This window comes from Tenacibaculum sp. TC6 (genome assembly GCF_050606265.1).
In the GTDB taxonomy this organism is placed as follows: domain Bacteria; phylum Bacteroidota; class Bacteroidia; order Flavobacteriales; family Flavobacteriaceae; genus Polaribacter.
Genome location: NZ_JBOCUK010000009.1, coordinates 65,663 through 123,333 on the forward strand (window position 1 = coordinate 65,663; position 57,671 = coordinate 123,333).

General features: G+C 31.5%; 56 protein-coding genes (1 of these 56 cut by a window edge). 17 read left to right on the forward strand and 39 right to left on the reverse strand.

Translation table 11 applies throughout. The annotated features are described in order from the left end of the window. Positions 1-60: 60 nt before the first annotated feature. From ACQY1Q_RS07180 to ACQY1Q_RS07285, 22 genes are all read right to left on the reverse strand, one after another. Positions 61-900 carry a helix-turn-helix domain-containing protein gene (locus ACQY1Q_RS07180; RefSeq protein WP_431004620.1) on the reverse strand — a complete coding sequence of 280 codons (840 nt, stop codon included), beginning with the start codon at positions 898-900 and terminating at the stop codon, positions 61-63. A 134-nt stretch (positions 901-1,034) separates the two neighbouring features. Further along, positions 1,035-1,358 carry a hypothetical protein gene (locus tag ACQY1Q_RS07185; RefSeq protein WP_431004621.1) on the reverse strand — a complete coding sequence of 108 codons (324 nt, stop codon included), beginning with the start codon at positions 1,356-1,358 and terminating at the stop codon, positions 1,035-1,037. 119 nt (positions 1,359-1,477) lie between these two features. After that, positions 1,478-1,903 carry a hypothetical protein gene (locus ACQY1Q_RS07190; protein ID WP_431004622.1) on the reverse strand — a complete coding sequence of 142 codons (426 nt, stop codon included), beginning with the start codon at positions 1,901-1,903 and terminating at the stop codon, positions 1,478-1,480. Beyond that, positions 1,900-2,061 carry a hypothetical protein gene (locus tag ACQY1Q_RS07195; RefSeq protein ID WP_431004623.1) on the reverse strand — a complete coding sequence of 54 codons (162 nt, stop codon included), beginning with the start codon at positions 2,059-2,061 and terminating at the stop codon, positions 1,900-1,902. Before ACQY1Q_RS07195 ends, ACQY1Q_RS07190 begins: the two co-directional genes overlap by 4 nt. 154 nt (positions 2,062-2,215) lie before the next feature. After that, the gene (locus tag ACQY1Q_RS07200; protein ID WP_431004624.1) at positions 2,216-2,689 is read right to left on the reverse strand and encodes an SMI1/KNR4 family protein; all 474 of its coding nucleotides are present in this window, start codon (positions 2,687-2,689) and stop codon (positions 2,216-2,218) included. A gap of 1 nt (position 2,690) precedes the next feature. Next, the gene (locus ACQY1Q_RS07205) at positions 2,691-2,909 is read right to left on the reverse strand and encodes a hypothetical protein (RefSeq protein WP_431004625.1); all 219 of its coding nucleotides are present in this window, start codon (positions 2,907-2,909) and stop codon (positions 2,691-2,693) included. 360 nt (positions 2,910-3,269) lie between these two features. Further along, a complete protein-coding gene (locus tag ACQY1Q_RS07210) occupies positions 3,270-3,581 on the reverse strand; it encodes a hypothetical protein (protein WP_431004626.1) in 312 nt (103 codons plus the stop codon). Continuing rightward, the gene (locus tag ACQY1Q_RS07215; RefSeq protein WP_431004627.1) at positions 3,578-6,172 is read right to left on the reverse strand and encodes a zincin-like metallopeptidase toxin domain-containing protein; all 2,595 of its coding nucleotides are present in this window, start codon (positions 6,170-6,172) and stop codon (positions 3,578-3,580) included. Before ACQY1Q_RS07215 ends, ACQY1Q_RS07210 begins: the two co-directional genes overlap by 4 nt. Positions 6,173-6,184: 12 nt before the next feature. Continuing rightward, on the reverse strand, positions 6,185-6,784 hold the full coding sequence (locus tag ACQY1Q_RS07220) for a hypothetical protein (RefSeq protein ID WP_431004628.1): 600 nt from the start codon (positions 6,782-6,784) through the stop codon (positions 6,185-6,187). A 179-nt stretch (positions 6,785-6,963) separates the two neighbouring features. Further along, positions 6,964-7,788, reverse strand: a complete 825-nt coding sequence (locus ACQY1Q_RS07225) for a hypothetical protein (RefSeq protein ID WP_431004629.1) — start codon at positions 7,786-7,788, stop codon at positions 6,964-6,966. A gap of 126 nt (positions 7,789-7,914) precedes the next feature. Beyond that, complete coding sequence (locus tag ACQY1Q_RS07230; RefSeq protein WP_431004630.1) at positions 7,915-8,496, reverse strand: hypothetical protein; 582 nt, start codon at positions 8,494-8,496, stop codon at positions 7,915-7,917. Between the two features lie 89 nt (positions 8,497-8,585). Continuing rightward, positions 8,586-9,419 (reverse strand): hypothetical protein, encoded by an 834-nt coding sequence (locus tag ACQY1Q_RS07235; RefSeq protein WP_431004631.1) that lies wholly within the window; start codon positions 9,417-9,419, stop codon positions 8,586-8,588. Positions 9,420-9,483: 64 nt separating this feature from the next. Continuing rightward, positions 9,484-9,912, reverse strand: a complete 429-nt coding sequence (locus tag ACQY1Q_RS07240) for a phage holin family protein (protein WP_431004632.1) — start codon at positions 9,910-9,912, stop codon at positions 9,484-9,486. Beyond that, positions 9,905-10,336, reverse strand: coding sequence for a TIGR02594 family protein (locus tag ACQY1Q_RS07245; RefSeq protein ID WP_431004633.1), 432 nt, complete (start codon positions 10,334-10,336; stop codon positions 9,905-9,907). Before ACQY1Q_RS07245 ends, ACQY1Q_RS07240 begins: the two co-directional genes overlap by 8 nt. Before the next feature lie 782 nt (positions 10,337-11,118). Beyond that, positions 11,119-11,568, reverse strand: a complete 450-nt coding sequence (locus tag ACQY1Q_RS07250) for a hypothetical protein (RefSeq protein ID WP_431004634.1) — start codon at positions 11,566-11,568, stop codon at positions 11,119-11,121. Positions 11,569-11,585: 17 nt separating this feature from the next. Further along, a complete protein-coding gene (locus ACQY1Q_RS07255; protein WP_431004635.1) occupies positions 11,586-12,437 on the reverse strand; it encodes a hypothetical protein in 852 nt (283 codons plus the stop codon). 82 nt (positions 12,438-12,519) lie between these two features. Next, positions 12,520-12,888: a hypothetical protein gene (locus ACQY1Q_RS07260; protein WP_431004636.1), complete on the reverse strand. Its 369-nt coding sequence runs from the start codon at positions 12,886-12,888 to the stop codon at positions 12,520-12,522. 152 nt (positions 12,889-13,040) lie between these two features. Then, positions 13,041-13,445, reverse strand: coding sequence for a hypothetical protein (locus tag ACQY1Q_RS07265; protein WP_431004637.1), 405 nt, complete (start codon positions 13,443-13,445; stop codon positions 13,041-13,043). 53 nt (positions 13,446-13,498) lie between these two features. After that, the gene (locus ACQY1Q_RS07270) at positions 13,499-13,648 is read right to left on the reverse strand and encodes a hypothetical protein (protein WP_431004638.1); all 150 of its coding nucleotides are present in this window, start codon (positions 13,646-13,648) and stop codon (positions 13,499-13,501) included. A 393-nt stretch (positions 13,649-14,041) separates the two neighbouring features. After that, complete coding sequence (locus ACQY1Q_RS07275) at positions 14,042-14,353, reverse strand: hypothetical protein (RefSeq protein ID WP_431004639.1); 312 nt, start codon at positions 14,351-14,353, stop codon at positions 14,042-14,044. Positions 14,354-14,357: 4 nt separating this feature from the next. Then, positions 14,358-17,027 (reverse strand): zincin-like metallopeptidase toxin domain-containing protein, encoded by a 2,670-nt coding sequence (locus ACQY1Q_RS07280; RefSeq protein WP_431004640.1) that lies wholly within the window; start codon positions 17,025-17,027, stop codon positions 14,358-14,360. 410 nt (positions 17,028-17,437) lie between these two features. Continuing rightward, positions 17,438-20,998, reverse strand: a complete 3,561-nt coding sequence (locus ACQY1Q_RS07285; RefSeq protein WP_431004641.1) for a hypothetical protein — start codon at positions 20,996-20,998, stop codon at positions 17,438-17,440. A 309-nt stretch (positions 20,999-21,307) separates the two neighbouring features. Here ACQY1Q_RS07285 and ACQY1Q_RS07290 point away from each other — a divergent pair, with 309 nt between their 5' ends. The 7 genes from ACQY1Q_RS07290 (at position 21,308) to ACQY1Q_RS07320 (ending at position 28,165) form a co-directional block, all read left to right on the forward strand. Beyond that, the gene (locus ACQY1Q_RS07290) at positions 21,308-22,108 is read left to right on the forward strand and encodes a S24 family peptidase (protein ID WP_431004642.1); all 801 of its coding nucleotides are present in this window, start codon (positions 21,308-21,310) and stop codon (positions 22,106-22,108) included. Between the two features lie 12 nt (positions 22,109-22,120). After that, positions 22,121-22,741 carry a DUF6973 domain-containing protein gene (locus tag ACQY1Q_RS07295; protein ID WP_431004643.1) on the forward strand — a complete coding sequence of 207 codons (621 nt, stop codon included), beginning with the start codon at positions 22,121-22,123 and terminating at the stop codon, positions 22,739-22,741. 2 nt (positions 22,742-22,743) lie between these two features. After that, positions 22,744-23,436 (forward strand): alpha/beta fold hydrolase, encoded by a 693-nt coding sequence (locus ACQY1Q_RS07300; RefSeq protein ID WP_431004644.1) that lies wholly within the window; start codon positions 22,744-22,746, stop codon positions 23,434-23,436. A 102-nt stretch (positions 23,437-23,538) separates the two neighbouring features. Continuing rightward, positions 23,539-24,507, forward strand: coding sequence for a sterol desaturase family protein (locus ACQY1Q_RS07305; RefSeq protein ID WP_431004645.1), 969 nt, complete (start codon positions 23,539-23,541; stop codon positions 24,505-24,507). 186 nt (positions 24,508-24,693) lie between these two features. After that, positions 24,694-25,371 carry a succinate dehydrogenase cytochrome b subunit gene (locus ACQY1Q_RS07310; RefSeq protein ID WP_431004646.1) on the forward strand — a complete coding sequence of 226 codons (678 nt, stop codon included), beginning with the start codon at positions 24,694-24,696 and terminating at the stop codon, positions 25,369-25,371. A gap of 16 nt (positions 25,372-25,387) precedes the next feature. Next, the gene (locus tag ACQY1Q_RS07315; protein ID WP_431004647.1) at positions 25,388-27,403 is read left to right on the forward strand and encodes a fumarate reductase/succinate dehydrogenase flavoprotein subunit; all 2,016 of its coding nucleotides are present in this window, start codon (positions 25,388-25,390) and stop codon (positions 27,401-27,403) included. 15 nt (positions 27,404-27,418) lie between these two features. Beyond that, positions 27,419-28,165, forward strand: coding sequence for a succinate dehydrogenase/fumarate reductase iron-sulfur subunit (locus ACQY1Q_RS07320; protein WP_431004676.1), 747 nt, complete (start codon positions 27,419-27,421; stop codon positions 28,163-28,165). 256 nt (positions 28,166-28,421) lie between these two features. Here the strand turns inward: ACQY1Q_RS07320 and ACQY1Q_RS07325 are convergent, their stop codons facing one another. Together ACQY1Q_RS07325 and ACQY1Q_RS07330 are read right to left on the reverse strand one after the other, a co-directional pair. Continuing rightward, positions 28,422-28,802, reverse strand: a complete 381-nt coding sequence (locus ACQY1Q_RS07325; protein WP_431004648.1) for a DUF1573 domain-containing protein — start codon at positions 28,800-28,802, stop codon at positions 28,422-28,424. Positions 28,803-28,821: 19 nt separating this feature from the next. After that, on the reverse strand, positions 28,822-29,760 hold the full coding sequence (locus tag ACQY1Q_RS07330; protein ID WP_431004649.1) for a thioredoxin family protein: 939 nt from the start codon (positions 29,758-29,760) through the stop codon (positions 28,822-28,824). Positions 29,761-30,191: 431 nt separating this feature from the next. On the opposite strand from ACQY1Q_RS07330, the gene ACQY1Q_RS07335 reads away from it, so the two are divergent. Together ACQY1Q_RS07335 and ACQY1Q_RS07340 are read left to right on the forward strand one after the other, a co-directional pair. Continuing rightward, positions 30,192-30,863 carry a sensor histidine kinase gene (locus tag ACQY1Q_RS07335; protein WP_431004650.1) on the forward strand — a complete coding sequence of 224 codons (672 nt, stop codon included), beginning with the start codon at positions 30,192-30,194 and terminating at the stop codon, positions 30,861-30,863. Between the two features lie 2 nt (positions 30,864-30,865). Continuing rightward, entirely contained in the window at positions 30,866-31,552 is a 687-nt protein-coding gene (locus ACQY1Q_RS07340) for a LytR/AlgR family response regulator transcription factor (RefSeq protein ID WP_431004651.1), read from the forward strand. Positions 31,553-31,556: 4 nt separating this feature from the next. Here the strand turns inward: ACQY1Q_RS07340 and ACQY1Q_RS07345 are convergent, their stop codons facing one another. The 4 genes from ACQY1Q_RS07345 to ACQY1Q_RS07360 all read right to left on the reverse strand — a co-directional run bounded on the left by ACQY1Q_RS07345 (position 31,557) and on the right by ACQY1Q_RS07360 (position 35,103). Next, positions 31,557-32,840, reverse strand: coding sequence for an amidohydrolase family protein (locus ACQY1Q_RS07345; RefSeq protein ID WP_431004652.1), 1,284 nt, complete (start codon positions 32,838-32,840; stop codon positions 31,557-31,559). A gap of 123 nt (positions 32,841-32,963) precedes the next feature. Next, positions 32,964-33,881 (reverse strand): glutaminase, encoded by a 918-nt coding sequence (locus ACQY1Q_RS07350; RefSeq protein WP_431004677.1) that lies wholly within the window; start codon positions 33,879-33,881, stop codon positions 32,964-32,966. Between the two features lie 7 nt (positions 33,882-33,888). Beyond that, a complete protein-coding gene (locus ACQY1Q_RS07355; protein WP_431004653.1) occupies positions 33,889-34,497 on the reverse strand; it encodes an FAD-dependent oxidoreductase in 609 nt (202 codons plus the stop codon). Beyond that, entirely contained in the window at positions 34,498-35,103 is a 606-nt protein-coding gene (locus ACQY1Q_RS07360) for a MarC family protein (protein ID WP_431004654.1), read from the reverse strand. A 157-nt stretch (positions 35,104-35,260) separates the two neighbouring features. Between ACQY1Q_RS07360 and ACQY1Q_RS07365 the strand changes: the two genes are divergently transcribed. Next, complete coding sequence (locus ACQY1Q_RS07365; protein ID WP_431004655.1) at positions 35,261-35,830, forward strand: DUF3109 family protein; 570 nt, start codon at positions 35,261-35,263, stop codon at positions 35,828-35,830. 23 nt (positions 35,831-35,853) lie between these two features. Here the strand turns inward: ACQY1Q_RS07365 and ACQY1Q_RS07370 are convergent, their stop codons facing one another. Both ACQY1Q_RS07370 and ACQY1Q_RS07375 read right to left on the reverse strand, forming a co-directional pair. Continuing rightward, entirely contained in the window at positions 35,854-39,033 is a 3,180-nt protein-coding gene (locus tag ACQY1Q_RS07370; protein WP_431004656.1) for a PA domain-containing protein, read from the reverse strand. A 199-nt stretch (positions 39,034-39,232) separates the two neighbouring features. Next, the gene (locus tag ACQY1Q_RS07375) at positions 39,233-40,570 is read right to left on the reverse strand and encodes a deoxyguanosinetriphosphate triphosphohydrolase (protein ID WP_431004657.1); all 1,338 of its coding nucleotides are present in this window, start codon (positions 40,568-40,570) and stop codon (positions 39,233-39,235) included. A 204-nt stretch (positions 40,571-40,774) separates the two neighbouring features. Here ACQY1Q_RS07375 and ACQY1Q_RS07380 point away from each other — a divergent pair, with 204 nt between their 5' ends. Next, positions 40,775-41,278, forward strand: coding sequence for a Panacea domain-containing protein (locus ACQY1Q_RS07380; RefSeq protein WP_431004658.1), 504 nt, complete (start codon positions 40,775-40,777; stop codon positions 41,276-41,278). After that, on the forward strand, positions 41,271-41,597 hold the full coding sequence (locus ACQY1Q_RS07385; RefSeq protein WP_431004659.1) for a hypothetical protein: 327 nt from the start codon (positions 41,271-41,273) through the stop codon (positions 41,595-41,597). The genes ACQY1Q_RS07380 and ACQY1Q_RS07385 overlap by 8 nt, the downstream gene beginning before the upstream one ends. A gap of 57 nt (positions 41,598-41,654) precedes the next feature. Here the strand turns inward: ACQY1Q_RS07385 and ACQY1Q_RS07390 are convergent, their stop codons facing one another. The 3 genes from ACQY1Q_RS07390 to trxA form a co-directional block, all read right to left on the reverse strand. Next, positions 41,655-44,039: a ribonucleoside-diphosphate reductase subunit alpha gene (locus ACQY1Q_RS07390; RefSeq protein ID WP_431004660.1), complete on the reverse strand. Its 2,385-nt coding sequence runs from the start codon at positions 44,037-44,039 to the stop codon at positions 41,655-41,657. Positions 44,040-44,214: 175 nt separating this feature from the next. Then, positions 44,215-45,186 (reverse strand): ribonucleotide-diphosphate reductase subunit beta, encoded by a 972-nt coding sequence (locus ACQY1Q_RS07395; protein ID WP_431004661.1) that lies wholly within the window; start codon positions 45,184-45,186, stop codon positions 44,215-44,217. A gap of 281 nt (positions 45,187-45,467) precedes the next feature. Next, a complete protein-coding gene (gene trxA / locus ACQY1Q_RS07400) occupies positions 45,468-45,827 on the reverse strand; it encodes a thioredoxin (RefSeq protein ID WP_431004662.1) in 360 nt (119 codons plus the stop codon). 232 nt (positions 45,828-46,059) lie between these two features. Between trxA and ACQY1Q_RS07405 the strand changes: the two genes are divergently transcribed. After that, entirely contained in the window at positions 46,060-48,225 is a 2,166-nt protein-coding gene (locus ACQY1Q_RS07405; RefSeq protein WP_431004663.1) for a prolyl oligopeptidase family serine peptidase, read from the forward strand. 18 nt (positions 48,226-48,243) lie between these two features. Beyond that, positions 48,244-50,322: a M13 family metallopeptidase gene (locus ACQY1Q_RS07410; RefSeq protein WP_431004664.1), complete on the forward strand. Its 2,079-nt coding sequence runs from the start codon at positions 48,244-48,246 to the stop codon at positions 50,320-50,322. A 64-nt stretch (positions 50,323-50,386) separates the two neighbouring features. Here ACQY1Q_RS07410 and ACQY1Q_RS07415 read toward each other — a convergent pair whose 3' ends face one another. Genes ACQY1Q_RS07415 through ACQY1Q_RS07425 form a run of 3 tightly spaced genes read right to left on the reverse strand, consistent with a single transcriptional unit; the run spans position 50,387 to position 51,604 of the window. Then, positions 50,387-50,605: a hypothetical protein gene (locus ACQY1Q_RS07415; RefSeq protein WP_431004665.1), complete on the reverse strand. Its 219-nt coding sequence runs from the start codon at positions 50,603-50,605 to the stop codon at positions 50,387-50,389. Between the two features lie 17 nt (positions 50,606-50,622). After that, positions 50,623-51,057, reverse strand: coding sequence for a hypothetical protein (locus tag ACQY1Q_RS07420; RefSeq protein ID WP_431004666.1), 435 nt, complete (start codon positions 51,055-51,057; stop codon positions 50,623-50,625). A gap of 13 nt (positions 51,058-51,070) precedes the next feature. Further along, positions 51,071-51,604, reverse strand: a complete 534-nt coding sequence (locus ACQY1Q_RS07425) for an RNA polymerase sigma factor (protein ID WP_431004667.1) — start codon at positions 51,602-51,604, stop codon at positions 51,071-51,073. 221 nt (positions 51,605-51,825) lie between these two features. On the opposite strand from ACQY1Q_RS07425, the gene ACQY1Q_RS07430 reads away from it, so the two are divergent. Continuing rightward, complete coding sequence (locus ACQY1Q_RS07430) at positions 51,826-52,761, forward strand: ABC transporter ATP-binding protein (protein WP_431004668.1); 936 nt, start codon at positions 51,826-51,828, stop codon at positions 52,759-52,761. A 73-nt stretch (positions 52,762-52,834) separates the two neighbouring features. Here the strand turns inward: ACQY1Q_RS07430 and ACQY1Q_RS07435 are convergent, their stop codons facing one another. Next, positions 52,835-53,287 (reverse strand): 3-oxoacyl-ACP synthase, encoded by a 453-nt coding sequence (locus ACQY1Q_RS07435; RefSeq protein ID WP_431004669.1) that lies wholly within the window; start codon positions 53,285-53,287, stop codon positions 52,835-52,837. A 24-nt stretch (positions 53,288-53,311) separates the two neighbouring features. Beyond that, positions 53,312-54,418 (reverse strand): NAD(P)/FAD-dependent oxidoreductase, encoded by a 1,107-nt coding sequence (locus tag ACQY1Q_RS07440; RefSeq protein ID WP_431004678.1) that lies wholly within the window; start codon positions 54,416-54,418, stop codon positions 53,312-53,314. Positions 54,419-54,570: 152 nt separating this feature from the next. Here ACQY1Q_RS07440 and ACQY1Q_RS07445 point away from each other — a divergent pair, with 152 nt between their 5' ends. Next, positions 54,571-55,035, forward strand: a complete 465-nt coding sequence (locus tag ACQY1Q_RS07445) for a hypothetical protein (RefSeq protein WP_431004670.1) — start codon at positions 54,571-54,573, stop codon at positions 55,033-55,035. 76 nt (positions 55,036-55,111) lie between these two features. On the opposite strand, the gene amaB is transcribed toward ACQY1Q_RS07445, so the two are convergent. After that, positions 55,112-56,653 carry an L-piperidine-6-carboxylate dehydrogenase gene (gene amaB, locus ACQY1Q_RS07450; RefSeq protein WP_431004671.1) on the reverse strand — a complete coding sequence of 514 codons (1,542 nt, stop codon included), beginning with the start codon at positions 56,651-56,653 and terminating at the stop codon, positions 55,112-55,114. Between the two features lie 204 nt (positions 56,654-56,857). Between amaB and ACQY1Q_RS07455 the strand changes: the two genes are divergently transcribed. Further along, positions 56,858-57,671: the 5' portion of an isoaspartyl peptidase/L-asparaginase family protein gene (locus ACQY1Q_RS07455; protein ID WP_431004672.1), read on the forward strand. The gene runs 236 nt beyond the window's last position; only the first 814 of its 1,050 coding nucleotides appear in the window; it begins with the start codon at positions 56,858-56,860; the stop codon falls past the right edge of the window.

Sequence of the window (57,671 nt, forward strand, 5' to 3'; positions counted from 1 at the left end):
TGGGTCGGCAGTGGTTTCGACAAGCTCAACCACTGTTAGGGGAGTATTCAATAAAGTGTGCTATACCTGTTTTTGAAATTGTTTTGGCGAGATTCCGGTAGCTTTAGTAAAAAAACGGGAAAAATATGCAGGATCATTAAATCCTAAATCAAAAGCAATTTGTTTAACAGCTTCGTTTGAGTACAATAGTTGTCTTTTAGCTTCTGTAATAATTCGGTTTTTTATAAAATCACTAGGGCTTTCCGTTCCGATTTTTTGAAAGTGTTTGGTTAGCGATTTTGGCGATAGTCCTAATCGGTTAGCATAATCGGTAACGCTGTGTAGTTTTTTAAAGTTATATTCTACCAACAAGCTAAAGTCTTTGAACAGTTTGGTTTCAGAATCTTCTTTAAACACATCTCTTTCTTTTTTTATACGAACTGCATATACTATAAATTGTTTTAATAAAGATTGTAACATATCGTATTGTGCTGTTTCTTCCAGTTCAAATTCTTCAATTAAATTGTCTATAATAAAATTCAGTTTTTTAGTTTCTTTTTCTGATGGAGAAACAAATGGGGTTTCATATACATTATTAAACAACACACCATTACAGGAAACTTCCGCATCATGTGCTTGAATACAATAAAAATCTTTATGAAAACTTAGTTGATAGGCTTCTTTAATTTTTTCAGAGTCAATAGCAAAAACCTGGCCGGGCGTTAAGAAAAACAGCACATTACCTTCAAATGTGTATGTTTTAAAATCAATAGTATAAACTCCTTTACCTTCTTTAATCCAAATTATTTTAAGTTGTTCAATTTGTTGTGGTTCATTTACAATACAGGCTTTTTCGAATTGCACTTGTTGTAATGAAAATATGTTTTTAAACTGGTATGTTTTAATGTCTTGAATTGCCATAGTTTAGGGTAGTTTAGCTGATTAGTCGTAAGATAAGTTATTACTAACAAAAATCTATATTTTACACACAGTTAAAAAAGGCACTTGCTTATGGCAAGTGCCTAGTAAAATAGTATAAAAAATTCTTTTGTTAGCTATTTATAATTAAACCTGTCTTCATCAGGATACCAATAACCTCTAAGACTCGGTTCAAAAGTACCATTCTCATAATCTTTTAAATGGTTTTCTAAGTAACCTGACGTGCTAAAATTAACCACTCTACCCATTTCTTTTTCTACTAAAAAAGGAGCACAAATAGCAACAGAATATTTATTATTCCCCGTTTCAATAAACCTTTTAAATTCATAATAATAAATATTTCCATATAGTTTTTCAAGAGTTATATCTTCTATTATAATTAACTCATCTTCACTAGATCCATTTATTTTCTTTAAGTACTTTTTTGCTATTTCTAGCATCTCTTTATCCGTTAACATAAATCAATTTCAACTATTTTATCTTTATTACAAATACACGCTATCGGGCAGGATTGCAAACCTGAGTTATCAGATATTAATCAACTTATTATTATTTCAATCTATTCTTCATCCTCCTTTTTTATAGGAATATAAAAATTAGTAACCTTTCTCTCTCGATTTTCATCCATAAATTCCCTTATCATATTTTGTTCTTGTTCAGACAAAGTCGAATTAAAATAAATATACTCATCACCCAATTTAAAGAGTTCATTAAGCTCGGGACACTTTTTAAACAATGAAATCATTTTTTCTACATACCTCTGAGGGTTAACGAAATTTTCTTTTGTTAAACTTAACTTTTTAGGATTAAGCTTTAATATTTTCATCATTCGTAAATCCAGCCATTCAACAAGATCTCTTATTTGATGGTAATACTGATCATCCTCAGAATCAATATCAATTTTCCCTAAATATTTTAATTGATCCCTTTGGTTAGATATATAATTTATCATATCTAACAATAATTCTCTTACTATTTCTTTCATTTTTTTCGGTTATAATTATCCTTAATAAATTCAATCATTTCTTCAAAAGTTTCAAAATCAACTTCTTGTTTTGTTATGATTTGAAACTCTCTTTCATAAATTCTAGCTCTAAATTCAACTAGTTCATCAATATTCAAATCTTTAACATACTTCCCCATCCTCGCGAAACAAAAAATAAAAAAGCTATTACCGAAATAACGACTTCTTAAAAGTGTATGCTCACTTTTTGAATATGGATTTTTAAGTATTGTTATAAAGGAATGTTATTTTAATAATGCTATTCAAAACTACTTTTCAGAAAGCCTCTTTACTTTATCCATACAACCCTTTATAGTACTTTTTAGAATGATCTATAACAGAGTTGATGTATTCGCTAAAAGTAAAATCATCGTAGGGCTCAATCTCTACTTCTCCAAAACCCCATTGACAAATCCACACTTTTGGATCTTCACTTTTTTCATCTAAGTAAAAGTAAAGAAACCCATCTGTACCTGTGCTAAATACCCAATAAGGTCTTTCTATAGAGACCCCTCCTAATTTTTTATCAGCTTCAAAAAAAGTTATAAAATCTGGATTGGTTAATTCTTTGATTCCTGATTCTCCTTCCAAAAGCGTTAAGTCTCCAGAATAATCTCCTGCCAAGTATAAAAACTCTCTGTAGGACTTAGGAAAAGTAACGCCTAATTTTTCTTCATATTCCTTTATTTCTTGTTCGGTAACCCCTTCAATAGTTCTTTCAAAAATTGTAGGATTCTCCTTTAACTTTTGTAAATATTGTAGTTCCATATTAATTGTTTTTTAAAAATTTATCTAATTGCTTTGAAGTCTCAACATATGAATTTTTTGTATCTTTAACAGCTTCAAAAGTGATATTTTTAGGCTGATATATGTTATTTCTTAGCATAATTTGCTTTTTACAGGAATTACAAGGTGCATACAAAGATTGGTAATTAAAACTACGAACTTCTACGTTATCTTTTCCATATTTCATATAAAGTTTTTGCATATCATCATCAAATTGAGCCAATATTTTATGCTCTGTATCACCAAATCTACCCTTAATTATTTGTGTGTCTGCTGACTTTGCTTTAAAATATTGTTTTAACTCTTTGGATCCGATAGCTCGGATTTACAAATTCATATTATCAGTGTACTTTTATGTTAAAACACTTTAAGAACTATAATTAAAAAACTACCTCACAATTTAATGTAAGGTAGCTTTATTTTCATGTAATTCTTGTAATTTACTTATACTCGGAACGGATTACAAATCCGTGCTATCAGGACTTTTAGTTATTTAATTGCTATTATCTACACAAACAACAAGTTCACTCCTTTTATTCTAAGCAGTCGTATAAGAACTCATTTATATTGATTCTATTTTATAATATTTCCCTTCTTTATCTTTTGCTACTTCAAATAAAATCATGTTGAAATTATGATAGTATAAAGGTTCTCCGGTTTCATCTGAAATAAATAAATGATCTGAGTTATCAAAAATAGTTTTGACAAAAACAGTCCAACATGGTAGTATTTCATCTTTCAACTTACCATATCCAATCTTTTCATTTTCTTCAAATAACGCTCCATCCGTGCAATCTTCAAAATAGAATTGCCCGTCCAAGTCTTTTATAATCTGTTTCGCTTTTTTTATAATTTGCTCTTCTGAATGTTTCATAATTTTATTTTTATTAAATCTATACCTGCTTTTTTTCTTTCCCTGTTTGCATAATTTAAACTAAGTTCTAACTCTTCTTTCGTCCAATCTCTTCTTCTTGACCAAATTTGCTCCCAAACATAGGTTTCTTTTTCCCATGTTTTTAAGGGATGATACGCTTCTCCTAGTTCTTCAAAATGCTTTAAATGAGCTTTTTCATGAAAAGCAACCAATTCAGTGGATTTTTCACCCAAAACCATTTGTTTTGTTCTTGCATCAAAAGCACCCGCAAAACCTTTAACTTTCATAAAATAAAATAAATCTTGTGCTTTTTCAAACTTTACTCCATTTAGTAATATTGGTTTAAATTGATTGGTTATTTTTTTAATTTTCAAATCTTCTTCCAAAATTAACAAAACTCCCTTTTTTCTTAAATCTCCTCTTAGTTTTCTTATTTGAGAAGCTCTTAACACTTTTCCGCCCAATTTACCAATTTCCCTCGGACGAGCCATTAAACTTGCTTCTTCTATTTCATTAAAGATATCTTTTTTACCTAACTCATCTAGTTCCCCTTTCTTTACCAAATCATCTAATGACTTTGTGAATTTAGGGTTTTCTATAATTTCTTTAGCTGTTTTAGAAAGTTTTCCTTTTAAAAACACCGAAACTTCACCCGCTAAACATGCCATTTCTAAGTAAAATAAATATTTAGAAATATTTTTTCCTAGCTCAGTATCATTAACATTAGTAAGTTTTAATAGCGTATTTACGGTACCTGTACTAACTTCAACAACCCCTGTTACTGCTTTTACAGCAGTGATAGCCAATGTTAAGTGTTTGGTTTTACCAAGTAAGGTTTTACTTCTATTCAAGATTCTAACTAAACGACCAACTTTGAGTAGGTTACCAACACCAGACACTGTAGAAAGTATGTCTAACGCATATTCTACTCCGGTAAACACATTTTTCCAAAAAGCTGTTTGCCCATTGGCATATAATAAAAATGCCGGTAGCTTTGTATATAATGAACCTTCTTCTTGGCCTTGTTCTTTTAAGATAAAACTAGGTGTTTCACTATTTAACACCACAATAGGAGAAAAAGGATGGTAATTGTATGTAAAAGTTTCATAAATATCACGACTAGCCTCTATAAGTCTTGACTTTTCTTCTCCATAACCCACATTAATTATTTCAGGTTCTTCTTTTGTTCCTACCTTAACTCGGACTTTGAATTCGATTTTTGCTTTTTCGGTTTCCCAATTGATAGTTGCATTGTCTGAATGAAAACCAAGAACTTTATTAGACTTATAAGCTAAAATGACAGGACTTTCATCTGTAATCTCTATAAGTTTATTGGTTTCCGGATTGATATTTGCATACGAGCTGTTTTTCCATATACTCCAAATGAAATATATATAGGTTTGAAACTGCTCTCCATCCAAGCCATTAACCAGTTTTTGCAAAAGTGTATTATTATCTGTTTTAATGGTAAGTAACTTTTTTAAGTATGTATCATTCTGCTCTCTTACATAAACCAGCTCTTTTTCTTCAACTACCTTCCTTCCTACATCTTGTTTATTGTTATACTTATGGGTATATCTATGATATAGAATTTTTAATAGTTTTAGCAATAAATCTTCTTCATTGGTTCCTAAAACATTCGTAATATTTCCGCTTGCCAATGTTTGTACAACCGCCCATAAGGAACTATTGTTATAAAACACGTGATATAGGGCTTCAGGTATTTGATAAATAAGTGCTTTTTTATCATTTAAACTTGATTTATTGGCTACCGGTGTTATATGATACCCTAAACGTTCCAAGAAACGATGTCGCCATTTAGAACGAAAGTCGTTTACCTCATTGTAATAGTTAAAAATAGTTTCTTTTAAAAAACTTAGCACACCTGATAAGGTTTTGAAACTGATTCTTAAAGCTATCATTGGAATTTCGTCTTCATCTAACAAAAAAGAGGGCAGCATTTTATTCGCATCTTTTTTATAGTAATACGACAATTGATAGGGGTTAGAATCTCCTAATAGTTTTGATAAAATAGGAAAACGATGTACCGATGCGCTTAAAGAAGCTACAGATATTCCTAAATTTTCATTTACTTTTACCCCATACACATTGGTGTAGTGATACGTGTTTTCATTGAAAAGAGAGAAATCTCCTGGATTAAAACTGATATAATCTTTTGAATTATAGGCATGTACAATCTCAACCAATCCAACTAATTGATTATTCGGATTGATAAAAAATTGAAATCCTCCATTATAGATTTTCTCGGGAATGGTTACCTCTACCAATGGCTCTTGAAAGTCGGCATCTGTAAAGACTCTTTCATCTGTATCATAAGAAATATTTTTATAATAAACATCGCCAAGTAGTACCTGTTTATAATAGCCTATATTATTAGCATCCATAAAGAATCTTTGGGAAATACTTACCTCTTTATTCTCTCTTGGGAAATCCTTCAAAAGCATTGTTTCCTCTTGAAAATCTTGCTCTTGTGTTATTTTTATTGTTATGATCTCTTGATCTACTTTTTGGGTAAAATCCGGGATTTTTAAGTAATCGATGAGATCATCCATCGTTATTATTTTATTCATTCTTTTTCTTTTCTATTTAAACAATCGGTAACCAACTCCTATATTGTGTGTTGGTTGATTTAGTGAGTTTAAATTGACACGATAACTGGCAAACCATTTTCCTTTTCGGTTGTACTGTAAGCCAACACTTAGATTGTTAAATGTTTGGGGATTTCCGCCTACTTCTGTGAAAAGGTATAATCCGCTTCTGTAGGTTTTAGGATGTTCAATGGTTTTGGTAACGGTAATTGTCTTTGGTACTTTAAGTTTATACGACAGCTGACTGTCAAGTAATTTTCCTTGTACCAAATGATAACTATATAACTCTAAATCGTTATTACTTAAAGTATCTCTGTATATTTTTGCTGCCTTAAAATGGGTAGTGTCTTTTAATAAAACAGTATCTCTTATTATTTCTTTTACATCATTTTTATGTACATATACTTTTTGATACTTTACTGTTTGTATATTAAACGTGTCTATTTTTGTTTGCCAAACAGTATCTCTTACAATTGTTATTTTAGGTTGTTGTGAATCTTCTTTTACCGATCTTTTTTTAAAAAGATTCATAAATAATAATACGATAATAACACCCAAAAGAACTCTTTCGGTTTTGTTTTTAAAAAAATTCATGATGTTTTGTTTTAGTGTTTAGAAAAATGTTTGTCAGCTCAAAAATCGAGTTAGATTGTTTGACCTCATTTATAAATGAGAGTTGCCTCTCATTGCTCGTTGAAATGACAAAAAACACTATGCTTTAAAAGAGCTGCGAAACGCGATTCTTAGCAGCTAAAGTTTTTTCTTTTACTTTTTTAAATGTCTGTTAGCAATTCACTTCTTCTCCATGCAGTATCTGACACTCTCATATAAATATATCTTTCTACACTATCTTCATTTATTACTTGTGTTCCTACAGGATTATCAATCAAAGGAAACGAAGTATTTAAAGATTCACTTGTTTGAGGAACAGAAGTATTTATTGTTTTAGCTTTTATATCATCTAATAAGGCTAGCGTTCCACTTTTATCTTGAAAATCTACTTCCCTATTACTTGTTAACACATCTGTAACTGATACATTTACACTATTTCCTGTAATTATATTTTTTAAAGACAACTGATGTTGTACCGATTCAATTCTTAATCGAGTCTTAAAATAAGGACCTGTATTATCAAATATAAACCATGGGGAATTATTATATAAAAACTCAATTATTGTATCATTTTGTCTTGAGCCTTCAATAGTTGTTTGCCTTATTGAAAAATCATCACCATCCGTATCAAATAAAATTTCTTGAGTAGAGTTATTTCCTACTTTACGCAAAACAACATCATTTGATGTACTATTACCCTGGTTTGTAACTTCCTGTAAATCTTGCAACCCTATATTTGTCAAATCTGGTTTATTCTTAATAAAATCTGGTTGCGTATTATCTATTTGATTCCAATCTGACTGTAGAATAGTTAATTCAGAAGCAACACTTACTTCTCCTGTTTCGTCAATTACAAATCGACGATTAGCTTCTCCAGTTTCTTGTTTACTATCAATATAACTATCTATTAAATCGGCATATTGTTGTTGAGTAGGTTTATCACCTGTTTCAAAAAATTGTTTTAAGGTTTCTTTGTTTTGTTTCATTTTTGTTCTTTTTTATCGTTACTATTTTTTGATAAAAAAGAGCCACTAAAAACTGTATTTGCTAGAGGCTAGACTTTTTCTTTTTTATTTAAGCTAAATAAAAGCTTCCTTTTATTTCCTTATCCTTTAGGAAGGGTTGACTCCACCGCTACCTAAATCAGCACCTTCAATATACTCAATATAAATCGCATCATTTGGACCAAACTCCATTACATAAGCTGCAAAGTCAACATGACCAAATGTTGCATATCCAGCATACTTCATGGTTTCTGTATAAATATCTACTCGAGCATTTGTCCCATTTCCTTGACCACGATCGGCTTTCAGCCACTCAGCCTTTACAATGTATCTCATGTTCAAGTTGTGAGTTTTTTCCATATTTCCTCCACTGAATGTGTCAAAATCACTCATTGTCCATAAAACTTCTTTTGTTAACCTAGACTCTCCCCCACCTCCTAAAGCGCTAATAACTGGCTTAGTTGGATCAGTCTTGTCAATAGCTATATTGATACCTGCTTGATAGGTTGGTACTTGCTGTTCAGAAATAACACTTACTTCTCCGGTTTCATCAATCACAAATCGACGGTTGGCTTCTCCTGCTTCTTGTTTGCTATCAATATAACTATCGATTAAATCGGCATATTGTTGTTGGGTAGGTTTATCGCCTGTTTCAAAAAATTGTTTTAAGGTTTCTTTATTTTGTTTCATTTTTATTCTTTTTTATCGTTACTAATTTTTGATAAAAAAGAGCCACTAAAAACTGTATTTGTTAGAGACTAAACTTTTTCTTTTTTTATTTAAGCTAAATAAAAGCTTCCTTTTAGGGTCATCTTTGCATTTGTTACCGGAATCCCTTTTAAATTTTTATCATAAAAAACATCATTTAAACTTGTTTTTAAACGAATAAAAATCACCAATGCCCCTACACTTGTCATATAAGCATTTGCAGAATAAAAATTAGTATTCCAACCAGAAAACTCCTCAATAATTATTTTACTTTTTTCAACATCTCCAACATATAAGCCATTAATTGGCTGACTAACACCTATCGGTATATTTATTTTTACATCTTGATCAGAATCGTTAAAGCCTCCCGATATATTATCTAGTTTAATCGTAAAGTCTACTCTATTTCCAATGTAATTATAATTTCCTTCCATTGTTCCTGTATAACTTATTCCATTTATAGAAGATAACGTTGAAATAAAAGTTCCTTCCCCTGAATTTAATGTATTATTTCCTCCTAAAAAACCACTAAAATCCACCGTAAAGGTAGAATTATCATCTCTGGTAAAGGTTGCCAATCCATTACCATCAACTGTACCACTTACCAAACGTGCTAAATTGGTATTATCCAGATAAGGTGTTAAATCAATTTGTGACACACTCACACCGTCTTTTAGTAAATCAACCGTATTGGTTCCGAAAATAGGTGATAAGGTATATTCCGGTATTGATTGTTCTGAAGCAACACTTACTTCTCCTGTTTCATCAATCACAAATCGACGGTTGGCTTCTCCTGCTTCTTGTTTACTATCAATATAACTATCTATTAAATCGGTATATTGTTGTTGGGTAGGCTTATCGCCTGTTTCAAAAAATTGTTTTAAGGTTTCTTTATTTTGTTTCATCTTTTTTATCTGTTTAAATAAATTGTTTTGATAAAAAAGAGGCGCTAAAAACTAATGTTAGCAACTAAACTTCTTCTTTTTTACTCTTTTTTTGTTCTTCTGTTATTTTTTCTACGGTGTCTTTAAACCCGCTTTGATTTAACAGCTTGTACAATGCTTTAAATGGATTAACCCCATAAATTTTATTGTAATTTTCTAATATTGATTTTATTTCTGTTATTGCTATAAAGCCTGCTATTATTTTTAAAAAAGGCACTTCATTTACGATATGTTTTTCTAAAAAATAGGCTGAAATAATGACCAAATTATAAATAAAAAATTTTGAAATGGTATGGGCAATTTTTTCACTTTTTATAGGTATTTGCAACTTAACGGAAGCGTATGCTCCTGTTATAAAATCTACCACAATTAAAAACATCATGGTGGTTAACACTCCATTTAAGGGTGATAGCAATGCTAACATCCAAAAAATGAAATGTGTTAACTTATCCATTTTTACTTAATTTTCTGTAATCTAATACTCTGTTTTTAGGATACGCTTTTATACTTACGCTATTTCCTTGGTTACCACCTAATAGATATACATAACGTTTAGACTCTTTAATTAAAAATCCAACATGTCCTTTCCAGCTATCCGGTGATTCTCTCCATAAAACTACAATATCTCCTTGTTGCGGATTTACCGTAGAGGTTCCTACCTTTAACCAGCTTCTTGCGGTTAATTGGTTTGATTTTTCATATCCTGCTTGCTGTGCTACCCAATTGGCAAAAGCACTACACCAAGCGGTTTCATCTTTAAATTTTGAAGCGTCAAAGCCTAATGATGTAAAATAATTTACAATTTGCGGATGATCTTTAGAGCCTTGTACTTCTTTTACTCCATATTGCGATAACGCTACTGATATTAAACTATTCATACAAATGTTTGATTTTAAGCGTTAGCAGATAAAAACCGGTAAGTTTCTGATTCTTTTTTCTATTTTTCTTCACCTGAAAGGGGTTTAATCTAACTTTTTAGTTTCTGCGTAACATAAAAAAGGTTAATAATTCAATGAACTGTTAGAAAAGCAAGACAAATATACAACATTTTACATATAAAAACAAAACATTTTACATAAAATATTGTAAAATGTTTTAATTAACTATAAATCAGCTTATATATTCTGTACTAACACAAAAAAGTTGCCTAAAAATATTTTAGACAACTTTTAAAGGTAATTCTAGCTAATTTTAATAACGTAAATTTTTCGGTATTTTTAAAAACTCCCTAGCAATACAAGTGGTTACGGTACTTTTTTAACGAGTTTTCCATGACTATTTTTGTTCCCAGGGACGATTTGTTGGTCTATCATCCGTTAACAAACCATATTCTTCATTTTACAGAAACTTTAAAAAGCTCTTCAAGAGTATTTCTTCTTACATTATTATCAATACCCCCTTCTTCACCAAATCATCCAAAGACTTTTCTAAATCATCAACATTATCTATGATAGCTAAGCCAATTTCTTCCAATAAAGTAGTTAATTCTAGCCAAAATAAATTTCTCCTGGACAAACCCACGGAACATTCAACTAGGAATACGTTTCCAAACTAAAAACATTTACAAACGAGGTTAACCTTGAGGTATTTATCCTATAAAGAATAAAAAGCCACTAGATACCTAGTGACTTTTAGTTTAAAAATCTTTAATCATTGCTTTTTACAACGGGATGTTATTTAACCTTCTATAAATGGCATCATTAATCATTTTACTAAAAGTGTATTTAACATCTCTATACAAAGGCCAATTTTCTTCCTTTTTAGCGTATGCATCCAATATATATATATCGGGGTCTTCTTTGTCTTCATCTAAAAAGAATATACTATACTGACTATCTAATTGATCAAACACAAAATAAGGTCTATCCATTTTATAACCTGTATATTCTAACGATTCTTCACAATCCTCTCTGAGTTCTTCGAAATCATCCCACTCAAAAACCATTCCCGTTGCCTCGCTTTCACCGCCAACGCTTAAATATTCTTCGAATGCTAACGGAAACTCTTTTCCTTCATTAAACAGCCCTCTAATTTTAACTATCGTATCAATTTCAAGACCTTTCAAGGGTATCCGATTACTTAAATTTGGAGTATCCCTTAATTGTTGCATATATTTTAATTCCATTATTATTTATTTTGTTGTTGCTTAAACACTTTTTCGTACTTCTTTTTTGCTGTTTTTATTTCAGGGTAAGTCCTTATAAGGTCTGCAAACCCTTTCACAGACTCATCTGATTTTATGATAAATTGCACTTTTTTTCCTATAGATTTCAAATATTCTTCTAACATTACAAATTCACGAGAACAACTAGAACAAGTGGCAAATATATTACTGGTTTCTATAACAAATTCGTCAGCTTTGTGTACATGATTTTTTAAAAAATTATACACAAATTTTATCTCACTATCATACTTCCTAGCACGTCCTGTTAAATCATAGGCTCCCGTAACAAATGTAATAAATTCATCATAGTTCTTAAATACATCAATAGTATTTGAAGGCAATACAGGAGGGGTTCCGAATCTATCCAAAATATCCTCTTTCCTTCCAGACAAAGAAAACTCGGCAGCTTCATCAAATTGTTTTCCATTTTTGTAAAATTTAATACTAAAATCAGCTTGATTATGACCCTTTACTAACCCTGGATAATCGTCTAAATGCTTTACAAATAATTCTACTATTTCATCTTTTGTAATCGGAATTAACGATTTGGCTCTCCATAACCTTGTGGTTTCACTTACATTATGAATAAATTTAGGTCTAAAATCAATATAACTTTTTAATGTTTTTTCCAATTCTAGCCCTGCAATATCTTCTATTTCTCCCAAGATCTTATACTTCCCATTTAAAGATAAAAGACTCTCCGGATCATCCACAGATTTATCTAAAAGTTTATTGAAATCGGATTTATTTTCTACAATCGTTTTTGCACTTTTTTGCAAGCCTTTAGTAATAGCTGCTCCAATTTCTCCTGACAACGAAGCCAATTCTAACCAAAATAAAAAGCCACTAGTTACCTAGTGACTTTTTATCTGTATTTTAGAGACTACCTCTTAAAAACTACTCTATCTTCTTGAAATAATCATCTATATCCATAAAACGAGTAACCTCTGTTTGTACATAAAGCATTTCTAAAATTTCTAAGCTCGAAATAACAGTTTGCTTTTTACCAAATTTAGGCTCTCTTATACTAGTAATTAAAACCGTTTTCTTTGTTACTCCATCTCTTAAAAGATGGTCTTCATAAAGATAAGAAAAAATGCTAGTTACTCGTATATTATTTTCATCCAACTTCTCTTTAACCCTTCTGGTGATTTCTTGTTCTTTGGCTTCTATTTCTTCTTTCTTTTCAAGAGACCACTTTTTTCTATTTTCCATCATTTGACGCACTTCATTTTCCACCTCTTCTATTTTATTTTTATAATCCATAATATTATTCTTTTAATTTTCTCTTTTTTACATCAATTCAATTTAAAATACATTCTATTTTGGACTAACTAGTTACATTTTACATTTTAAATCTTAAAATATAGTTTTTTATAAAAACATATCATTCAAGAACAACATAAATATCTCAATAATCAATTTTTTTGAGGTCTTATATAACGCGACATATTGAGAGGATTTATAACATAATTTTCTTCTACAAATTGATACAATTCTTGTATATCATTTTTATTTAATGATGGATTAAATTCTATGTGTTTTTCTTTTAATACATAAATCTCTTTTATTTCGGGTAAATGCTCAAATAATAATTTATACTCTTCATAAACTTCCTTGAATGTAGTATAACTCATGTGTTCTTCATGTATTTCTAATTTTTCTAAATTGGAAAACTCAAAACGATGATACCTAGAATCTAAAAAGTTTAACAGTAAATTTTTGGCTCTGGTAATTATAATATCACCTCCTAATTTCTCATGGGCTTTTTTAATATAAATGTCGTCCTCTGTAAACTCCCTTATATTACTATATGACATCATTTCTAATAATATTTTTTTAATAACTGGTTTAATAATTTCTTAGTTTTTAATGGTTAATATTTTTCAAAAACAAAACTTATCATCTCCGATGCAGATTGAAAGTCTAATGGCTGTTTGGCCGCTATTTGAAACTCTCGTTCAGCTATTCGTGCTCTTAACTCTATTACTTGGTTGTCTGACATTATTTCTACAAATCCTTCCATAGAGATTTTGTCATGAATAATCTGTTTAGATTCTTCTCGCAACAACTTTACATCTTTAAACAACCCTTTTTTATAATCAAGTGCATGTTTACCTTCATGTATTATTTCTCCAAAAGCTTTATCTAATGTAGTTCCATTTTTGATATAAATTCTCTCTTCAACTTGTGCTGCTAAAACATTTTTAAGGTCTTCAATCTTTACCTCTTGGTCTTTTTGATAATCAGCTTCGTCTAGTATAATAAAACTATTTATAAAATATCAAAAGCATCATTATTAAATCTAGCACCTCCTTTGGGGTTAATCTGAAAATCAAAACCTCCGTTATAAACGGAGGTTTTTTAACTTATTTCTAACAGACAACAAAAACAAATATATAACGATAAGTACAAATTATCATCTACTTAGTGTAGGATGATAATATTTATCCTCTTCATTATCATAGTGCAAAAGAAAATCCGTTTTACTCCACGAAACAAAGGTTACTAATCCTTCTTCGTCATTTACAATTAATGTTGGTACTTCTTTCCCATTAAACGGGTCGTTTTCATCAAATTTAAAATTAACTTGCCAAAAATTGTAATTATATGGTGGGTCTTTTACCCAAAAACTTCCTGCTTCTATTTTAAAGCTTTCCCAATGACCAATATCTTTTAAAGCTTTCTTTGCTATTTTAATAGCTTGTTCTTTTGTTAAAACTGATTTCATAATTTTATCTCTTATATCGTTCAACATAATACCGTTTTTGTAATAATTCTTCTAAATCACCAACCCTTTTAGCTTCTTCCATTTGTGCACGACAGGATTTCTTGTAATATACGTAAGAATCAACTAACTCTTCCTCTGTCCATTTATCTTTTGTTTTCCATATGCGTTCCCATACCAACTCTTCCTTTTTCCAGTTTGGAGTATTATAAAACTTCTTACTTCCCATTTTCTTCAGGTCTTCTAAGTGCCAAATTTCATGTTGCCATGTAAGCTCTGTTATTTGTTTTCTAAAAAACAACTTGGGTGGCGGTCCTGGTCTAAAACTCCCTAAAACATTTCGAGCATTCCAATCTTTCATTCTTAAAGGATCGGTTGTTTCATCTACAAAATTAATTTGCAATTTAAAATTTTTATATTCTTGCAATAAACCACGAACTCTCTTTCTTAGAACTCTTTTACTCAATAATTTACCGTTATCCCATTCATTTATCAGTTTTCTTTCAGCTTCTACAACTTCGTATACTTCATCAATTACTTTAGCTTTCCCTGTTTCTTTAACCTCTCCTTTCCTTACCAAATCATCCAAAGACTTTTCAAAATCATCAACATTATCTATGATGGTTTTTGCACTTTTTTGCAAGCCTTTAGTAATAGCTGCTCCAATTTCTCCTGACAACGAAGCCAATTCTAACCAAAATAAAAACTCACTAATGGCTCTACCTAATTTGGTATTTTTTATCCCGGTTATTTTTAAAAGCGCATTTACTGTACCAACGGTTATTTCTGCACCTGCTATTGCGCCTTGTACAAATTTAAATACAGTAAATGTACGAATAAACTCTTTTCCTTTATTTAAGGCTTGTGCCGTTTTTACGATTCGGGCTAAATGCCTGAATTTTGCCAAATTTCCAATACCGGACAAAGTAGTAATTGCATCAACACCATATTCTGTGGCGGTAGCCATATTAATCCAAAAACTTTTATCTTCATTAGCTTTTAACAGTAACATAGGAGATAGCCGCTGTACTTCTATTGCTTTATCTTTGGAGGCATCTGCAACAAACACCGGTTGTAAAGGATGGTATTCAGCTTTCCAGTCATCTTCAACAATATTTTCTATAATCTCACCCAAATCCGGGGTAATAACCTTAAGCACATTAGTTATGGCACTTTCGTTAGGTGTCACCACAATAGTTTCTTGGTTGGTAAACTCTATATTCATATTACTGCTATAAAAACCAATAAGCTCTTTTGTTTTGTATGGCAATACTAATTGCGGTGTGTTTTTACTATTTGTATTTACCAACTGAGAAGTTTTACTAAAAACTTTATTATGTGGATTGGTAAAGCTACTAGTTCTCCATAGCAGATAAATGTAAGTGTTGAATTTTACAAAGGAATTGGTATTTAGTAAAGCATACAGTGTTAACAAGTAGCTGTTTTTAGCACTTGTTTTACGTGTAAGTAACGTATTTAAAATTTCATCATTTTTCTCCTTACTTTGATACTCAGCATCGTTTTGCGTAATTTTAACAGCATGTAATAACTTTAAAACAATATCTTCATTATTCACGCCAAAATTGGTTAGCAATCCTTCTAAAGCAACACCTATTACCTTCCATAAATAATTTGCTCCTAAAACAGCTGTTTCGTTATTCTTTGGATTTCGGTATTTATTAATTTCTTTTTCAAAAACTTCTAAAGGAACATAATACAAATACGACAATGCCTTTTGAGCGTTGTTTTCGCTTCTGTTTAGCAAAAGATAAATGATATCAATATACTTTTTACAAAAGTTATATTTATTAGTGCCTTGGGTAGTGTTTAAAATAGACACTCCGTTATTAAAGTAGGTAATAACCATAAAACCTAAAAACCCTTCTATATCTTTAAAAGTAAGTTTTATACCAAAATCTTCTTTTAAAGGATCAACCTCGAAATCGTCATTTTCCGTTGGGTGATAATCATAAAAAAGTGTTACTTGATTATTTTGATTAATTACTTTATCAGGATACCATTTTAAATTTCCTTTTTTAGGATTTAACTCAATCGAAACCTCCCTTTTACTCATATTTGATACAAAGTCAATCTCTCTAACTACATCACCCATTACAGATTCTATAAAACTACCTGAATATCCTTTTGAATCTTTATATTCAAGGTAATACGTTCCGTTTTTTAATCCTCCTAACTGTTTTGGGTCGTAATACAAGCTTCTCCTAAAGTTAACAACTGCATCTGCCAAGCGAATATTTTGTATATAAATAGCATCCTGGTGTTTATGATAATAAAAGCTATCACTTTCAATAATTGGTACTACACTAACATTAGTAAGTTCCTCAAAAAAATGATCTTCTGTATTTCCTATTCTTAAATTATAAAAACTTAAGTACTTGGTTTTTCCTTCAATGACTTTTTGCAAGTAGTACTTTAATTCTCCGGAATTTAAAACCACAACTAAATTTGACGCAATAGAAATTTTTGTAAATTGACTACTAAGCGGTGATTCTATTTTATACTCAATAACTCTATGAACTTTATCAGAGTTAATGTCTTGATTTTCAATTAAAAATTCTTCATCTATTCTTATATAGTGATATTCATAACCTCCTGAACCGGAACCTCCTTGTTTCTTAGGGTTTAAATATTCTATTAATGTTCTTAAATCACTCATACTTTTCTGTTTTATTTCAACATGTATTCTAGGACACTGGTTTCTTATCTTTAATTTTCTCTTGTAGTACATCAGGAAGCACTACCAAACCATTGAAATTGGTTTTATATGTAAAATTTTTAAGTCCATAATCATGTGCATACATAATTTTTCTTTTTTAAGGTTTTTAAAAACAAACCTTACCTCAATAGCTTGTTATTCTGTTTTTTTAGAAAGCATTAGAAAGCCTACCAATACAGTGAGTACCGGTAAAAACGATATAAACAAAAAACAATGTGATTAAAAAAGTGGTTGCATAGCCAGCAATTTGCTTGCAAAACCCACTTGATGAAAAACTAACTTTTTTCTAAAAACTAACAGAATTCTACAAAAATTCTAGGCAAGGTTTTTTCTTGTACAGACCATTGCTATTAAGCAACCGTATTGGTTTGCCCAACAATATCATAGTCTACACCTGATAAAGGGTCACCAATTTTATCTGTACTTAATTCAAACAATCCTTCTCCTTCACAACCTGTATTGCATGGTAAGCCTCCTTCATTTAAAGCTACAGAATCAGCTTGTAAAACGGTTAATGAGGTTGGTACTCTGGTTTCCCATGTTCCTTCAACTTCTCCTTGAATGGTTTGCATTTCTTCAGCAATAGATAAGTACAACTCGTCATCCATATCGGTTACCATACCTTTACCGTTCCAAATTTCTCCGGTTTTCATATACCAGTTTATGGCATCTTCAAATCCAGGGCGCACAGGTACTGTTGCTCTTGCCATAGCACTTTGTAAAAAGGCTTTAAAAATTGGATCATTACCATCTAAATAATTAAATGAGTCTTCCCATTTTTCTTTTTTTCCATAGAAATACGGATAAAATATGTATGCCATAATTTCCCAGTCAAATGCTTGCTCAAAGAACTTTACTACCTCAGAATGTACTTGTAATGATTTCCTGTCTGCTACCAACTCTGTATTAGACCCCTCCTGATAATGATCTCCTTTGGTTTCAACACCAAATGGTTTAGTCATTAAATCAATAGCAATACGTTTTAATTCACGTTTTTCAATTGCACGGTTTAATTGCGAAGCAAATTCTTTATTTTTTTCAACTCCCGCTTCATCAATCTGCTGACCTTGCATAAACTCATTGTACTCCTGCAAACGTTTGTTATATGCATCCATAATAGCGTTATAAGCTTCATTTTGCCATTGCTCAATACCTTCTTCTGTAGGAGAACACCAAATTTGAATACCAATATTTCCGGAATGACGACCAATTTGAGAATATGATGCAGCAACTTGCGAGGTTAATCCTGAAGCAAAATTACCTTCAACCTCGTTATTTTTTAAAACGCAGTTCATTCCGGCTAAGTTGACTTGGATTACTCCTACCTCATTATGAATTCCTTGATGAGACACTCCAACTTTATAAAACTTTGCTTCATATCCGTCCGGTATTTTTATTTCACTTGCCCCTGCTGATACCTCATCCCATTGATGATGTTCTGACGTTTCGACTACCGTAAACGAAAAAGATTTTCCAACTGATTTTGTTTCAGGGTATGCTTTTACTTCCGCATTGTACAACCCTGCCAAGATTTGATAATTCCCCTCATTAATATCAGCAGCAGAAAGAATTCCACTTCCAATTCTTCTACCAAATTCATCAAATCTAGGGGTATTTAAATCTTTAAGATGTTCCGGCTTTATTGGTGCAATTAACGCACTCTCTTTAACACTGCTTTTTTTATTAAGAAACGCATCTATATAGAACTTTGCGGGTTCCGGTAAAGCAAATTCATACATTAAGCGTTTACCATAATTCACCAATTTGTTCTTATAAATTTTATCTACCCAACGGTACACACCTGTAACATGCTTGTCTCCTTTTCTGTTATCGAAACCATGGGTATTGTTTTCTTCATGCTCACGCAATACTCTGGATGTACGCTTGTAACTAACTTTTTGTACCACACGTTCCAAAGCACGCTCGGCAACCTCCTGCGCATAGGTTTGTGCTTGTAAGTTTGAATTGGATACCGAACTACTATTTGATGTATTATAATTAGTACCTGCAGAATATTTTTGACCCCATATTTCACCAGAAACACTTGCATTTGCTCCAAAGCTGGTGGTAGCATCTTTATTTACAATAGAAGAGGCCTCGCTTTGCATTTCGTTACGTTCTGAAGTAGTGGTATCTGTTAAATTTTCTACCTCTTTTTCAGAACTTTGCTCTGTAGTTTGTTCATACGAAGTTAAATTTCTGGTTGAACGCTCTTTAAATTCACGAGCCATAATGTTTTCAATATGAGAAACCTCTCCCGGAACGTAACAACAAATTTCTTGTTCTACACGTCTAAAATCAGCAATTCCTAATTGAGTTACCCCATACAAATTGCCATCACTTTCTACCGGTACAACAACATCTCCTCCATCAACAGAAATCACTTGTTTACATTGCCCTTCAATTTCTTTTGAGTTTCCATCAACAAAAATATCTTCTTCAAAAGTTAGTACAGCACCATTACTTAGTGTAAATCTTGCATTCATTTTGTACACTCCCCTAGCAAAAACCATTCTGGCTGGGAAAAATGTCACTACAAGATCTCTACTATCAAAATCTGAAGCTTTTGAACGAACCTCAGTTCCGGAATACACCTCAACCCCCGCAGTGTCTGACAGGCTATATGTAGCATCTGTAACAGCTAAATTAGTCGCTTTTTCAACACGTAAAATAATTTGAACACTATAATCTATTGGTTTAATAGGCCAGTTGATATATCGGTTAAGCATTCCATAGTAAGAATATAAAGGCACCTTATTGTGAATCTCAAAAGAAATATTTTCTCCTTGAATCTGAACATCTTTTGTTCCCTCAGGTACATTTGTAATAATATTTTGCTGTTCTTCTTTAATTTTCTGTTTTAACAAGGTATTTACTTCAGAAAAAGTACTCAAACCTTTAAATTCCTCTGTATTTAAAAGATTAACAGTCTCTTGTGTATATAACTGCACATCTCCTTCTGTAGTCCTTACAATTTCGGGAGCTTTCTCAAATTCGAATTTAGGGAAATCAATTTTTGGAAAAACTTCTATTTCTCTAAACATAGCTGTTTTAACATCTACAATTCTTTGAATAGTAGGTATTGCTGCTTTCTTTAATTCATCAACAGCACTATCATACACTTTTAACGCTTCTTCATACCTGATTTGTTCCGTTTTATTATAAGACATTTCAGCCGTTTCCAATTCCTTTAAACTTGCTCTATATTGTACTAATCGGTCTTGTGCCTGATTAGCCAATAAACTATTTTTTAAATAGGCTGAAACTCCCGAAGACAAAACTACCGAATCATTAACTACTGATTTATTTGCAGTCAGAATCACTTCTTTCGGAATTATCACACTAGCATTTGCTCTTCTTTCAAATTCCTTTTTTTCTTCTGCTGAAAAAATAGGAACTCCTTCTTTAGGTACTATAGAAGGTTCAAACACTCCAAACTTTTTTATAAATCGAAATCCTATTAAAAGATGTATTAATACATCTCTTACTTTTGTAGACTCCTTATGAATGGTATTATAAAATAACTGGTTCCATAAACCAAATTCTAAATCATTAAATTTAACAGCATTTACATCAATTTCACTCGGAAAGTTATCTACAATACTTATATAGCTCAATGAAGTTTTATTCTTTGCCAACCACATTGAAAAGCTATAAATACTAGCATAGGTATTTTTAACTTCTAAACGGGTTTTTAAAGGCGTAAAATCAATGTTATAAGCATCTGTTAAAGCCTGTCTTCTGCTTTGCTCTTCAACCACGCCATCTATAGCAGTTAAAGCTTTGTTTTTAGCCTTACTTTCTTCAGGAAATTTAATAAACCCAATAGCTAACTTTTCTTCTTCAATGGTTTGCGGACCACGTAATGTTACAAACCTAAACAGGTTTGATTTGATTGGTTTTTTACTCATTTTTAGTATTTTTTAATTATTAATTAAGCTCATTTGAGCAACTGCTTTAATTGCTTCTCTAACAGCTCATCTTCGAACTTAATTCAATAAAATGTTTGAAAATTTTGAGTGAGATTTTAAAAAAATGAAAAAAATCAAGCTAAAATCTCTAAAACACAATCACTAAAACTACACAAATGTTTGACTGTAAAAGTTTTTTTGTATATTAGCAATTAATTACAACGCAAATATAAAACATTTTACAAAAATAAACAAACAAAAGTTTAATTTTTATTGTAAAATGTTTTACACCCTAAAATAGTAGCAGAAATGGATATATCTGAAAAAATAGCAACAATTAGAGATGCTTTTAACTTAAATAATTTTTCTTTTTCTAAACGAATAGGGGTAACCGGAACCACTGTAGATAGCATTGTTAACGGAAGACCTCAATCTGACGGAAGCAGAAAAAAAACCAAACCGGGCTATGATGTTCTTACAGCGATTATTAATGAGTTTGATATAAATCCGGATTATTTATTTGGAAAAAGTGAGGTAATGTTAAAATCTGACGCCACTGAAAGCCCAACATATTCTGGAGTGCCACAGGTGGTTGCCGTAAACACCTCCGGAAATGAAAATGTAGTATATGTTCCCGTTCAAGCCAGAGCCGGTTATTTAAACGGGTATGGTGATGCTAATTATATTGAACAACTACCTTCTTTTCATATGCCTCACTTAAGTAACGGTACCTATCGTTGTTTTGAAGTTCAAGGTAACTCTATGGTTCGTACTTTTTTTGATGGCGATTTGGTGTTTGGAAAATATGTTGAAAATTTAAATGATATTAAAGACGGTCGTGTATACGTTATTATTAGTAAAAATGACGGTGTTGTTTTAAAACGTGTGATTAACAGAATTAAAGAACGAGGTAAACTTATTTTAAAAAGTGATAACAAAAACGGAAATTACCCAACTTACACCATTAATGCAGAAGAAATTATGGAAGTTTGGTATGTTACTATGTTTGCTTCAAAACAAATGCCTGAACCGATAGATGTTTATGACAGATTACACGATTTGGAAAGTAAAGTAGTAGAACTAGAGGAGCAAATGAAAAACAGCAAATAAACAGCCTTTTATATGTTTAATAGGTTTATTTACTCCTTATTTTTTTTCACATCTCTTGCCACTTTTTCTCAATCTAATTGGCAAAAGTTTACATCGTTATCATCGCCTAAAAAAACGTGGGTTATTCTGCATCCTTTTAAGGCCGAAAAGGCATTACTTATTTCTAGTGAAGCTAAACAGGTTGCCGATTCTATTAAAAACTCTCCTTTATTAGACGGTGATGCTTCCGGAGGACAAGTTGATGCTTTTAGACATGCCTTTTGGATGGCTCGCTTACGACAGGAAATAGGAGAAAGTGCCGCAAGATCACTTGGAAAAGCACATGAAAAAGAAAATTATCAAACCTACAAAAAACGAAAACTGGAAGATGGGGTTGTTCCTGATGAGATTTCAACACTGATGGATTTATTTAACAATGATGTAGGCCTCTCTCTTACCAGAAAAGGTAGTAAAACTTCTACTCAAGGACTCATATACCGAGTAATAAACGCTATACATCAAGGAAAATTAAAGATTATTAAAAAAGATGCAAAAGGTCAGTTTTTAACCTGTGAAGGAGCTGTTATTAGTAATGAATCTTTAGCAGGTAAGTGGAAAAATAACAAATGCCTTATTGATTCTAATCCAAAATAACCATGCAAAAAGTATATTTTATATCCGGTACTATGTGTACTGAAGAGTTGTGGCAATTTATATTTCCAAATCTCAACAAGGTAACTCCTGTTCATATAGATATTACTCCGGCTGATTCTTTTGACGGTATTAATCAACTAATTGCTCATGCAATTGACGAAAAAGAACCTGTAACATTGGTTGGATTTTCTTTAGGTGGTTTTTCTGCTATGAATTTTGCTATTGAACATCCTGAAAAAATAAAACGACTCGTAATAGTTGCTGCTAATGCAAATGGATTAAATGATAATGAGGTAAAACTAAGAAAAAGCACGCTTAGCTTTTTAGAAAAACACAGTTACAAAGGTATTTCACAAGCAAGAATTCAACAGTTTTTACATCCATCTAACCATCAAAATAATGAATTGATTTCTATTATTAAAAAAATGGATACTGATTTAGGAAAAGATGTACTTATAAGACAGTTAAAAGCTACTTCAAATAGGGTTGATATAACCAACAAACTTATACACTTTGAAAAACCTATTTTATGTATTGCTGCCGAAAACGATTCCTTAGTTAATCCTTTAGAAATAAAATCTTTATCAAAAAAATTAAAAAAAGGAACCTTTGTTAGCATTAAAAACTCAGGACATATGATTCCTTTAGAAAAACCAAAAGAACTATCTTATTTATTATCTATCAATTTAGTTTAGAAGTCTCTGGAGAAAACCGTAACTTTGCCAAACCAAAAAAACGACAACTAACTAAACCGAAAAAATGTCTAACCCACATTAAATACGTATAATAGATTCGGTATGGAAATCGGCCCTTTTTTAGATGCTATTAAAGAAACTCTTGATATATCAGTTTCCTATTTTACAAGTCCGCAACGACGCACCTATTTTATTTACCTAATTTCTTCTTCAATATTAGCTTATTACGTTTACTATAAATCAAAAAATAAAAAGTCTTTTATACACTATCTTTTTCCTAAAAAGGTTTGGCTAAGTAATTCTGCTTTTGTAGACTATTCAATTTTAGTATTTAATAGTTTGTTTAAAGTTATTTTTATAGGCCCTTATTTAATTCTAGGGCTTTACATTGCTTTTTACACCAATGAGTTTTTACTTAAACAATTTGGCTATACAACAGTTACTCTAGGCAAAACAGAAACACTAATTTATTATACTATAGCTCTTACTGTTATAGATGATTTTTTAACTTATATTATTCATTTGTTAATGCATAAAGTGCCATTTTTATGGGAATTTCATAAAGTACACCATTCGGCTACCACACTAAATCCTTTTACTCAATACAGAATTCACCCTGTTGAATTATTAATCAATAATGCTAAAAGTTTATTGGTTTTTGGAGTGCTAACTGGCGTTTTTGATTATTTATCAAATCATCAAATTAACAAACTACTCTTTTTAGGGGTTAATGTTTTTGGTTTTTTATTTATGCTTTTAGGTGCCAATCTAAGGCATTCTCATGTAAAATTAACCTATCCCGGTTTTATAGAAAAGTTAGTGATAAGTCCGTTTCAACATCAAATACATCACAGTAATGCCCCTGAACATTATGATAAAAATATGGGGTCTAAATTTGCTATTTGGGATTGGCTATTTGGCACCTTAGTTTTATCAAAATCTGCCAGTACTATCTATTTCGGAATTGATGAAAGTGAAAGTAAATTTCGCTCTTTTACAGGGAATTTACTAAGTCCGTTTCAAAACATTTTTACCTCTATAAAACATTTCGTTAAAAAAGTTACTCGTTAATTATTTGATTTTTATTTTCTTTTAAAATCAACTTACTAATTATGTAAGTTTTACACTGGTTAAGAGTATTTAAAAACTTTTCTATTTATACCCATTCTAAATATCAAACAAAACAATTCGGAAAGTTTGTTCAAATAGTGTGTTCCACTTAAATTTGTGGTTATTATTTAATCAACAAACAAAATAATGAGCGGATTATTAAAATCTTCTATAGGAAGAAAATTTGCCATGGCACTTTCGGCATTTTTCTTAATGTTTTTTTTACTACAGCATTTTGCAATTAACATCACTTCAATTTTCCCTGACAACGGAGCTACTTTTAATAAGTTATCTCACTTTATGGGAACCAACCCATTTGTGCAGTATGCCTTACAGCCTGTATTAATTTTTGGTGTTGTTTTTCATTTTGTAATGGGATTTGTTTTAGAGTTAAAAAACAAAGATGCTCGTCAAGTAAAATATGCTAAAAACAACGGAGCTGCTAATTCTACTTGGATGAGTAGAAATATGATTTACAGTGGGCTTGCTATTTTAGCGTTCGTTGTGTTACACTTTATTGATTTTTGGATTCCGGAATTAAATACTAAGTTCATTCAAGGAGACTGGACTGGTATGCACAATGGTGAGTTCAGATATTTTCATGAGTTGCAACACAAATTTGTAAATCCGATAAGAGTGGGAGCTTATGTTATAGCTTTTGTGTTCCTAGCACTACACTTATTACACGGATTTAGTTCTGCTTTCCAATCAGTTGGAGCAAATAACAAATATACCAGAGGATTGAAAACATTTGGTAAAGTTTACGCTATCGGTATTCCTGTTGGATTTATCATTGTTGCGTTATTTCACCACTTCAGTCACTAATTAAACCACTTAAAATATGGCTATTTTAGATTCAAAAGTACCAAAAGGTCCATTAAAAGATAAGTGGACAAACTATAAAGATAAAATTAACTTAGTTAACCCTGCCAATAAACGTTTAATTGATGTTATAGTTGTTGGAACAGGTTTAGCAGGAGGTTCTGCTGCAGCTACTTTAGCAGAATTAGGATATAATGTAAAAGCATTTGCTTACCAAGATTCTCCTCGTAGAGCACACTCTATTGCTGCTCAAGGAGGTATCAACGCTGCTAAAAATTACCAAGGTGATGGAGATTCTACCTACCGTTTATTTTACGATACGGTAAAAGGAGGAGATTACCGTTCTCGTGAAGCAAACGTTTATCGTTTAGCTGAGGTTTCTGCAAACATTATTGATCAGTGTGTGGCGCAAGGTGTTCCTTTTGCACGTGATTATGGTGGGTTATTAGATAATCGTTCGTTTGGAGGTGTATTAGTATCACGTACTTTTTATGCTAAAGGACAAACAGGTCAGCAGTTATTATTAGGGGCGTATTCAGCAATGAACCGTCAAATTGCCCGTGGTAAGATTGAAATGTTCAATCGTCATGAGATGTTAGATGTTGTTCTTGTTGATGGAAAAGCTCGTGGTATTATTGCTCGTAACATGGTTACCGGTGAAATTGAGCGTCATTCAGCACACGCTGTTGTAATTGCTTCCGGAGGATATGGAAATGTATATTTCTTATCTACCAATGCAATGGGATCAAATGCTACCGCTGCATGGAAGATTCACAAAAAAGGAGCTTTCTTTGCTAACCCTTGTTTTACACAAATCCACCCAACATGTATTCCACGTTCAGGTGATTATCAGTCTAAATTAACGTTAATGTCTGAATCATTACGTAATGATGGTCGTATTTGGGTACCAAAGAAAATGGAAGATGTATTAGCAATTCGTGAAGGAAAATTAAAACCTATTGAAATTGCTGAGGAAGATAGAGATTATTACTTAGAAAGAAGATATCCGGCATTTGGTAACTTAGTTCCTCGTGACGTTGCTTCTCGTGCTGCTAAAGAGCGTTGTGATGCAGGTTACGGTGTAAATGCTACCGGTGAAGCTGTATATTTAGATTTTAAATCGGCTATTGAGCGTTACGGTAAAGAACAGTGTAAATTACACGGAAATGAAAACCCAACGCATGCTCAAATTATAGCAGAGGGTGAAAAAGTAGTAGAGAATAAGTATGGTAACTTATTCCAAATGTATGAGAAGATCGTAGATCAGAATCCATACAAAACACCTATGATGATTTATCCGGCAACTCACTATACCATGGGAGGTATTTGGGTAGACTATAACTTAATGACTACTATTCCTGGTTGTTATGCTATTGGAGAGGCTAACTTCTCTGACCACGGAGCTAACCGTTTAGGTGCTTCTGCATTAATGCAAGGTTTAGCAGACGGTTATTTTGTATTACCATATACTATTGGTGATTATTTATCTCACGATATTCGTACCGGAAAAATTCCAACGAATACTCCTGAGTTTGATGAGGCTGAAAAAGCAGTGAAAAATCGTATTGATTTCTTCATTAACAATAAAGGAACTCACTCTGTAGATTATTACCACAAGAAATTAGGACAAATTATGTGGGATAAATGTGGAATGGCTCGTAACGAACAAGGTTTAAAAGAGGCTATGGCTGAAATTAAAGCGTTACGTGAAGATTTCTGGAAAAACGTTACTGTACCTGGAGGTGCTAATGAAATGAACCCGGAACTAGAAAAAGCAGGTCGTGTGGCTGATTTCTTAGAATTAGGTGAATTATTTGCTCGTGATGCTCTGGATAGAACAGAATCTTGTGGTGGTCACTTCAGAGAAGAGTCAGTTGAATTAGACGGGCCTCAAAAAGGTGAAGCAAAACGTGATGATGCTAACTTTACTTATGTAGCTGCTTGGGAATATAAAGGAGAGCCGGCAGATGCTGTTTTACATAAAGAAGATTTAGAGTTTAACGATATTGAATTAAAACAACGTTCATACAAATAAGAAAGGATTATGAATATGAATTTAACACTTAAAATTTGGCGTCAAAAAAACGCAAGTGATAAAGGAAAAATGGTCGAATATAAAGTGACCGATATTTCTGAACATATGTCCTTCTTAGAAATGCTGGATGTATTAAATGAACAATTAATTGCAAAAGGTGAAGAGCCTGTAGCTTTTGATCATGACTGTCGTGAAGGTATTTGTGGAATGTGTTCATTATACATTAACGGAGAGGCTCACGGACCGGATAGAGGCGTAACTACTTGTCAGTTACACATGCGTATGTTTAACGATGGTGACACTATTTTTATTGAACCGTTTAGAGCAAAAGCTTTTCCGGTAATTAAAGATTTAGTAGTAGATCGTTCTGCTTTCGATAGAATTCAACAAGCTGGAGGTTATGTTTCGGTAAATACTTCAGGAAATACTCAAGATGCTAACGCAATTCCTATTAATAAAGAGAATGCTGACAAAGCTTTTGATGCAGCAACTTGTATTGGATGTGGTGCTTGTGTAGCAACTTGTAAAAACTCTTCTGCTATGTTATTTGTGGGTGCTAAAGTGTCGCAATATGCTTTATTACCTCAAGGGCAAATAGAAGCTGTAGACCGTGTTAAAAACATGGTTGCACAAATGGATTTAGAAGGTTTTGGTAACTGTACTAACACCGGAGCTTGTGAAGTTGAATGTCCGAAAGGAATTTCATTAGAAAACATTGCTCGTATGAATTCTGAGTTCTTAAAGGCAAGTTTAAAAGGATAATACATATTTTATTCAAAATATATAAAAAGCGAAACCGGTTGGTTTCGCTTTTTTATTGTTCGTTTATTCCTTGTATAGTTACGCTTGTGGGTTTCTTTTTAAAATAAATTAGAAATTAGAAGTATATTTGCCCAGCTATTTGACAAACATGAAAATCTGGGGGGATTTGAGTGTGAAAAAGGTCAATATAAAACACTTTTTTTAATGTCTAATGAGATATAAGAAAGCCTGAGTGTTCTACTCAGGCTTTTATTAATTAAACCTTATTGTTTTCTTTCTTTTCAACTAAGCCCTTTATTTTAATCAATTTTCTTTCTTCTTTAGCATTTGATATAATTATTAATGATTTTGAAAATCCTCCGAGTCTCTTCGTATCATATTCAATTTCTATAAACCCTTTTTTTCCGGGCATAATGGGTTTTTCAGGCTTTTTAGGTACTGAACAACCACAACTCGATTTTATTTCTTTAATGAGTAAAGGCTCTGCTCCTATGTTGGTAAACTCAAAAGTTCTTTTGCCTTCAGAGTTAAAAGCTACTTTACCATAATCAATGGTTTCTGTCACAAATTTGAATTCTTGTGCGTTCATAGAATTAGTTACTAAGTAAATAACTAAAAATAAAATTAGTGTTCTCATGTATCATCTGATTTAACGGTTAATTAATTTCTTTTTGTATTGTTTTAATCATGTTTAAAGCATTTTCGTCATTTGGTTTTAACCTTAGAAAATGATTAAAACTCTCCAACGCTTTTTTGTAATTTTTCACTGTGTAATATGCTTCACCTAAACTATCATATACATTAGATTTATAAGGATACATACTAGCATTTAATTCAAAAACAAAAAGGGCTTTTTCCTGTTGTTTTGAGTGCAATAACACATAACCATAGGTGTTTAATTCTCTACTGCCAAATGTGAATTCTGATAAACCATCTGTTAAATTTGTTTTCATTTTTGTTAATTCCTCAATAGAATTTTGCTGCATCAGTTTATTTAAATATTCAACAATTCTATAATTCGGAAGATAATTTTCACCTTTTACTATTTTCAGAATATCACGTTCAAAATCTTCTTTAGGAAACTCAACAATTCTATTAATCTCTTTATTATTTTTATAAAAAATAAAGGTAGGTACTCTATGAATATTTAGGTTTTTCTCTTCGCCTCCGGGTGATTGTTTATAGGCATCTTGCTTTTTATCAACTGCAATCATCTCAAGTTGTTTATCAGGAAAACCCGCTTGAGTTAACACCTTATAAAATTTAGGTAGTTCACGTTTACTATCGCCACACCATGATCCGTAAAAAACTTGAATATTATATTGTTGTAATGAGTCTTTTAATTGATTAATAACTGTTGTATTGGTTAAGTATTTATCATAATTTTCATGAAACCAATTAAAACTTTTGTTGGTAAAAGCATATTTATTCGTTTTACCTAAAAGCATCGGTTTTCCATTATCGTCATTTACCACTGTATTTAACTGTTGACCTAAAACTTGATAACAGACAAACAGCGTAAGAAAGCAGGTTTTTTTTATCATATTAGTTGATTGGTTTTGATTGATGCCACTAAAGTATTTTTCTTTTCCCATGCATTAAAATTTGTAGGATAATTGGCGTATAAACCTGTATTAACAACAAACAAGTAGTTATTGGTACTTGTTAACCGGTAGTTCATACTTCTATTTTGAGTTAAAAGTGTATTTTTAATATTTTCATCCTCATTATGAATTTTATTAAAGCACATAGCACACAAATAATAATTCACTTTCTTTTTTGGTTATTATTTGTTTTGGTTTCATTGTTTGTTTTTACACGTTATTATTGGGCTGAAAATCCGTTTTTACAGTACTTTTTTATACTCGTGGTAATTGTGTATACCAACAACTTGGTTTTATTGCCTTATTTCGTTAAAAAAAGGTGGTATTTTCTATATACTTTAGTGTTTGTTATTATCTCTTTCTTGGCAACTCAGTTATATTGCAATGTTTTTACCAGATGCGGTTGCAGCTTTTTAAAATGTTTGAGCGATTATTTATGGCAAACGATAACCCCGCTTATTTTCTTTTCTTTTATTTGGATGTTATTCAGATATATAGATAAAACGAAAGAGGTTGAAAAAATTCAGCAAGAAAGAACGGAGTTAGAGCTTAAATTTTTAAAATCACAGATAAACCCACATGTATTATTAAACAATTTAAATACTATTTACTCATTTGCTTTAGATAAGCCAGATGAAACTCCTGACTTAATATTAAAACTTTCAGACAACTTAAAACATGTTTTATATGAAAGCAACTCACAAAAAGTAGATTTGCTTAAAGAATTGACATTTATTGATAATTATATTGAGCTGCAAAAGCTTAGAACCGAAGGTATAAAACACATACATTATCAAAAAAATATTGAAGAAAGTAATCTTCAAATTGCTCCGCTATTATTAATTACCATTATTGAGAATGCCTTTAAACACAGTAGTGTAAATAGCGATATAGATATTCTTATAGAAGTAAAGAACAATGCTCTTTTTTGTTCTTGTAAAAACAAATTTAACCCTTCAAAAGCTACTAATGATAATACAATAGGATTACAAAATTTAAAAAAGCGACTGGCCATTTTGTATAAAGACAAGTATAAATTAAGCATTAGTGCATCAGAGTATTTTATTGTAAATCTGGAATTAAATTTAATGTAGTTATGAATTGTATTATTATTGAGGATGAAATTCCTGCTCAACGAGTATTAAAAAATTACATTAACAGAATTCCTGATGTACACCTCATTGGTTGTTTTCAAACAGCTTCTAGTGCAAATCTATTTTTAAAAGAACAAACTGTTGAAGTTGTTTTATTAGATATTAATCTTCCAGATATTTCGGGGTTAGATTTTATTAAAACGGTTAAAAACCCACCTCAAATTATTGTAACTACTGCCTATCCTAATTATGCTGTTTCTAGCTTTGAATTAGACACTATTATTGATTATTTGGTAAAACCTTTTTCTTTTGATCGTTTTTTAAAAGCCATGGCAAAAGCTGAAAAGGTTATAAACAGGCATGAAAATTCTCAGCAAGAATCTATTTTTTTAAATATTGACAAAACTATTCATAAAATACAGTTGAATAGTATTTATTATTTAGAGTCTGACAGAAATTACCTAACCTTTGTTACTTCTGAAAAGAGATTAACTATTATCGATTCTTTAAAAAACTGGAAAGACATTTTAAACCAAGATCAATTTGTTCAAATTCATAAATCGTACATAATTAATTTTAAAAAGGTTGAAAAATATAGCGGAAGTTTTGTGTTTATCAATCAACAAAAATTACCTATAGGCAGAACTTACAAGTCTGATTTTACTAGCTATATAAAAACGGTTAAATAGAAAATTATTCCGTTTTATAAACTGTACCGTTTTTCATAACAAATACAACATTCTCCATCGTATGAATGTTTTTTGTAGGCTCTTCATTTACGGCAACAATATCTGCATAAAATCCTTTTTTAAGTTGACCTATTTCCTTTTCCATTTTTAAAAGTTTGGCATTCGTTATGGTTGCTGATTGAATAGTTTCCATTGCGGGCATTCCGGCATCAACCATAAATCCAAACTCCTTCCCATTATTACCGTGTTTAAACACCCCGGCATCTGTACCAAAAGCTATTTTTACTCCTTTTTTATACGCTTTAGCAAAAGTTCCCTGTATTTGAGGACCAACTGCCAAAGCTTTAGGCACTACAATATCCGGATAAAAGCCTTTTACTTTTGCTTTTTCTTCTACCTCTTTTCCTGCGGTAATTGTAGGAACTAAATACACGTCATATTTCTTCATTAATTCCATAGTTCCGTCACTCATATATGTTCCGTGCTCAATTGTTTTTACGCCTCCTATAATAGCTCTTTTCATACCTTCATCTCCGTGCGCATGTGCAGCTACGTGCATTCCGTAATCATTAGCTGTTTCACAAATTGCTTTAATTTCTTCAATTGTAAATTGTGGATTATCTCCGCTCTTTGCCACACTCAGCACACCACCTGTTGCGGTTATTTTTATACAATCTGCTCCATTTTTATAGCGTTGTCTAACCGCTTTTTTGGCATCTTCTACACTATTAACCACTCCTTCTTTGGGTCCTGGATTTCCAATTAAAACTCTACTACTTCCATTAGTCGGATCGGCATGTCCTCCGGTAGTGGCTAATGATTTCCCTGCAGTAAAAACTCTAGGTCCTGGTATTTTTCCTTCGTTTATTGCTTTTCTTACAGAAATATTAACTCCCGTGCCTCCTAAATCACGTACTGTAGTAAATCCTTTTAAAAGAGTTGTTTTAGCAAAACCAACGGAATTGAAAGCAATATCTGCTTCATTTAAAATGTATTTATTTAATCTTGTTTTTGCATCGAATTCTTGTTCAATATGCACATGCATATCAATCAACCCGGGCATAACAACTTTATTTTTTAGATCAATTGTTTTGTCTGCTTTTCTTTTAGGAGCAATAAAGCCGTCTAAAACTTCAGTTATTTTAAGACCATCAACAATAATCGTTTTATTCTTTTCTATGGTTCCTTTTTCAGTATCAATTAATTTTCCACAGTATATATAAGTACTTTGAGCTTGTAATAAAGCACTAGCCAATACTAAGATAATTAGTAAAGTTGTTTTTTTCATGTGTTCTTTAAAATTAACTACGTTCTAAATATACACTTTTTCATACTAAACAGGGTTTAGCATCTTTGTAGCTTACAGGTAACTTATTAAGTTGAATGAGAAAAGTACTAAATAATCTAGTTATTAAAATATAGATAATGTTGATTCAGTAGTAAATTTTTCTAAAAACTGCATTCCTTTAAATGAGTTTCCTTTTCTATTTAATTTCGGACTCCAAACGGTAATTACATAGTGCCCGGGATGTACAGCAACGATACCTCCTCCAACTCCACTTTTACCAGGTAATCCAACCTTAAACGCAAATTCACCTGATTCATCATAAAAACCACAAGTTTGCATTAAAGCATTCATTCGTTTTGATTGACTTTTTGTTAAAACTTGTTCATTATTATGAGGGTTTATTCCATTATTTGCTAAAAACAAAAAGGTTTCGGAAAGTTCTATACAACTCATTTCTAAGGAACAGATATCAAAATAGAAATCTAAAACTTCAGACGGGTCATTTTCTATATTACCGAAGGATTTGATAAAATTACATAATGCCACATTTCTATAGCCAACAGATCGTTCTGACGTTGCAATTTTATTGGAATAATCTATCGGTTTTCCTCCTGATAATTTTCTAACAAAATTGAGAAACTCGTTTTTATAATCTTTTAAATTACTTATTAAAATATCGGAAATTACAATGGCTCCTGCATTAATAAACGGGTTTCTGGGGATTCCTCTATCGGTTTCTAGCTGAATTAATGAATTATAACTAGTTCCGGAAGGTTCTACGCCTAATCTACTCCAAATAGACTCTCCTAAAATACTGTATGCTAAACTTAGCGAAAGTACTTTAGAAATACTTTGAATTGAAAATTTTTCAGTAAAGTTGCCTTTTCCATACTTAAATTCACTTATTGAAGTAAGATAAACTCCAAATTTTTGTGCATCTACATTTAATAATTCCGGAATGTACGAAGCAACTTCTCCTAAGTCATTTATAGCTTTTACCTCAGCAAATACTTCTTCAATTATTCTATCAAAACCTTCCATACTTACATTACTTTGCTTTGTCATGCACTTTCGTGGGTATATGATCATTCCAAACAGTTAAAATGTCTGTAGCAACACTGGCTCCGCTACCTGCAGCAATTGCAAACTGACTTCTTAAACCGGCAAGGGTTCCGCAAACATATAATCCTTCTTTAATTAAGTAATTAAAATTTCTAAGCTGAATTCTGTCTTTCATAGCATTTTCTCTTGAATGACGCTCAACATATTGTTCTAAACCTGCTATTTCAAATGGCTTTGCATAGTTTAATGCGATTACTGCATTTTTTGTAAAAAACTCGTTTTTATTCGTAACGACTTTATAGCCTTGTTCATCGTCTATAACAGCGATTACTTTTTCATGTTCAATTTGAGTAACTTGCGGATAAAGATTTTTTAATTGCTCTTTTCCGTTAACTAAAATATCTTTACCCAAAGTTCCGGCAGGTAAGCCTAGCACATTATTAAACAGGGCTTCTTGTAGATGTGAGGCTCTTTGATGCATAATGATTCCTACTTTTTTGCCTTGGGCATATTCTCTTTCAAGAGCAGAACCAAGCAACAAAGCGCATTGCATTCCTGCCACACCACCTCCAACAATTAATACATCAAATTCCATTTAAACAAACAGTAGTTTTATATTGGAAGCAAATAATTTTACAGCTATGGCAAGTAAAATAACACCAAACACCTTTTGGATTATTTTAATTCCGTTCTTTCCAATTACTCTTTCAATTTTAGTCGATGTTTTTAAAACAACAAAAATTAAAATTACGTTTAAAATAATGGCTACAATGATATTTATCCAATCGTATTGAGCTCTAAGTGATAAAAGAGTAGTTAAACTTCCGGGACCGGCAATAAGTGGAAAGGCAATAGGGAATACTGTTGCATTTATAGCTTCATCTTCATCTTCTTTATACAAAGTGATTCCTAAAATCATTTCTAAAGCAATAAAAAATAGGATAAATGATCCGGCTACGGCAAAAGATTTAACATCAATTCCTATTAAATTAAGAAGTCTTTGTCCAAAGAATAAGAATACAATCATTATTACCCCTGCGATAATAGATGCTTTACCAGATTGTATATGTCCTACTTTTTTTCGAAGGTTAATAACTATAGGAATGTTACCTACAATATCAATAACTGCAAATAAAACCATAAATACAGTAAATGTTTCTTTTAAGTTAAAAGCTTCGAAAATTTCAATAATTCCCTCCATGATATGTTGTTTTTCGGTGGCAAAATTAGATAAGTAAACTAACAATCTACTATTTTTGTAAAAAATTTACATAAATCTAATATACTATTTTAAAGTTTATTTTGTGCAAGTCACGTATTTTTAAGTAGTAAAACGTTATTGTAACCAAGAATTAAATATGTTTCAATTAGGAAAAACCATAGTTTCTGAAGACATCCTTGAAAAGGAGTTTGTGTGTAATTTATCTGCTTGTAAAGGTGCTTGTTGTATAGATGGGGAGGCCGGTGCCCCATTAGAAAAAGAGGAAATTGAAATTTTAGAAAAAATTTATCCGAAAGTAAAACCTTTTTTACGTAAAGAAGGAATTGAGGCTATAGAGAAACAAGGTACTTGGGTTACGGGTGATTTCGATGAGTTAGAAACTCCATTAATTGATGGTGCAGATTGTGCTTATGTTATTTTTGATAAGAAAGGAACTGCTTTGTGTGGTATAGAAGAAGCGTATAACCAAGGAATTATTGATTGGAAAAAACCGGTTTCTTGTCATTTATACCCTATAAGAATACAAGATTATAGCGAATTTTCTGCCGTTAATTACCACAAATGGGAAATTTGTGATGATGCTTGTTCTTTAGGAAAAGAACTACAAGTTCCTGTTTACAAATTTGTAAAGGAAGCCCTAATAAGAAAGTTTGGTAAAAACTGGTATGATGAATTAGAAAAAGTTGCTGAACAAATGTTTGAGTAACATTTGTTCAGCACACTTATTTTTTACTTAATAACTATTTTCTTAGAACTTTTTCTATTTTGCTGATCAAAAATATTCATTATATATACTCCTGAGCTTAAATTAAGTTCTATTTTATTAGATTCATTAGTTTCGAAATCTATTTTTTGATGATAAACTTCTTGCCCTTTTATATCATATACAGTCATTTTTACTTTCCCAAGGTCACTTTTACCATAAACAGTAACTGTCCCGTTAGAAATAGTAGGATAAACTGTAAATTTTTCCGTTCCTTTTATTACATCATCAATTGAAGCTGTTTCACCTGTAAACTTACCTGAAAAAATACCTCTACCATAAGTTGCTGCGAATACAGTATTATCATCTCTTAAATCTAAATCTAATACAGGTACGTTACTCATTCCGTTATATGATTGTGTCCATTTTGGTGTATCTGATGAAAAATTTGATGTTTTCCAAACTCCTAAATCTGTTCCTATAATTACTTCTTCTCTATTAAGCGGATTTTGTAAAATCGTTTTTACCGGAATATCTGGAAAATCACCTTCTTTACTAGACCAGTTAACTCCACCATCATTTGTATACCAAATACTTTTAACTCCATAGTTATGCATAGTAACAAAAATTTCATTTTCATTTGCTCCAAATTCTATATCAGATATAGAACCAACAAATTCACTTCCTGTAATTTCAGACCATTGTGGTAAATCACTTTCTGCATTATTTACTAATAATAATTTTCCACTTTCAAGTCCGACATATAACTTACTAAATGTTTTTGTATATGGTGAAATTTTTAATACTGAAGGTGATGTGCTCATTAACGGATTTGTCAATTGTTTCTTAACAACTGTACCGTTTTTTATATTACCGTATCTCATTACGGTTTTTCCTAAGGCATTAGAGTAATTTGTATATAAAACATCTAGGTTTGAATCTAATTCAGCTTGATTAATAAAATCACCATTAGAAAGGTTTTCAGAATTTATTGTTCTACTAACTCCTGTAGTATAATCATAAAGGTCAATTGATTGATTATAAACATAGTTTGTTATATAGTACTTATCTGTTCCATCAGTATCAAAAAAACAAGCAGCTCCATCCCCTCCAGAAACATCTTTTGAACTATTAATTCCTACAGAGGCTTTTTCAACTAACTGAGTTCCGTTATCCTGCGCTCCAGCTAAAAAATACTCCTCTCCTCCAAAAGCTGATACCGGAGCGACCCCAACTGTATAAAATTGAAGTGTATTATAATTATTATTTCTTGCTTGAATCGTTACACCACCATTACTAGAGTAATATACACCACCATCATTACTAAAAAGCATTTTAGTTGCATTAGCAAACGTTAATCCATGCTGATCGGCATGAACATATTGCTTACTAAAGCCACCATACCAATGAGATAGTTGAGTCCAAGAAGTACCTCCATTTGTAGATTTAAATAAATCAATTCCTCCTACATACAATATATTATCGTTTGTAGGATCTACTTTAATAAGTAAATCATACCAAGCTTGACCTCTAGTAAAATCATTAGAAGGGATTTGAGTATCAGCATCATTAGGCAATGATATTTCAGAGGCCGTAGTAAATCCATTGGTTGTTTTATATATTTTTACCGGACCATCTCCAGTGCTTGTTTGTGCTAAAATATACCCAATACCTGCATTAGTTTTTGATAAAGCAATTTCAGTTCTTAAACCATTTGGAACAGTATATATTAAAGAAAAAGAAACCCCATCGGTTGATTTGAAAATAACTCCGCCCCCATCTCCAAATGTCTCAGATCTAACAGTGCTAAAGTAAATAGAGTTATCTGCAGCTATTTCAAGATTATTAGGTTCATAATCATTTCCTCCTGATGTTTTAGGAATATTCAACTTATTAAAATTTATACCATCTATTGATTTATAAATACCATAAGAATCAGCTCCTATACTTGAAAAAGGAGAAGATTGTGCATAACTAGACTCTCCTGCTGCTACATATACTTCCGTTGTTCCTGCATTATTTCTAACTACAATATCATTTATATGATGAATCCCCGGAACTAAATTATTATTTGTAGCATTATTTTTTATTTTTATCAATGTTACATTTATCGTTTCTGAAGAAAGTGTATTAACTAATTTATTACCATCTTCAAGAGAAATCATAACTGAAGGAATTGTTATTGTAACATCATCACCTCCCATTGAGCTTGGGTTACCAGCTACATTATTAATCATAACAACAGCTATTGCTCCTGCATTTTGTGCTTTTAACACCTTATCATCAAAATTACACGTTCCTCTTCTGATTACGGCAATTTTACCATTAATTTGACTAGAGTTTGTTATATTTTCACAAGCATCATCAGTAGTTCCTGTACTATCATTTACCAACGCTAAATCACCTGTTACAGGTGTATTTAAATCTCCTCCAAAAGCAGTAGTTAAGTTTGTAATGTAATCACCTGCTAATGAAGCCGGGGCATTCACTGTTAGTTTTGAATTAGTATCGAAAAAAGAAGCTCCCGTTTTCCCTCCAAAAACATGCTGCCATGAGTTTCCCCCATCTGTAGATTTCCAAACACCATCTCCATTAACTCTTCCTTGAACATAAGACTCACCCGTTCCTACATAAAATATCTGAGAATTATTTGGATCAACAGCAATACATGAAACAGATAAATTTTCTGGGATTCCAACTCGTTCCCATTTTGAATTAGCATTTGAAATATTAGTATTTTTCCATAATCCTCCACTAACTCCTCCTGCAAAAACAGTTTCTTGTGTAGCATCATTAGGGTCAAATAATACTGCTCTAGTTCTTCCCCCTACGTTATCGGGGCCTCTTTCTACCCAAGCATTATCAACTCCATCTCCAGGAACTCTTCCTGCTGTACGATATTTTTTAAGCTCTTGTTGAACTTTATATACATTTTCTTCATGTACTCTTCCATCATAAGGACTTATTTCTGATAAATACTTTTGTTCAAAATAAGCATTAGGCGGTAAACCCATTGCTTTTCTATCTTTTTTATCTAATCTTCCTATTCTTTGATAAGGATGATTCTTTAAAAAGCTAGCATGTTGCTGTCTAAGCTCTTCTATCTTATTTTTTGTTTCTATTTTCGACTCTTTTTTATAAAATTTTAAAAAAGCAGCGCATAGTAACACCAGTAAAGTTACTGTTAAAAGTAATTTTTTATTCATGCATATGTTTTTAAATAGGTTATTATAATAACAAATTCCTCCTGATTTACCCTAACTATTTTTAACAAAAATAGCATCTATTTATTAAAGATTACTTAACTCTTGTTTTAAATATATTAATTAATAGTGTTAAAAAGGTTAATTTATTTAAATTACACCAAAAATTAAATTCTTATAGAAATTTACAGCAAATAAATACTTAAATAATATTACCCATTATTTTTTTATGAAGCCTGATGGCATACCCATCTGATAATCCGGCAACATAACTACATACCTGCATAATTCTATCATACAACTTTTCTTTTTCTTGTTGATATTGTTCAGGAAGTAAGTTTAGAACTAATCTATCGTAATTAGATGCTGTTTCGTTAAATTTATTATTTAACGCTGTTACAAACACATCTAATAAATCGGCAATAATTTTATACCCGGCTACTTCTTTTTCTATAACCTCTTTACTTCTGTATATTTTATCAATACTAATTTTGATAATATCATTTATTTGTGCTTCATATTTACATTTATCTAAAAGTCCTTTATCAAAATTTCCGTTTAAAATTGCTTCTTCATTTTCTAAAAATAGCTCTACTGCTTCATTAATCAAAACTCCAATAGCTAATGCTCGTAAATAACTTACACGGTCTTTTTTATGTTTTAGTGAGTGATATTTTTTACTATCAATAGTATCTTTAACTAACTTAATCATATATTCTAAAGCATAATCTTCTTCAATTAAACCTAGATTAATACCATCTTCAAAATCAATTATTGTATAACAAATATCATCAGCTGCCTCAACCAAATACGCTAAAGGATGCCTGAAATAGGAAATATGATTGTTTTCTTTTTTTATCAATCCTAAATCATCAACCAAATCTAGAAAAGCTTCTTTTTCAGCTTGAAAAAAGCCATATTTTTTATCGACAATATGTTTAGTAGGTTTTTTAGGTAAGCTTTCTTTAGGATATTTCATAAACGCTCCTAAAGTGGCATATGATAGTCTCAAGCCGCCTTCAACTCCTTCTCTGGTTTCTGTCAAAATTTTAAATCCATTAGCATTTCCTTCGAAATCAACTAAATCTTGATATTCTAAATCTGTTAATTGTTCTTTATATTGAAGTCCTTTTCCTGTTTTAAAATACTCACCAATTGCTTTTTCTCCTGAATGCCCAAAAGGAGGATTTCCTATATCGTGCATTACTGAAGCTGCTGCTACAATAGCTCCAAAATCGTTAAATGTATATCCTAATTCTTTTAGCCTAGAGTGACGTTTTAATAACTCCTTACCAACTCTTCTTCCTAAAGTACGTCCTACTACAGAAACTTCTAAACTATGTGTTAAACGCGTATGAACAAAATCGGTTTTAGATAATGGAATGACTTGTGTTTTATCTTGTAAACTTCTAAAAGCTGACGAAAAAATAATTCGGTCAAAATCTACCTCAAAACCTAAACGTGTTTCATCTTGATTTGCTCGTTCTCTTTTTTGTGTATCTCCGTATCTTTTTAACGACAATAATTGTTCCCAGTTCATTTTTATAGTTTAGATATCACAAATGTATTTAATCTTTTTATTTTTCGTTTCTTCTTTTTTATGTATTCCTAAAAACACATTTTCAATCATATAGAGATTTTAATATAATATTATGTATACTAAATAGTTAATATTCTTACCTTTGTAGCAGTTATATTTGATTTATAAAAAAATTGTTTTTACTTTTATTACAAATTAAAGTGTATGGGGACAACCAGTTCTGTTGCTAACGAGTTTCTTAAAGTATCTAAAAACTCTAATTATGAGCTTACCAATATGAAATTGGTGAAGCTAATGTATATTGCACAAGGGCTTTCTTTGTCACTTTTAGAGCGCCCGCTTTTTGATAATGACCATATTGAGGCTTGGAAGTTTGGCCCGGTAATTCCAAGTGTTTATCATGAGTTTAAACACTTTAAATCGGAACCAATTACCAGCAATTCTGTAATGTTAGATAGTGAGTGGAAATTTTTATCTGAACCTTCTTTAACAGATGAAGAGGATAAAAAAGTAGTTTTACTAACTTGGCAACTATACAAAGATGTTTCTGCTAAAGATTTGGTAGATTTAACCCACATGCCTGGTACTCCATGGAGTTTAACTTACAGTCCGGATCAAAACAGAGTTATTAATAATGAACTTATAAAAAGGTATTATGATAAATTTGTTGTGAACCTAGATAAACAATTAAAACTAGAAAGTGCATAATACTAAGCTAGACAAACTTCTTGAAGAGTCTAAAAACCTTCCGTTTGACACTAAAAAGATAGATAAAGATACTGTTTTAACAGAACAGGATGTTTATGATAGAGTTCAAGACAGGTACGAGCGAAAAAAGTACGCTTTTAGAACGTTTCTTTTCTTGTGTGGCTTTACCGGAATTATTTTACTTATAATTATTGCTTCCGGTTTTTCTAAAGCTATTAATTTTAACCTGAGTGATTCTGTTTTAATAGCACTTATAACCTCATCATTAGCTACTGTTGTAGGTATTTTTATATTGGTAATGAGATATCTTTTCAAATAATAAAAAAGAGGCGTTTAAAACGCCTCTTTTTCTTTTTAATTTAAATTTTTTATAAACTTACGATCCGCACATTAAACAATCATCCGGTCCTGCGTTTTTAGAAGCCTCAACCATGGCCTTAAATTCTTCAGCACTCATAGGTTTATTCTCTTCTTTCTTTTCTACATCCAAGGTAAATTGTTTAGCGTTTACAGCTGATTTAGTTCTTAAATAGTACATTCCTGTTTTTAATCCTGATTTCCAAGCATAAAAATGCATTGAGGTTAGCTTTCCGTAATCAGGATCTTTCATGAATAAGTTTAACGATTGAGATTGATCGATAAAATATCCTCTATGACGAGCCATGTCAATAATATCTTTCATACTCATTTCCCAAACCGTTTTGTATAGTTCTTTTAAATCTTGAGGTATATTTTCAATATCTTGAATAGAACCGTTTGCTCGCATAATTTGTTCTTTCATATTGTTATCCCACAAATTCAATTCTACTAAATCTTCCAATAGATGTTTATTAACCACAATGAACTCTCCTGATAATACTCTTCGTGTATAAATATTTGAAGTGTATGGTTCAAAAGCTTCATTATTTCCTAGAATTTGAGAAGTAGATGCTGTTGGCATTGGTGCAACTAATAATGAGTTACGTACTCCATGCTCTATCACTTTTTTTCGTAATGATTCCCAATCCCATCTACCGCTTAAATCTTCATCTTGAACTCCCCACATATTATACTGAAATTCTCCTTCTGACATTGGAGAACCTTTAAATGTAGAGTAAGCTCCTTTAGCTTTTGCCATCTCCATTGATGAGGTAACTGAAGCAAAATATAGGGTTTCGAATATTTCTTGATTTAATTTTTTGGCCTCCTCGCTAGTAAACGGTAAACGTAACATGATAAACGCATCAGCTAAACCTTGAATTCCTAAACCAACCGGACGGTGGCGGAAATTTGAGTTTTCTGCCTCTTTAACCGGATAATAGTTTCTATCAATTACCGTATCTAGGTTACGTACTACTTTTTTAGTTACATCAAATAATTTCTTATGGTCAAAAAACTTGTTTCCATCAGCATCTTGTCTTACAAACATAGGTATGGCAATAGAAGCTAAATTACATACAGCTACTTCATCATCTGCTGTATATTCCATAATTTCTGTACATAAGTTTGAAGACCTGATTGTGCCCAAGTTCTTTTGATTTGACTTACGATTAGCAGCATCTTTATATAACATGTACGGAGTACCTGTTTCAATTTGTGATTCTAAGATTTTTTCCCATAAATCACGTGCTTTAATTGTTTTTCTACCTTTACCTGCTGCTTCATATCCTGTATACAAACGTTCAAACTCTTCTCCGTATGTATCATATAAATGCGGACATTCATGCGGGCACATTAACGTCCAGTTTCCATCTTCTTCAACACGCTTCATGAATAAATCTGAAATCCACATAGCATAGAACAAATCACGAGCACGCATTTCTTCTTTACCATGGTTTTTCTTTAAATCCAGAAAATCATAAATATCAGCATGCCATGGCTCTAAATACATAGCAAAAGACCCTTTTCTTTTTCCACCTCCTTGATCTACATATCTTGCTGTGTCATTAAATACACGTAACATAGGTACAATACCATTAGAAGTACCATTTGTTCCGCTAATATATGAACCCGTTGCACGAATATTATGAATAGAAAGACCAATACCTCCGGCAGACTGAGATATCTTGGCTGTTTGTTTTAATGTATCATAAATACCATCAATACTATCGTCTTGCATTTGTAACAAGAAACATGATGACATTTGTGGCTTTGGCGTACCTGCATTAAATAACGTTGGTGTTGCGTGTGTAAAATATTTTTTACTCATTAACTCATAGGTAGCAATTGCTTCATCTATATCTTCTTTATGAATACCTATAGATACACGCATTAACATTTGTTGCGGTCTTTCTACTATTTTACCATTTAGTTTAAGTAAATAAGAACGTTCTAATGTTTTAAAACCAAAATAATCATAATTAAAATCTCTACTATAAATAATAGTTGAGTCTAATTTATCAGCATTTTCCATGATAATTTCATATACATCATCTGCTAATAAAGGTGATTTTTTTCCGGTACGAGGATTGACATAATTATATAAGTCAGTCATCGTTTCAGAAAACGATTTTTTGGTGTTTTTATGTAAATTAGATACGGCAATTCTTGCAGCCAGTTTTGCATAATCAGGGTGAGCTGTAGTCATAGTTGCAGCTATTTCTGCAGCCAGATTATCTAACTCTGAAGTGGTTACTCCATCGTATAATCCTTCAATAACTCTCATAGCTACTTTAACAGGATCTACTATGGTATTTAAACCATAACACATTTTTCTTACTCGCTCTGTGATTTTGTCAAACATCACTGGCTCTTGTCTACCGTCTCTTTTAACTACATACATATTCTTTTTAGTGTTTTATGTTGGTTAATGGGGTTGCTAATACAGGTACGCCACTTGTAGCAACCTTTCAAAATAATTAAAAATGGTTTCTTTTGAAACTAGATAAAAAAGCTAAAATGTATTTTTAGCTCATAACATTACCGCATGTAGGGGATAGCAGTATACAATTTCGTTTTTAAAAATCGGCATCAAAACTGATGCTTCCTGTACCGCCGGATTTAACTCCTGCTTTTTGGTACTCAGACACTCTCTTTTCGAAGAAATTAGTTTTTCCTTCTAAAGAAATCATCTCCATAAAATCGAACGGATTGGTAGATTGATATACTTTTTCGCAGCCAAATTCCTGTAATAATCTGTCTGTAACATACTCTAAATACTGTGTCATTAATTTAGCATTCATTCCTATTAAACTCACAGGTAATGATTCTGTAATAAATTCACGCTCAATATCAAGAGCAGAAACAATAATTTCAGTTATTCTTTCTTTTGGTACTTTGTTTACTAGATGGTTATTGTGTAAATGAACGGCAAAATCACAGTGCATTCCTTCATCACGAGAAATTAACTCGTTAGAAAATGTAAGTCCTGGTAACAGACCTCTTTTCTTTAGCCAAAAAATAGAACAGAACGATCCTGAGAAGAAAATTCCTTCTACTGCTGCAAAAGCAATTAATCTTTCTGCGAAAGAATCAGATTCAATCCATTTTAATGCCCAGTCTGCTTTTTTCTTGATTGCCGGAAATACTTCAATTGCTTTAAAAAGTCTATTCTTTTCTTCTTCGTTTTTTATATACGTATCAATTAATAATGAATATGTTTCTGAATGAATATTCTCCATCATTATTTGAAATCCGTAAAAAAACTTAGCTTCAGAATATTGTACTTCATTTACAAAGTTTTCTGCCAAATTTTCATTTACAATACCATCAGAGGCTGCAAAAAAAGCTAAAATATGTTTAATAAAGTAGCGCTCATCGTCTGTTAACTTTGTATTCCAATCATTTAAATCAGAATGTAAATCAATTTCTTCAGCAGTCCAAAAACAAGCTTGTTGTTTTTTATACCATTCCCATAAATCATTATGCTGAATTGGAAAAATTACAAATCTGTCTTTGTTCTCTTGTAAAATTGGTTCGATACTCGCCATTTTTTAAACTAATATTTTATCTGTTATTTTTTATGTAATAAGGGATAAACAAAGATTGAAATTTTTGCTAAAAACTGAAAGCCATACTTATTCACAAATCCCTTGAAGTTTTTAACAAAACGTGTTTTTAGCACTTTTATTTCTTAAAAAACTTTTTTTACAAACAATTGAAAAACAGCTAAATAAAAATTAAAAAATGGCTTCCGTAGTGATAATCACTGAGTTTCTTAAAACTTGTTTCTTCATAAAAAAAGTGATGCTTTTTGCATCACTTTAAATTTTTATTTTTTCACTTTTAAAACATCTTCTATAATTTGTTCTATTTGCTTTTTGGGCAAAGCTCCGTGAGCCATTTGAGGATCCTCATTAACCGGACAGAATAACATGGAAGGAATACTTCGAATTCCAAAAGCAGCAGCTAATTCTTGTTCTGCTTCCGTATCTATTTTATAAATATTTACTTTTCCATTATATTCATTGCTTAAATCTTCTAAAACAGGTGCCAGCATTTTACATGGTCCACACCAATCTGCATAAAAATCAATAATTGCAGGAATGTCACCTTCAAAAATCCATTCTTTATTTTTTTCATAGTTAAAAACCTTTTCAAAAAAGGTTTCCTTTGTTAGGTTCTCTGTCATTGTTGTTAGGTCTTAAATTAAAATCTCTATGTTCGTAAAGTTAGTCGTTTTTATGGCATCTCATTACAAAGCAATGATTATTTATCATTCAATAAAAACAACTTAGTGTTTACTAATCTTTAACAACAAATGTGTTAGGTAAATGTTGCTTAATGTTAAAATCATCTTAAAATGTAACATTTCTGGTTTTTTTTCATCTAACTTTGGGAGAATTATCTAACTATTTCCAAGAATGAAAAAACTAATCTTTCCCGTTCTCGCAGCAAGTGCTATACTTGTATCTTGTGAGAAACCTACTAAAACAACTACAAAAAGAGAGATAACTGTGACTTACCCCGAAACAGCAAAAAAACCGGTTGTTGACGAATATTTCGGTACTAAAGTAACCGATAACTACCGTTGGTTAGAAGATGACAGAAGTAAAGAAACTGAAGCTTGGGTGAAAGCTGAAAATGAAGTTGCTTTTGATTATTTAAGTAAAATTCCTTACCGTGAACAATTAAAAGAACGTTTATCTGAGTTATGGAATTATGAAAAAGTAGGTACTCCTTTTAAAGAAGGGGATTATACTTATTATTATAAAAACAACGGTTTACAAAACCAATACGTTTTATATAGAAAAGATAAAGATGGTAAAGAAGAGGTGTTTTTAGATCCTAATACTTTTGCTGAAGATGGTACTACTTCATTAGGTTCTGTAAGTTTTACTAAAGATGGTAAAACTGTTGCTTATGCTATCTCTGAAGGAGGAAGTGACTGGAGAAAAGTAATTATAATGGATGCAGAAACTAAAGAGATTAAAGAAGATACTTTAGTAGATGTAAAGTTCTCCGGAATTGCTTGGAAAGGAAACGAAGGCTTCTACTATTCTAGTTACGACAAACCTAAAGGAAGTGAACTATCAGCAAAAACAGACCAGCATAAATTGTATTTCCACAAATTAGGTACACCACAAAGTTCTGATGCTATTATTTTTGGTGCAACTCCTGAAGAAAAACATCGTTATGTGGGTGGTTATTTGACCGAAGATAACAAGTATTTATTAATTTCTGCGTCAACTTCAACTTCCGGAAATAAGTTATTTATTAAGGACTTAAGCAATCCTACCAATAAATTAATTCCTATTGTTGATAATTTTGATAGTGATTCATATGTGATTGATAGCAGAGGAAGTAAATTATATATTGTTACTAATTTAAACGCTCCTAACAAAAAAGTTGTAACTGTTGATGCAGCTAATCCAGCACCTGAAAACTGGAAAGATTTTATTCCTGAAACTGAAAATGTATTATCACCATCAACAGGAGCGGGATATTTCTTTGCTGAGTATATGGTTGATGCTGTTTCTAAAATATTACAATATGATTTTGAAGGTAATTTAATTCGTGAAGTAAAATTACCAGGTGTAGGTTCTGCCGGAGGGTTTGGTGGAAAAACAGATGCTACAGAATTATATTTTTCTTTTACTAATTATAATACTCCTGCATCTACTTATAAATTCAATCCAAAAGAGGGGACTTATGAGCTATACTGGAAACCTGCTATTTCTTTTAATGCTGATGATTATGAAAGTAAACAAGTTTTCTATACTTCTAAAGACGGAACAAAAGTTCCTATGATTATCACTTACAAAAAAGGCTTAGAATTAAATGGTAAAAATCCAACTATTTTATATGGTTACGGAGGTTTTAATGTAAGTTTAACTCCTAGTTTTAGCATAGGAAATGCTGTGTGGATGGAACAAGGAGGTGTTTATGCTGTTCCTAACTTACGTGGAGGAGGTGAGTATGGTAAAAAATGGCATGATGCAGGTACTCAATTAAAAAAACAAAATGTATTTGATGATTTTATTGCTGCCGGAGAATATTTAATAAAAAACAAATATACCTCGTCTGATTTCTTAGCTATAAGAGGAGGTTCTAACGGTGGTTTATTAGTCGGTGCTACTATGACTCAGCGTCCGGATTTAATGAAAGTTGCTTTACCTGCTGTAGGTGTTTTAGATATGTTACGTTACCATACGTTTACTGCGGGTGCAGGTTGGGCTTATGACTACGGAACTTCAGAACAGAGCCAGGAAATGTTTGAGTATTTACAAGGTTATTCTCCTGTACATAACGTAAAATCAGGGGTACAATATCCAGCAACTTTAATTACTACAGGAGATCATGATGATAGAGTAGTGCCTGCCCATAGTTTTAAATTTGCTGCTGAATTACAAGACAAACAAAAAGGAAACAACCCTGTTTTAATTAGAATAGAAACCAATGCAGGTCATGGTGCCGGAACTCCGGTTGCTAAGACTATTGAGCAATATGCCGATATTTTCGGGTTCACTTTATTTAACATGGGTTTTGACGCTTTGCCAAACCCTCCTAAATCAAAAATCAAATCTTAATCAAAAAATTTAAACAAAATGAAGACCTTTCATAAACTTGTTTTTACATCTGCTGTAGCTTCTTTAGGAGTTATTGCTTGTAAAACAGATAAAAAACCGGAAGAAAAGGTACAGGGAATTGTACTGGAAAACATGGATACTTCTGTAAAACCAACAGATGATTTTTTTAGATATGTAAACGGAACATGGATTGATAAAACTGAAATTCCTGCTGATAGAACTTCTTGGGGCGGATTTGGTGAGTTAAGAAAGAAAACAGATGCTGATGTATTAGCAATCTTAAGTGAAGCTATTGAACAAGGTAATTTTCCTAAAATAAAAGATGCTAATGGTAATGAAATAGATTCTGATCAACAAAAAGCGGTTAATTATTACGGAACAATTATGGATACTGTTGCCAGAAACCAAGCTGGTAAAGCACCTGTAAAACCGTTTCTTCAAAAAATTGATGAGATTAAAGATTTAAATGATGTACAAACTTTTATTACCAATATGGCTCCTTATGGTGGTGCCGGTTTTTATGGTTTTGGCGTTTTTAACGATTTAAAAAACAGTAATATGAATGCCGGTTATATAAGTGCCGGTGGGTTAGGTTTAACTAGAGATTATTACGTTGATGATAAGGTAAAAGATAAACTGGAGAAATATGAGTTGTTTGTTGCTAAAATGTTACAAGAATTTGGTGATGATGAAGCTACGGCTAAGAAAAATGCAGCAACTATTGTTTCTTTTGAAAAGAGTTTAGCTGAACCAAGAATGACAAAAGAAGAGCGTAGAGATACTCGTAAGATTTACAACCCAATGTCTGTTGAAGAATTAACAGCTTTAGCACCAACAATTGATTGGACTGCACACTTGAAAGGAATTGGTGTAGATGCTATTGACAAAGTAATTGTTACAGATCCCGGGTATTTTAAAGCAATGAGTGAAATTCTTAAAAACCGTCCGGTAGAAGATATAAAATTATTACTTCGTTGGAACATCATTAACAACTCATTAGGTTTATTATCTACTGATTTAGAAAAAGCTAATTGGGAGTTTTACAGCAAAGAAATGCGTGGAGCAAAACAACAACGTCCAAGAGATGAGCGTGCTTTAGGTAACTTAAACGGAGCCATTGGTGAAGCTTTAGGAAAATTATATGTAGATAAAAAGTTTCCACCTGAAGCAAAACAAAAAGCAAAGGAAATGATTGATAATGTAATGCTTGGTTTTGAAAAACGCATTAATCAATTACCTTGGATGAGCGAAGAAACTAAAAAGAAAGCTTTAGATAAATTACATAAATTAACTGTAAAAATTGCGTATCCAGATAAGTGGAAAGATTACTCAGCTTTACAAGTTAAAGGAGTAAAAGAAGGCGGAACCTATTTTGACAATTCAGTAAACGTTCGTAAGTGGAACTTTTACAAAAATATTGATAAGTTAGGTAAAGAAGTTGACAGAACTGAGTGGGGTATGTCTCCACAAACTGTAAATGCATATTTTAATCCTGTAAATAATGAAATTGTTTTCCCTGCTGCTATTTTACAGCCTCCTTTTTACAACTACAAGGCTGATGAAGCTGTAAATTATGGTGGTATCGGAGCAGTTATTGGTCATGAAATTTCACATAGTTTTGATGATTCCGGCTCTCGTTTTGACGGAGATGGTAACCTTAAAAACTGGTGGACTGAAGAAGATTCTGAAAAATTTGCTGCCGCCGGTGAAAAATTAATTTCTCAGTTTGACAATATTGTAGCTATAGATAGTATGCATTTAAACGGAAAATTTACGTTAGGTGAAAATATCGGTGATTTAGGTGGTATACAAGCTGCTTATGAAGGATTACAAATTTTCTTGGCAAAGAATGGTCGCCCAGAAAACATAGATGGATTTACGCCTGAACAACGTTTTTTCCTTTCTTGGGGGACTATTTGGAGAACAAAAATGCGTGATGAAGCTTTAAAAAACTTAATCATGACAGATACTCACTCTCCAGGAATGTATAGAGCCTACATGCCTCTTAAAAATGTTGATGCTTTTTATGAAGCTTTTGATGTTAAAGAAGGAGATAATATGTATCTAAAACCAGAAGAAAGAGTACGTATTTGGTAATACATCTAAAAACAAAAACTATAAAAAAACCCCAACATGTTTATGTTGGGGTTTTTTATGATGTTTAATCGGCTAATTCAACGCAATTAAAGCCTTTATTTTTTACTCTGTCAATAATATCAGATTCATTTATTATATCTGTTGTTTCTATTCGTAAAACATTATCTATATCTTCTATATCAACAGAAAAATCAATTATATTTTGATCATTATTAAATAATTTGTGTACAGATTTAACTTTTTGTTGCGTGTTAATATTTGTACTGAAAATAAATAGCTTCATAACAAACTAGAATAAGGTTAGTTTTCTTTAGTATTTTTATTGTTTTCTTCCTTTATTTTTTCTGTATACTTTTTATAAGCCTCGCTTCCCTCTTCTTCCCAAAATTTCTCATAATGTTCCCACTCTGAAAAATCATCTTTACAGTTCTTTCCGCAGTATGCTTTAAACTTATGTTTTCTTCTTCTTTTTGAAGAGTGTTCTGAAGAATGTTTTCCACCACCACAACTATCAGATGACAACAGTATTTTTGACAAGATGAATAAACCAACTGCCTGCCAATAATTAATTATTGGTAGCCCAAAAATATCAGGCATTAAACTGTTCCACAACCACATAATTATATATCCGAACAGTATTGCTAATCCTATAACAGCAATAACACCAACAATAATTCTTCCTACAAATATTCCGGGAGACTCCCCTTTCATTTTTTCTTTAAATAAATTCTGCATGTTTTTTCAATATTTAATATTTTTCTCTTTTTATTTCTTTTAATAAAATTCCTAAAGCTCTATGTCTTCTAGACATTAGTGTTCCTATAGATACATTGAGTTCTTCTGCTAATTCATTATACGTATATCCTTCAAAATCAATAGCCAGAATTATATCTTTATATATCGGTTTTAAATTCATAATAATTAACTTTAATTCCTCTTTCATAGCTTCAGAATACACGGTATCATTTGCACCATATAGAAACTCGGTTAATTCATGAAGGCGTGCATTATTAATTTCAATACTATGTTCTTCTTTTTTGGGTTTTCTTAAACCATCTATAATTCTATTTTTTAAAGACCTATAAACAAAACCTGCTACATTATTAATAGGCGAGTATCCATTAGCTCCAGAAAACAATTTAAGGGCTACATCTTGAATAATATCTTCTGCATCTTGATGGATACTTTGTTTTATTTTAGATCCAACATACGATTTAAGAACATGATATTCTTTATCAAAAAATGCTTTTAGTTTTTTAACGTTTTCTGATTCTTGGTTCATTTACAAGCTTTTTAATCGCTTTTCAACTATAAAGACGTGGTTTTTAAAATCTATTGCGTTTTTTTTAAACTTTTTTTATTTTCATTGAAAGTTTAATTATAAAAACCTAATTAACAAACTATTAAATATAAAAAACACTAAATAAAATACATGACTTTAAAGTCATATTTCTAAAATAGAATTCTTCAAATTAATAATAATGCTTTCCTTATTTTTGCATCATGCTACAAGTCAATTCAATTTCATTTCAATATCCTAAACAAGTAAGCACGCTTAAGAATATTAATTTTTCTTTACAAGCAGGAGAGCATTTATGTGTAATGGGTGAAAGTGGTTGTGGAAAATCTACATTACTTAAAATTATTTATGGTTTATTAGATGTTAATGAAGGAACTTTATTTTGGAACGAAACTCAAATTTTAGGACCTGCTTATCATTTAGTACCCGGAATGGATTTTTTTAAATATGTAGCTCAGGATTTTGACTTAATGCCTTACACTTCTGTTAGTGAAAACATTGCTAAATTTTTATCTCGTTTTTACCCTGAAGAAGCACAAAAAAGAACACAAGAATTACTTGAGGTAATTGAAATGACAGAATTTTCAAATACCAAAGTTAAAAACTTAAGTGGTGGTCAGCAACAACGGGTAGCTATTGCCAGAGCCTTGGCTAAAGAACCGGAATTATTATTGTTAGATGAACCTTTTAGTCAAATAGACAACTTTAAAAAGAATTCTTTACGTAGAAAGCTATTTACTTATTTAAAAGAAAAAAATATTACTTGTATTGTAGCTACTCATGACGGAAATGATGCTTTGTCATTTGCCGATAAAATGATGGTTATTAGAGACCATCAAGTTATTGCTTTAGATACTCCTTCTAACTTATATAAAAACCCAAAAGAAAAGTACATCGCCTCTTTATTTGATGATGTAAATGAAATTACCGCAAATGGCGTAAAACAACTGTTTTTTCCGCATCAAATACAGGTAGTTGACAACTCAGATATAAAAGCTATTGTTATTAAAAGTTATTTTAAAGGTTTTTATTGGTTGATTGAAGCTGAATATAATAGCCAACTAATTTTTTTTACTCACCACTCTTTTTTAGACAGAAAAAAAACAGTTTCGCTATTATTTAATAGCAAAACTGTTTAAATTTCAAACAACTGAATTAGATTGACATTCATCTTTAATAAAACAGTTTTTATACTGTTTTCCCTACTTTGTGTTAAATAATTTGTTCTATTGTAATATTGTTCCCATTAAATTGAATTATATCACCGCTTTTTTTACCTAATAAAAGGTTTCCTATAGGTGATGAAGCAGAAATAGCAAAATATTCTTTTTCTTCTATAACTACTTTTCCTGCTGAAATACTTATAAAATAAGTAGCTAAGTTGGTTTTTACAATACTTCCTAAACAACCTACTGTAACTGTTTTCTTACTATCTATTTTTGTTAACGTTTCTTTCATTAATTGAACGCTTTCTAATTGCTGCCCTGCTTTTTCCATTTCTAACTGCAACATAGCTCTTCCCGTTTCATGTTTATCTCCGGCAGTACTTTTAGTTTCAGATAACAAAGCATTTTTATTAGAGGCTATTGTATGTTCAATTGTTTGTAACCGATTATTTATAAATTGTATGCATTGCTTATAAAGCGCATCTTTAATATTTACCACTTATCTAATTTGTTATTTTAATACTTATACTAAATCTGCCAACTCTTTTCCTACTAAACTTCCTATAGCTACCCCCATACCTCCTAAACGAACACCACAAAAAACATTGTTAGACAGCTGTTTTACAATTGCTTTTTTCTGATTACCAACTCCCATAATACCACTCCATCTATGCGCTATCTCAAAATGAGTTGATGGCAAAATAATGGTTTGTAAAATTTCTTCCAATTTATTTTGAATCAGCGAAGTTTGCTCAAAACTCGTCGTTTCTTCGCTTTTAAAATCAAGATTTCTTCCCCCTCCAAATAAAATTCTATTATCAATATTTCTGAAATAATAATAGCCTTTATCTAAATGAAAAGTTCCTTTTATAGGCAAATCTTTTATAGGTTTTGTTATGAGCACTTGAGCTCTGGCCGGCTGAACATTTTCATGTAACAATTCTTTTGTAAATCCATTGGTAGCAATACATAGTTTTTGAGTAGTAAATTCAACTTTATCTGTTTTAACATATACTTTATCTTGGCTATCTGTAAAACTTTCAAGCGTTGTAGCATTGATAATTTTTATTCCGGAATTTTGTACTTTATTAAGTAATTGAATTACCATTTTTCCGGTATCAATTTGTCCTTCAAATACATTAGTTATATAATTCTTATAAATTTTATGGAAGCCAAAATGGTTAGCTGTTATTGTAAATACCGATTGTTTAAATAATGGTTTTAACAAATTGTTTATTTCCTCTTTTTTAGCTGTACATTCATCATAGAGATCTTTTTCTAAAAATAATTCGTAGCCATTATTTTGCTGAAAATCTATAGCAGCATCTCCTAAGTTTTTTCTCAATAACTGAAGGCCATCCCAGCGTTTTTTTACCAAATTAAAAACCTCTTCTTCTGTATGTGTTTTTAAATCATCAATTAGCTCAGATAAGCTTCCAAAACAAGCAAATCCGGCATTTTTACTACTTGCTCCTTGTGGTAATACTCCTTTTTCTATAATTAATATTTTTGCTTTCGGATGTTTTTGCTGTAGTTGTAAGGCACAATTTAAACCTACAATTCCACTACCCACAATTGTAAAATCAATATTTGAAAACCATTCTTTTAATTCCCAATAACTATAATTCATCATTTTATAATCTCTAATAAATTAGTAATTTGGCACACTACTTGAGTTTTAAACATTAACCCTATAGAGGTTTTTGTATAGCAAAAGTACTCCTCTGAATAAGACGAGGAAAATAACCAGATGTTTAATTTAAATTTATTCCAGTGAAAATAATGAAACTCTTCGGTATTTTAATTCTTACTATTAGTTTTACACAATGTGCCAGTTCAAAATTTGAACAAAAACCTCCGTTTACTATTAAAGAAGCAACCTATACAAACGTTACCGGTGGTATGCCTGGTAGCAATAGTGTTGATTTAAAAATTTCTTTTTCTGCAGAAAAAGAAATTACTTTTGAACAGCTATATTTTATAAACCGAATAACAAAGGCTATTGTAGAAACAAAAGACGGAGTACGCTATATTGTTGGCCGTTATAATACTTCTCCCAAAAATTCTAAATACGATTTAGAATTGCATGGTGACAGCCAAAAAGAATATGGTAACCAACCTCCTCAAGAGGTTTTTCCTTTCGAATTAAAAAACAATGAAGCTGTTTTGAGTTATAAAGAAGGAAACCAAACCAAATATGTTAAAATTGAAAATATAAAAGAAGGAAAAGCTGTTTTTATGCAATAACCTTTAAATTATAAAAAAAGCCGTTTGAGATTTCAAACGGCTTTTAAAGTTTATAAATAACTATTTCCTTTGTTTTTTATAAATCAAATTTTATTCCTTGAGCTAACGGTAAATCTGTTGTATAGTTTATCGTATTGGTTTGGCGACGCATATACACTTTCCATGCATCAGAACCAGACTCACGACCTCCTCCTGTTTCTTTTTCACCACCAAAAGCACCACCAATTTCAGCACCAGAAGTACCAATATTTACGTTTGCAATTCCACAGTCAGAACCAGCATGTGATAAGAAACGCTCAGCTTCACGTAGGTTATTTGTCATAATTGCTGATGATAGTCCTTGTGCTACTCCGTTTTGAATTGCTATTGCATTTTCAACATCTCCAGAATATTTTAATAAGTATAATACCGGAGCAAATGTTTCATGTTGTACAATTTCAAAATCGTTAGATGCTTCGGCGATTGCCGGTTTTACGTAACATCCGCTTTCGTATCCTTCTCCTTCTAAAACACCACCTTCAACAACAATATTTCCTCCTTCAGCTACTACTTTTTCTAATGCTGCTTCATACATTTTAACAGCATCTTTATCAATTAACGGACCTACATGGTTATTTTGATCTAATGGGTTACCAATACGTAATTGCTTATAGGCATCTGCAACTGCATTTTTAACTTGATCGTACATAGATTCATGAATGATTAGACGACGTGTAGATGTACAACGTTGTCCTGCGGTACCAACAGCACCAAAAACAGCTCCGATAACTGTCATTTTCACATCCGCATCAGGAGTTACAATAATTGCATTATTTCCTCCTAATTCTAATAATGATTTTCCTAAACGACCTGCTACTTCTTTAGCAACAATTTTACCCATACGAGTAGATCCTGTAGCTGATACTAACGGAACACGAGTATCTTTAGAAATATATTCACCTACTTTATAATCTCCGTTTACTAAACAAGAAATTCCTTCCGGTAAATTATTTTCTTTTAATACTTCAGCTATAATATTTTGACAAGCTACTCCACATAAAGGGGTTTTTTCTGATGGTTTCCATACACAAACATCACCACAAATCCATGCTAAAGCTGTGTTCCAAGACCAAACTGCTACCGGGAAGTTAAATGCTGAAATAATTCCAACAACTCCTAATGGATGATATTGTTCGTACATTCTATGTCCCGGACGCTCAGAGTGCATTGTTAAACCATGTAATTGACGTGATAAACCAACTGCAAAATCACAGATATCAATCATTTCTTGTACCTCACCTAATCCTTCTTGGTAAGATTTACCCATTTCGTAAGAAACTAGTTTTCCTAAAGCTTCTTTTTTCTCACGTAATTTCTCACCAAATTGACGTACAATTTCTCCACGTTGAGGAGCTGGCATTACTCTGAAAGTTTTAAAAGCTTCTGTTGCTGCTTGCATTACTTTTTCATAGTCTTCTTTTGTAGAAGCTTTTACCTTTCCTATTAATTTACCATCTACCGGAGAATACGATTCTATGATTTCTCCGTTTGAAAAGTTTACAGAACCTGTTGAGGTTCCTTCATTTATTTCTTGTAAGCCTAACTCTTTAAAAGCCTTTTCAATTCCAAAATCAGTCATTATATCTTTAAGTTTAATTATAGTTGTACTTTTATAGGAAACAAAACTACAAATAAAATAACATTATAATAATTAAACATTTAAAAGAATTTTGTTAAATTTTAAAACATTATGTGAAATAATATCTGTTTAACTATGATTATTTTTCATCTTTACAATAAACACATAACTAAATTAAATTAAGATCTTTAAGCACAACTAATCATGAAACGTATACTATTATTATTGTTTGTTACAACTTTTTTGAGTTGTAATACTACAACTCAAAAAGATTCCAACGACAATCAAAATGTTCAACAGAATAAATTTGCTATTGTTATTCACGGAGGAGCCGGAACTATTTTAAAAGAAAATATGACTCCTGAGCTGGAAAAAGCTTATGAAGAAACGTTGGAAGAAGCCATCAGAGTCGGTTATGACATTTTAAAGAATGAGGGTTCAAGCACAAAAGCGGTTGAGGCTTCTATTCACGTTATGGAAAATTCTCCTTTATTTAACGCCGGAAAAGGAGCCGTATTTACTAATGACGAAACCAACGAAATGGATGCTTCTATTATGGAAGGAAAAACATTAAATGCCGGGGCTGTGGCCGGGGTTAAAACTGTAAAGAATCCTATTACGGCAGCTATTGAAGTGATGAATAATTCTAATCATGTTTTATTATCAGGGGCCGGAGCCGATTCATTTGCTAAAGAAAAAGGATTGGAAATCATGGATCCAAGTTATTTTTATACGGAAAGAAGATTTCAATCTTTACAAAAAATTAAAGAGAAAGAAAAAACGCAACTTGACCATGATGAAAAAACAGCTTTTTATGATGCAGATATTAAAAATAGTAAGTTCGGAACTGTTGGGTGTGTGGCTTTAGATAAAAATGGTAATATCACTGCAGGAACTTCTACAGGAGGAATGACAAACAAGCGTTGGAACAGAATAGGGGATTCACCAATTATTGGTGCCGGCACTTATGCTAATAATGCAACCTGCGGGGTTTCTTCAACCGGTTGGGGTGAATATT

Bases quoted from the DNA above. Each gene is read 5' to 3' on its own strand.
- ACQY1Q_RS07180 (WP_431004620.1), bottom strand. From the start codon at position 900: ATGGCAATTCAAGACATTAAAACATACCAGTTTAAAAACATATTTTCA.
- ACQY1Q_RS07185 (WP_431004621.1), bottom strand. From the start codon at position 1,358: ATGCTAGAAATAGCAAAAAAGTACTTAAAGAAAATAAATGGATCTAGT.
- ACQY1Q_RS07190 (WP_431004622.1), bottom strand. From the start codon at position 1,903: ATGAAAGAAATAGTAAGAGAATTATTGTTAGATATGATAAATTATATA.
- ACQY1Q_RS07195 (WP_431004623.1), bottom strand. From the start codon at position 2,061: ATGGGGAAGTATGTTAAAGATTTGAATATTGATGAACTAGTTGAATTT.
- ACQY1Q_RS07200 (WP_431004624.1), bottom strand. From the start codon at position 2,689: ATGGAACTACAATATTTACAAAAGTTAAAGGAGAATCCTACAATTTTT.
- ACQY1Q_RS07205 (WP_431004625.1), bottom strand. From the start codon at position 2,909: ATGCAAAAACTTTATATGAAATATGGAAAAGATAACGTAGAAGTTCGT.
- ACQY1Q_RS07210 (WP_431004626.1), bottom strand. From the start codon at position 3,581: ATGAAACATTCAGAAGAGCAAATTATAAAAAAAGCGAAACAGATTATA.
- ACQY1Q_RS07215 (WP_431004627.1), bottom strand. From the start codon at position 6,172: ATGAATAAAATAATAACGATGGATGATCTCATCGATTACTTAAAAATC.
- ACQY1Q_RS07220 (WP_431004628.1), bottom strand. From the start codon at position 6,784: ATGAATTTTTTTAAAAACAAAACCGAAAGAGTTCTTTTGGGTGTTATT.
- ACQY1Q_RS07225 (WP_431004629.1), bottom strand. From the start codon at position 7,788: ATGAAACAAAACAAAGAAACCTTAAAACAATTTTTTGAAACAGGTGAT.
- ACQY1Q_RS07230 (WP_431004630.1), bottom strand. From the start codon at position 8,496: ATGAAACAAAATAAAGAAACCTTAAAACAATTTTTTGAAACAGGCGAT.
- ACQY1Q_RS07235 (WP_431004631.1), bottom strand. From the start codon at position 9,419: ATGAAACAAAATAAAGAAACCTTAAAACAATTTTTTGAAACAGGCGAT.
- ACQY1Q_RS07240 (WP_431004632.1), bottom strand. From the start codon at position 9,912: ATGGATAAGTTAACACATTTCATTTTTTGGATGTTAGCATTGCTATCA.
- ACQY1Q_RS07245 (WP_431004633.1), bottom strand. From the start codon at position 10,336: ATGAATAGTTTAATATCAGTAGCGTTATCGCAATATGGAGTAAAAGAA.
- ACQY1Q_RS07250 (WP_431004634.1), bottom strand. From the start codon at position 11,568: ATGCAACAATTAAGGGATACTCCAAATTTAAGTAATCGGATACCCTTG.
- ACQY1Q_RS07260 (WP_431004636.1), bottom strand. From the start codon at position 12,888: ATGGATTATAAAAATAAAATAGAAGAGGTGGAAAATGAAGTGCGTCAA.
- ACQY1Q_RS07265 (WP_431004637.1), bottom strand. From the start codon at position 13,445: ATGATGTCATATAGTAATATAAGGGAGTTTACAGAGGACGACATTTAT.
- ACQY1Q_RS07270 (WP_431004638.1), bottom strand. From the start codon at position 13,648: ATGGAAGGATTTGTAGAAATAATGTCAGACAACCAAGTAATAGAGTTA.
- ACQY1Q_RS07275 (WP_431004639.1), bottom strand. From the start codon at position 14,353: ATGAAATCAGTTTTAACAAAAGAACAAGCTATTAAAATAGCAAAGAAA.
- ACQY1Q_RS07280 (WP_431004640.1), bottom strand. From the start codon at position 17,027: ATGAGTGATTTAAGAACATTAATAGAATATTTAAACCCTAAGAAACAA.
- ACQY1Q_RS07285 (WP_431004641.1), bottom strand. From the start codon at position 20,998: ATGAGTAAAAAACCAATCAAATCAAACCTGTTTAGGTTTGTAACATTA.
- ACQY1Q_RS07290 (WP_431004642.1), top strand. From the start codon at position 21,308: ATGGATATATCTGAAAAAATAGCAACAATTAGAGATGCTTTTAACTTA.
- ACQY1Q_RS07295 (WP_431004643.1), top strand. From the start codon at position 22,121: ATGTTTAATAGGTTTATTTACTCCTTATTTTTTTTCACATCTCTTGCC.
- ACQY1Q_RS07300 (WP_431004644.1), top strand. From the start codon at position 22,744: ATGCAAAAAGTATATTTTATATCCGGTACTATGTGTACTGAAGAGTTG.
- ACQY1Q_RS07305 (WP_431004645.1), top strand. From the start codon at position 23,539: ATGGAAATCGGCCCTTTTTTAGATGCTATTAAAGAAACTCTTGATATA.
- ACQY1Q_RS07310 (WP_431004646.1), top strand. From the start codon at position 24,694: ATGAGCGGATTATTAAAATCTTCTATAGGAAGAAAATTTGCCATGGCA.
- ACQY1Q_RS07315 (WP_431004647.1), top strand. From the start codon at position 25,388: ATGGCTATTTTAGATTCAAAAGTACCAAAAGGTCCATTAAAAGATAAG.
- ACQY1Q_RS07320 (WP_431004676.1), top strand. From the start codon at position 27,419: ATGAATTTAACACTTAAAATTTGGCGTCAAAAAAACGCAAGTGATAAA.
- ACQY1Q_RS07325 (WP_431004648.1), bottom strand. From the start codon at position 28,802: ATGAGAACACTAATTTTATTTTTAGTTATTTACTTAGTAACTAATTCT.
- ACQY1Q_RS07330 (WP_431004649.1), bottom strand. From the start codon at position 29,760: ATGGGAAAAGAAAAATACTTTAGTGGCATCAATCAAAACCAATCAACT.
- ACQY1Q_RS07340 (WP_431004651.1), top strand. From the start codon at position 30,866: ATGAATTGTATTATTATTGAGGATGAAATTCCTGCTCAACGAGTATTA.
- ACQY1Q_RS07345 (WP_431004652.1), bottom strand. From the start codon at position 32,840: ATGAAAAAAACAACTTTACTAATTATCTTAGTATTGGCTAGTGCTTTA.
- ACQY1Q_RS07350 (WP_431004677.1), bottom strand. From the start codon at position 33,881: ATGGAAGGTTTTGATAGAATAATTGAAGAAGTATTTGCTGAGGTAAAA.
- ACQY1Q_RS07355 (WP_431004653.1), bottom strand. From the start codon at position 34,497: ATGGAATTTGATGTATTAATTGTTGGAGGTGGTGTGGCAGGAATGCAA.
- ACQY1Q_RS07360 (WP_431004654.1), bottom strand. From the start codon at position 35,103: ATGGAGGGAATTATTGAAATTTTCGAAGCTTTTAACTTAAAAGAAACA.
- ACQY1Q_RS07365 (WP_431004655.1), top strand. From the start codon at position 35,261: ATGTTTCAATTAGGAAAAACCATAGTTTCTGAAGACATCCTTGAAAAG.
- ACQY1Q_RS07370 (WP_431004656.1), bottom strand. From the start codon at position 39,033: ATGAATAAAAAATTACTTTTAACAGTAACTTTACTGGTGTTACTATGC.
- ACQY1Q_RS07375 (WP_431004657.1), bottom strand. From the start codon at position 40,570: ATGAACTGGGAACAATTATTGTCGTTAAAAAGATACGGAGATACACAA.
- ACQY1Q_RS07380 (WP_431004658.1), top strand. From the start codon at position 40,775: ATGGGGACAACCAGTTCTGTTGCTAACGAGTTTCTTAAAGTATCTAAA.
- ACQY1Q_RS07390 (WP_431004660.1), bottom strand. From the start codon at position 44,039: ATGTATGTAGTTAAAAGAGACGGTAGACAAGAGCCAGTGATGTTTGAC.
- ACQY1Q_RS07395 (WP_431004661.1), bottom strand. From the start codon at position 45,186: ATGGCGAGTATCGAACCAATTTTACAAGAGAACAAAGACAGATTTGTA.
- trxA (WP_431004662.1), bottom strand. From the start codon at position 45,827: ATGACAGAGAACCTAACAAAGGAAACCTTTTTTGAAAAGGTTTTTAAC.
- ACQY1Q_RS07405 (WP_431004663.1), top strand. From the start codon at position 46,060: ATGAAAAAACTAATCTTTCCCGTTCTCGCAGCAAGTGCTATACTTGTA.
- ACQY1Q_RS07410 (WP_431004664.1), top strand. From the start codon at position 48,244: ATGAAGACCTTTCATAAACTTGTTTTTACATCTGCTGTAGCTTCTTTA.
- ACQY1Q_RS07415 (WP_431004665.1), bottom strand. From the start codon at position 50,605: ATGAAGCTATTTATTTTCAGTACAAATATTAACACGCAACAAAAAGTT.
- ACQY1Q_RS07420 (WP_431004666.1), bottom strand. From the start codon at position 51,057: ATGCAGAATTTATTTAAAGAAAAAATGAAAGGGGAGTCTCCCGGAATA.
- ACQY1Q_RS07425 (WP_431004667.1), bottom strand. From the start codon at position 51,604: ATGAACCAAGAATCAGAAAACGTTAAAAAACTAAAAGCATTTTTTGAT.
- ACQY1Q_RS07430 (WP_431004668.1), top strand. From the start codon at position 51,826: ATGCTACAAGTCAATTCAATTTCATTTCAATATCCTAAACAAGTAAGC.
- ACQY1Q_RS07440 (WP_431004678.1), bottom strand. From the start codon at position 54,418: ATGAATTATAGTTATTGGGAATTAAAAGAATGGTTTTCAAATATTGAT.
- ACQY1Q_RS07445 (WP_431004670.1), top strand. From the start codon at position 54,571: ATGAAACTCTTCGGTATTTTAATTCTTACTATTAGTTTTACACAATGT.
- amaB (WP_431004671.1), bottom strand. From the start codon at position 56,653: ATGACTGATTTTGGAATTGAAAAGGCTTTTAAAGAGTTAGGCTTACAA.